The organism is Cetobacterium sp. ZOR0034 (assembly GCF_000799075.1).
Lineage (GTDB): Bacteria > Fusobacteriota > Fusobacteriia > Fusobacteriales > Fusobacteriaceae > Cetobacterium_A.
This window is the reverse complement of record NZ_JTLI01000072.1, coordinates 1-45235: the sequence shown is the minus strand read 5'-3', so window position 1 is coordinate 45235 and position 45235 is coordinate 1. Positions and strand designations below refer to the sequence as shown.

The 45235-nt window shown below is 30.6% G+C and carries 42 protein-coding genes and 3 riboswitches; of the genes, 18 read left to right on the top strand and 24 right to left on the bottom strand.

Translation table 11 applies throughout. From position 1 onward, the window contains the following. Positions 1-117 precede the first annotated feature (117 nt). Together L992_RS11765 and L992_RS11760 are read right to left on the bottom strand one after the other, a co-directional pair. Entirely contained in the window at positions 118-861 is a 744-nt protein-coding gene (locus L992_RS11765; RefSeq protein ID WP_047383122.1) for a DUF368 domain-containing protein, read from the bottom strand. An 8-nt stretch (positions 862-869) separates the two neighbouring features. After that, entirely contained in the window at positions 870-1931 is a 1062-nt protein-coding gene (locus L992_RS11760) for a Mu transposase C-terminal domain-containing protein (RefSeq protein WP_047383124.1), read from the bottom strand. A gap of 169 nt (positions 1932-2100) precedes the next feature. On the opposite strand from L992_RS11760, the gene ptsG reads away from it, so the two are divergent. Next, positions 2101-3576: a glucose-specific PTS transporter subunit IIBC gene (gene ptsG, locus L992_RS11755; RefSeq protein WP_047383125.1), complete on the top strand. Its 1476-nt coding sequence runs from the start codon at positions 2101-2103 to the stop codon at positions 3574-3576. A gap of 33 nt (positions 3577-3609) precedes the next feature. Here ptsG and L992_RS11750 read toward each other — a convergent pair whose 3' ends face one another. Genes L992_RS11750 through polA form a run of 5 tightly spaced genes read right to left on the bottom strand, consistent with a single transcriptional unit; the run spans position 3610 to position 10436 of the window. Beyond that, the gene (locus L992_RS11750) at positions 3610-5148 is read right to left on the bottom strand and encodes a TaqI-like C-terminal specificity domain-containing protein (RefSeq protein WP_047383127.1); all 1539 of its coding nucleotides are present in this window, start codon (positions 5146-5148) and stop codon (positions 3610-3612) included. Position 5149: 1 nt separating this feature from the next. Next, complete coding sequence (locus L992_RS11745) at positions 5150-5830, bottom strand: ScpA family protein (protein ID WP_047383129.1); 681 nt, start codon at positions 5828-5830, stop codon at positions 5150-5152. Further along, positions 5805-6764, bottom strand: coding sequence for a bifunctional riboflavin kinase/FAD synthetase (locus L992_RS11740; RefSeq protein ID WP_047396436.1), 960 nt, complete (start codon positions 6762-6764; stop codon positions 5805-5807). The genes L992_RS11745 and L992_RS11740 overlap by 26 nt, the downstream gene beginning before the upstream one ends. Before the next feature lie 10 nt (positions 6765-6774). After that, positions 6775-7677: a DNA-binding protein WhiA gene (gene whiA / locus L992_RS11735; protein WP_047396435.1), complete on the bottom strand. Its 903-nt coding sequence runs from the start codon at positions 7675-7677 to the stop codon at positions 6775-6777. Positions 7678-7688: 11 nt separating this feature from the next. Beyond that, complete coding sequence (gene polA, locus L992_RS11730; protein ID WP_047396432.1) at positions 7689-10436, bottom strand: DNA polymerase I; 2748 nt, start codon at positions 10434-10436, stop codon at positions 7689-7691. Between the two features lie 148 nt (positions 10437-10584). On the opposite strand from polA, the gene L992_RS11725 reads away from it, so the two are divergent. The 7 genes from L992_RS11725 (at position 10585) to L992_RS11695 (ending at position 16011) form a co-directional block, all read left to right on the top strand. Continuing rightward, positions 10585-11010: a single-stranded DNA-binding protein gene (locus L992_RS11725; protein WP_047383136.1), complete on the top strand. Its 426-nt coding sequence runs from the start codon at positions 10585-10587 to the stop codon at positions 11008-11010. 14 nt (positions 11011-11024) lie between these two features. Beyond that, positions 11025-11114: riboswitch (TPP riboswitch) on the top strand. A gap of 91 nt (positions 11115-11205) precedes the next feature. After that, complete coding sequence (gene tenA / locus L992_RS11720) at positions 11206-11859, top strand: thiaminase II (protein ID WP_047383138.1); 654 nt, start codon at positions 11206-11208, stop codon at positions 11857-11859. A 1-nt stretch (position 11860) separates the two neighbouring features. Next, complete coding sequence (locus L992_RS11715) at positions 11861-12574, top strand: ATP-binding cassette domain-containing protein (protein ID WP_052191750.1); 714 nt, start codon at positions 11861-11863, stop codon at positions 12572-12574. Further along, positions 12561-13301: an ABC transporter permease gene (locus tag L992_RS11710; RefSeq protein ID WP_047383139.1), complete on the top strand. Its 741-nt coding sequence runs from the start codon at positions 12561-12563 to the stop codon at positions 13299-13301. The genes L992_RS11715 and L992_RS11710 overlap by 14 nt, the downstream gene beginning before the upstream one ends. Continuing rightward, positions 13301-14284, top strand: coding sequence for an ABC transporter substrate-binding protein (locus L992_RS11705; protein ID WP_047396428.1), 984 nt, complete (start codon positions 13301-13303; stop codon positions 14282-14284). Before L992_RS11710 ends, L992_RS11705 begins: the two co-directional genes overlap by 1 nt. 49 nt (positions 14285-14333) lie before the next feature. Next, entirely contained in the window at positions 14334-15677 is a 1344-nt protein-coding gene (locus tag L992_RS11700; RefSeq protein ID WP_047383143.1) for an MATE family efflux transporter, read from the top strand. Position 15678: 1 nt separating this feature from the next. After that, the gene (locus tag L992_RS11695; RefSeq protein ID WP_047396426.1) at positions 15679-16011 is read left to right on the top strand and encodes an arsenate reductase family protein; all 333 of its coding nucleotides are present in this window, start codon (positions 15679-15681) and stop codon (positions 16009-16011) included. Between the two features lie 54 nt (positions 16012-16065). Here the strand turns inward: L992_RS11695 and L992_RS11690 are convergent, their stop codons facing one another. Continuing rightward, entirely contained in the window at positions 16066-16908 is an 843-nt protein-coding gene (locus L992_RS11690; protein WP_047383146.1) for a WYL domain-containing protein, read from the bottom strand. Positions 16909-17021: 113 nt separating this feature from the next. On the opposite strand from L992_RS11690, the gene L992_RS11685 reads away from it, so the two are divergent. Beyond that, the gene (locus L992_RS11685) at positions 17022-17816 is read left to right on the top strand and encodes a MurR/RpiR family transcriptional regulator (protein WP_047383148.1); all 795 of its coding nucleotides are present in this window, start codon (positions 17022-17024) and stop codon (positions 17814-17816) included. Between the two features lie 147 nt (positions 17817-17963). Here L992_RS11685 and ilvC read toward each other — a convergent pair whose 3' ends face one another. The 4 genes from ilvC to ilvD are packed head-to-tail and all read right to left on the bottom strand — an operon-like array spanning position 17964 to position 22763. Further along, entirely contained in the window at positions 17964-18914 is a 951-nt protein-coding gene (ilvC, locus tag L992_RS11680) for a ketol-acid reductoisomerase (protein ID WP_047396424.1), read from the bottom strand. Positions 18915-18947: 33 nt separating this feature from the next. Next, a complete protein-coding gene (ilvN, locus tag L992_RS11675; protein ID WP_081982912.1) occupies positions 18948-19430 on the bottom strand; it encodes an acetolactate synthase small subunit in 483 nt (160 codons plus the stop codon). A 3-nt stretch (positions 19431-19433) separates the two neighbouring features. Continuing rightward, positions 19434-21098: a biosynthetic-type acetolactate synthase large subunit gene (gene ilvB, locus L992_RS11670; protein WP_047396422.1), complete on the bottom strand. Its 1665-nt coding sequence runs from the start codon at positions 21096-21098 to the stop codon at positions 19434-19436. 9 nt (positions 21099-21107) lie between these two features. Further along, on the bottom strand, positions 21108-22763 hold the full coding sequence (gene ilvD, locus L992_RS11665) for a dihydroxy-acid dehydratase (protein WP_047396419.1): 1656 nt from the start codon (positions 22761-22763) through the stop codon (positions 21108-21110). 414 nt (positions 22764-23177) lie between these two features. Here ilvD and L992_RS11660 point away from each other — a divergent pair, with 414 nt between their 5' ends. After that, the gene (locus L992_RS11660) at positions 23178-24668 is read left to right on the top strand and encodes a PTS transporter subunit EIIC (RefSeq protein ID WP_047396416.1); all 1491 of its coding nucleotides are present in this window, start codon (positions 23178-23180) and stop codon (positions 24666-24668) included. Beyond that, a complete protein-coding gene (locus tag L992_RS11655) occupies positions 24664-25332 on the top strand; it encodes an N-acetylmannosamine-6-phosphate 2-epimerase (RefSeq protein ID WP_047383157.1) in 669 nt (222 codons plus the stop codon). The genes L992_RS11660 and L992_RS11655 overlap by 5 nt, the downstream gene beginning before the upstream one ends. Positions 25333-25403: 71 nt before the next feature. Here L992_RS11655 and L992_RS11650 read toward each other — a convergent pair whose 3' ends face one another. The 5 genes from L992_RS11650 to L992_RS11630 all read right to left on the bottom strand — a co-directional run bounded on the left by L992_RS11650 (position 25404) and on the right by L992_RS11630 (position 31010). Then, positions 25404-26555: a pyridoxal phosphate-dependent aminotransferase gene (locus tag L992_RS11650; RefSeq protein WP_047396413.1), complete on the bottom strand. Its 1152-nt coding sequence runs from the start codon at positions 26553-26555 to the stop codon at positions 25404-25406. A gap of 14 nt (positions 26556-26569) precedes the next feature. Next, complete coding sequence (locus tag L992_RS11645) at positions 26570-27553, bottom strand: aspartate-semialdehyde dehydrogenase (RefSeq protein WP_047396411.1); 984 nt, start codon at positions 27551-27553, stop codon at positions 26570-26572. A 15-nt stretch (positions 27554-27568) separates the two neighbouring features. Further along, the gene (locus L992_RS11640; protein ID WP_047396408.1) at positions 27569-28771 is read right to left on the bottom strand and encodes an aspartate kinase; all 1203 of its coding nucleotides are present in this window, start codon (positions 28769-28771) and stop codon (positions 27569-27571) included. A 99-nt stretch (positions 28772-28870) separates the two neighbouring features. After that, positions 28871-29045: riboswitch (Lysine riboswitch) on the bottom strand. 37 nt (positions 29046-29082) lie between these two features. Continuing rightward, positions 29083-30285, bottom strand: coding sequence for an argininosuccinate synthase (locus L992_RS11635; RefSeq protein WP_047396406.1), 1203 nt, complete (start codon positions 30283-30285; stop codon positions 29083-29085). A gap of 11 nt (positions 30286-30296) precedes the next feature. After that, complete coding sequence (locus L992_RS11630; RefSeq protein WP_047383167.1) at positions 30297-31010, bottom strand: basic amino acid ABC transporter substrate-binding protein; 714 nt, start codon at positions 31008-31010, stop codon at positions 30297-30299. 441 nt (positions 31011-31451) lie between these two features. Here L992_RS11630 and L992_RS11625 point away from each other — a divergent pair, with 441 nt between their 5' ends. Genes L992_RS11625 through L992_RS11615 form a run of 3 tightly spaced genes read left to right on the top strand, consistent with a single transcriptional unit; the run spans position 31452 to position 35545 of the window. Further along, positions 31452-33470, top strand: coding sequence for a urocanate hydratase (locus L992_RS11625; protein WP_047396403.1), 2019 nt, complete (start codon positions 31452-31454; stop codon positions 33468-33470). Between the two features lie 12 nt (positions 33471-33482). Beyond that, complete coding sequence (gene hutG, locus L992_RS11620) at positions 33483-34427, top strand: formimidoylglutamase (protein ID WP_047383170.1); 945 nt, start codon at positions 33483-33485, stop codon at positions 34425-34427. Positions 34428-34447: 20 nt separating this feature from the next. Further along, complete coding sequence (locus tag L992_RS11615) at positions 34448-35545, top strand: SLC13 family permease (protein ID WP_197053430.1); 1098 nt, start codon at positions 34448-34450, stop codon at positions 35543-35545. Positions 35546-35586: 41 nt separating this feature from the next. On the opposite strand, the gene L992_RS11610 is transcribed toward L992_RS11615, so the two are convergent. The 4 genes from L992_RS11610 to L992_RS11595 all read right to left on the bottom strand — a co-directional run bounded on the left by L992_RS11610 (position 35587) and on the right by L992_RS11595 (position 39944). Further along, positions 35587-36558 carry a metallophosphoesterase gene (locus tag L992_RS11610; protein WP_047383172.1) on the bottom strand — a complete coding sequence of 324 codons (972 nt, stop codon included), beginning with the start codon at positions 36556-36558 and terminating at the stop codon, positions 35587-35589. Positions 36559-36571: 13 nt separating this feature from the next. Further along, positions 36572-37132: a manganese efflux pump MntP family protein gene (locus tag L992_RS11605; RefSeq protein WP_047383174.1), complete on the bottom strand. Its 561-nt coding sequence runs from the start codon at positions 37130-37132 to the stop codon at positions 36572-36574. A gap of 122 nt (positions 37133-37254) precedes the next feature. Then, positions 37255-38562: an NCS2 family permease gene (locus tag L992_RS11600; protein WP_047383176.1), complete on the bottom strand. Its 1308-nt coding sequence runs from the start codon at positions 38560-38562 to the stop codon at positions 37255-37257. A gap of 11 nt (positions 38563-38573) precedes the next feature. Continuing rightward, positions 38574-39944, bottom strand: coding sequence for an amidohydrolase (locus L992_RS11595; protein ID WP_047396398.1), 1371 nt, complete (start codon positions 39942-39944; stop codon positions 38574-38576). Between the two features lie 95 nt (positions 39945-40039). Continuing rightward, positions 40040-40140, bottom strand: a riboswitch (purine riboswitch). 188 nt (positions 40141-40328) lie between these two features. On the opposite strand from L992_RS11595, the gene L992_RS11585 reads away from it, so the two are divergent. Beyond that, complete coding sequence (locus L992_RS11585; protein WP_156111942.1) at positions 40329-41279, top strand: hypothetical protein; 951 nt, start codon at positions 40329-40331, stop codon at positions 41277-41279. 53 nt (positions 41280-41332) lie between these two features. Here L992_RS11585 and L992_RS11580 read toward each other — a convergent pair whose 3' ends face one another. Continuing rightward, positions 41333-41671, bottom strand: coding sequence for a helix-turn-helix domain-containing protein (locus L992_RS11580; RefSeq protein ID WP_047383184.1), 339 nt, complete (start codon positions 41669-41671; stop codon positions 41333-41335). A 226-nt stretch (positions 41672-41897) separates the two neighbouring features. Here L992_RS11580 and L992_RS11575 point away from each other — a divergent pair, with 226 nt between their 5' ends. Further along, entirely contained in the window at positions 41898-43007 is a 1110-nt protein-coding gene (locus L992_RS11575; protein ID WP_047383185.1) for an NADH:flavin oxidoreductase, read from the top strand. Positions 43008-43022: 15 nt separating this feature from the next. Continuing rightward, positions 43023-43541, top strand: a complete 519-nt coding sequence (locus L992_RS11570) for a nitroreductase family protein (RefSeq protein ID WP_047383187.1) — start codon at positions 43023-43025, stop codon at positions 43539-43541. Positions 43542-43579: 38 nt separating this feature from the next. Here the strand turns inward: L992_RS11570 and L992_RS11565 are convergent, their stop codons facing one another. Both L992_RS11565 and L992_RS11560 read right to left on the bottom strand, forming a co-directional pair. Further along, on the bottom strand, positions 43580-43939 hold the full coding sequence (locus tag L992_RS11565) for a DUF309 domain-containing protein (protein ID WP_047396395.1): 360 nt from the start codon (positions 43937-43939) through the stop codon (positions 43580-43582). Beyond that, positions 43929-44438 carry a flavodoxin domain-containing protein gene (locus L992_RS11560; protein ID WP_047396394.1) on the bottom strand — a complete coding sequence of 170 codons (510 nt, stop codon included), beginning with the start codon at positions 44436-44438 and terminating at the stop codon, positions 43929-43931. Before L992_RS11560 ends, L992_RS11565 begins: the two co-directional genes overlap by 11 nt. Positions 44439-44575: 137 nt before the next feature. Between L992_RS11560 and L992_RS11555 the strand changes: the two genes are divergently transcribed. Then, positions 44576-45097, top strand: a complete 522-nt coding sequence (locus tag L992_RS11555; protein ID WP_052191752.1) for a hypothetical protein — start codon at positions 44576-44578, stop codon at positions 45095-45097. The last annotated feature ends 138 nt before the right edge of the window (positions 45098-45235 follow it).

Genomic DNA, 45235 nt, shown 5'->3' with positions numbered 1-45235 from the left:
TTTTACTCCTTGAGTTCAAATTTTTCAATATTTTTTGGATAAATTTTTTCTATAGTTTCCTTATATAATAAAAAAGCCTCATTCAAAATATAAAAATATATTTGAATGAGGCTTTTTTTATATGAATAACGTTTGGATAATTTCAATCAATGATACTACTATTATTCCAACAATGAAATTTAATGTATAACTTCTATATTTATTTAAAAGAATATTTATTCCTTTCGCAACTAAAACTAATCCAATTCCTGTTCCAGCAGCAAAAAATATCAGTGGTAATATTGCAAAACTTTTTATATATCCCAAGACATTATAATACTCTCCTAACAATATTAATAGTAGTGAACCTGAAATTCCTGGAATTACCATTGCTCCAGCAGCTACTATACCACAGAAAAATAGTTTCACTCCATACCCTGCTGTAAAAGCTGTCTGAGCTGTTCTAACAACTTCCTCTCCTGCTAATGTTTTTGTTAAAAACATAAAAATTCCTGTAAAAGCAACTCCACTAAAGAAGGCTATTAAATTTTCTTTTTTAAAAAATTTCTCTCCTTTTAAAATAACTGGAATTGATGGTAGAATTAAAAATAAAAACGCTACTGTTGTTCCTTTAGGATATAACTCATACATCTTAGAAATAATTCCTGCAAAAGCAACTATTCCTAAAACCGCTCCTGCTCCTATTTGAGCTAAAAATTTGGCATATTCTATCTTTTTCTCCATTGAAGCTGTTAAAAAGTTTCCCACCGCTTCTGTCAATTTATCATAAATTCCTAACACTACTGCTAATGTACCTCCTGAAACTCCCGGTAACACATTAGCTATTCCTATTACAATTCCTTTTAAAAAATTCTTTACCATAATCTCTCCTAGTATTCTTTTATTAATTTAGCACTATCTATAAACTTATCCTTTTGATATATATCTACACTTTCCTTTAAAAATTCATTATAAAAAACATCTACTATACTTCCTTCGTACTCTTTTAAAGTTGGGCTATTATATAAGTTATTTTTCACTCTTACTCCATTATTATATATTTTTCTTTTATACTTATTTAAAAAATATAAAAGTTTATTTATATCTTCTGGTAAAAGTTTTTTATTTTCATTTATCTCTATAAAAAGATACTTTTTTATAAAGCTACTTATTTTGTCTAAAGTTATTAATTTTTCTCTATTGAACTCTTTTAAAATATCTGTATCTATATACCTTACAAAACCAAGCATATTTTCATCTGCTTCCTCTTGAATAATATTTATTTTTGTTTCAAAAAATACACTTCTTAATAAACTCTTCGATACACCATCTATCTTAAAATCTAAAGATATATTTTTAGGATAGGCTCCTTCAATTATAATACTTTCTCTTATAAAATTAAATAGATTTTTTAAATCTCTTTTTTTTTCTTCAAAAAGAAAATTAATCATCTTATAGTTTTCTTTATTGTAAAATATTGTTAGGTAAAAAATCTTATTTTTATTATTAAAAAAAGGAATAGGTACTGCTTTTTGTATAATAGCATATTCATATACTTGATCTTTTTTTACAGATTTTATAGAGTTTTGTTTTATATTCTCATCTAAGTTATTTATTATTCTAAAAAAGGTTGGGTAACTTATCATACTATTATATGAATTAAGAGTATTTTTAGCTTTTTCATATAACTTTGTAACTGGTAAAGAGTGATACTCCTTATATAGAGCCTTCAAATGAACTAAAACGTCTTCGTTAACCTTCTTAAATGTGTTCTTATCAGCTCTTATTTTTTTGGTCAATCCTTTTTCTCCAGAATCCTTGTACTGACTTACCCATCTTTTAAGTGTTGCATAAGATATTTGAGTTTCTTTCTCTATATCTCTAAGCTTTTTCTCCTTCTTAAAAAAGGGTTCAAGTATCTTATATTTTCTATTTTTTTCATCCGTTTGCATACCCAACTTACTCCCTTTTAAATTCTTTTGTTAAATTATAACACAAATGATGCGTAAAAAAAAGGCTCATTTATTTTGATAATTTTCTTGACTTTTTTCAAAATAAAATGTATTCTTTTAGTGACTTAATGATTCTTTATTATCACAATATAATATATGGAGGAGTTTTATGAAATTATTTGCTGAAGTTCAAAAAATCGGTAAAGCTTTAATGACACCGGTTGCAATTCTACCAGCTGCTGGTATATTCCTTGCTGCTGGAAACAAATTAGGAATACCTTTAATGGAGCAAGCTGGGGGAATAATATTTGGTAACTTACCACTATTATTTGCTGTAGGAGCTGCTATCGGTCTTGTTGGAGGAGACGGAATCGCTGCACTTGCTGCTATTGTTGCTTTATTAATAATGAACACAACTATGGGATCACTTACAGATGCCGCTAATGGAATCGCTGCTGGAAACCCAGCTTTCGCTGAAGTTTTAGGAATCCCTACTCTTCAAACTGGAGTTTTCGGAGGATTAATCGCTGGTATCATCGCTGCTATCTGTTACAAAAAATTCTATAGAACAGAATTACCTGCTTTCTTAGGATTCTTTGCTGGTAAAAGATTAGTTCCTATTATGACTGCTGTTCTTGCTTTCTTAGTAGGTTTAGCAATGCCTTACATCTGGCAACCAGTTCAAGCTGGACTTGCTCAACTTTCTTTCTTAGCTAATGAGACAAATACAAATATTTCTACATTACTATTTGGTATAACAGAAAGAGCGTTAATCCCATTCGGATTACACCACATTTTCTACTCACCATTCTGGTACCAATTTGGGGAATATACAAATGCTGCTGGACAAATTGTTAACGGAGACCAAGCAATTTGGTTCGCAATGTTTAAAGATGGAGTTCACTCATTCGATTCAGCTACTTACGCTGGAGCTGGTAAGTTCTTAACTGGTAAGTTCCCATTCATGATGTTTGGATTACCTGCTGCTGCTCTTGCTATGTATCACGAAGCTAAGTCTGAAAACAAGAAAATGGCTGCTGGAATTCTATTCTCTGCTGCTCTTACTTCATTCTTAACTGGAATAACTGAACCTTTAGAGTTCTCGTTCCTATTCGTTGCACCAATCCTTTATGGAATTCACTGTGTATTCGCAGGATTATCATTCATGTTAATGAATATGTTTAAAGTTAGAATTGGTATGACATTCTCTGGTGGAGTTATTGACTATATAATGTTCGGTGTTTTACCTGGAACTGAAGGATTCAAAACTAACTGGCCAATGGTTATCGTTGTTGGATTAGGATTCTCTGTTATTTACTACTTCGGATTCAGATTCTTCATTAGAAAGTTCAATTTAGCTACTCCTGGAAGAGAAGTTGGATCTGATCTTGATGATGCACCAAAAGCTGAAGGAAGCGAATTAGCTGCTTTAGTTCTTGCTGCTCTTGGTGGAAAAGAAAACATAATCTCTGTTGATGCTTGTATCACAAGATTAAGACTTGAAGTTAAAGATTCTTCAATCGTTAATGACGCTGAGTTAAAAAGATTAGGAGCTTCTGGAGTTTTAAAAGTTGGACAAAATGGAGTTCAAGCTATATTTGGTGCTAAAGCACAATTTATCGCTAATGACATAAAAGCATTATAATTAAAATCATAAAATAAAACTGAAGGGAGGAGCTCATTGCTCCTCCCTTATATCTATATTCATAATCTTACTAAAATAAAGATCTATCTCTTTTTGAATATCTTCACTATAACTCTCAAGTTGTTTTCTAACTAAATCAACAATCACCTTGATCTCACTCTCTTCATTTGGATAATACAACGGACACTCTTTTAAAGGGGTTGAATAAAACTCTAAATTCTTTCCTTTTTTCTTACCGATATAATTAAACCAATAATAAAAAACTTTCGAGTTTAAATAACCAAGAATATAAAATAAATTTATCTCTGGATTTTTAGCCGTCAAATAATATACATCAGCACTACTATAAAAAGGATCTTCTGTATATCCAAAGTTATTTGTTTTACATCTTTGTCTAACAACAATTTTGGGTTTTAAAAATATCTCCTCATCTCTTGCCCATTGGAGCTCCCACCAATTTATTCTATTATTGACAACCTCTCTTCTTAAAGATAATTTACCTTTATATTCTAAAAGATAGTTCATCAATTTATCATCGAGCTCTGATTTTCCATTCAAATATATTATCCAAAACGGTGGTTTTTTAGAAACCTCATATTTTCCTATATCTTTATTTTTGTAAAAAGGTTTTAAATATTTTTTAAACTCCTCTTTGTACTCATTAAAAACAAAAACTCTATCTGCTCCACTAACTATACCTTGATTTACATTCAATAACTCTCCCAATGTTTTATTACTGTTGCCTCTTATCTTCTCGATATTTTTTTTACAAAACGGTGGTATTAAAATTATTTTACTGTGCTCCTGGGCAAAAATATTATTCTGCTCAATCGTATATTCTATTTCATCATCTTGTATAAAAACTTCGCTATTTCTTTTAGATTTCTGCCAATAAAATATGATATTGTGTTGTCCTATCGCATCCTTAAATATAGAGTGACTATAGTTTTCAATTCTAAAAAACTCTCCCTCTAGCCTCAACTTTTCTCGCAAACCTTCAGCACTATCAGCCTTCAACCAATAATTTGTTGTCAAATAAACTAAAATCCCATCCTCTTTTAAAATATCTATTCCTTTTTCAATAAAAAAATAGAAGTAATCCATTTTGGGTTTATAATATTTTTTTCCAAAATCTGTTTCTTTTATTGTATGAAAAACTTCTTTGTGGTTTTTTTCGCCTAAATATGGTGGATTTCCAATAACAATATCATACTTTTCATCTATAATCTCATAAAGTGAATCACACTCTTTTAAGTTTAACTCTCCATCTATTCCATATTTAAAGAAAAGAGCCTCCGCTCTTTTCTTTAATATATTCAATGCTTTTGAGTCTATATCATACCCTGTTAACCACTTTTCGCTATATCTATATTCTCCAAATATCTTTTTAGAAGTTTTCAACAACTCTTCTAACATAGCTAAAAGAAGATTTCCTGATCCACAAGAGATATCCACTATTTTTATATCTAAAAAATTCTCATTCGAAATTTTTTCTAAACATTTTTCTAGCGATACTTTTGCCATACTTAAAGCATACCGCTCCGGAGTATATATTTTATAATTATATTCCAACTTAGTCCCTCCTAAAGAGTTTTAAGCTACCTTCACCCTCTATTGATATAATTCCATCTCTATATAAATCTAATATCGCTAAAAATATATAAACTAAATGTGTCCTATTCTCTGCTCTTCTAAAAAGATCTACTACAGTTTTCTCTGCTGAATAAAGTATCACCTTTATTCTATCCATCTCCTCTTTTAAAGAGTATCTTTTCTCTACTTCAATCTCTAAATATTCCTCATCTTTAGGAAGATACTTAACATAGCTATTGAAAACATCTTGGAGTTTCAAAGTTGTCAAATCAAACTCTTTCGGGATATTTTTGGTGATTTTTCTTCCCTCTCCTCTTGTATAAGCTATATTGTATTCACACTCTATAGTTGCTATAACTGTTGCTACTTCTTTAAATACTTTATAATCCTCTAGTCTTCTTTTTAAATCCTTTTCTTTCTCTTCCTCTTTATTTACACTCAATATCGATACAGCTTTTATTTCTAAGAGTTCTGAAGCGATCTCTAAAAATTCTACCTTTATACCTAAATTGTCACTCTGTGCTTTTTCTATAAATTGAAGATACTCATCTATAATCTGAGATATTTTTATTTCAGATATTTTCATTTTTTTCTTCTCTATAAGATGTAATAAAAGGTCCAACGGTCCTTCAAAATTATCTATCTTTAATACTATCTCCATCCTCTATTACCTTAACCTTAGCTCTCCAATTCAGAACATCATTTTTTATTGTTTCTTTTAACTCATCCATCGAATTAAATTTTTTTTCCTCTCTTAAAAACTCCATTAACGATACATATATTCTTTTCCCATATATATCTCTATCAAAGTCCAATATATGTACCTCGATACTTCTCTCATCAGGTTTCAGTGTTGGATTTTTTCCGATATTGATAACAGCATTCCAACTACTCTCTTCACCTTCTATTCTAACTCTACCTCCATATATTCCAAACGGAGGATATATTTTATTTAGAATTTTCAAATTAGCTGTTGGGAACCCCATAATTCTCCCCAACTTCCTTCCGTGAACAACCTCGCCAATAATCAAAAATGGCTGCCCTAAACATCTATTAGCGATATCTAGATTCCCAGTCGCTAACATCTCTCTTATAAAAGTCGAACTTATTATCTGTTCCTCTAATTTTACAGGTTCTATAACATTTACTTCAATATCCAAAACTTTAGCAAACTCTTTTAAATTCCCAACTGTTCCTCTTCCACCTTTTCCAAAAGAAAAATTGAATCCCACATAAATCTCTTTTGTATTCAAAGTATTTTTAAGAACTGTTTTTACAAATTGCTCAGGACTCATACTTGAGAACTCTTTAGTAAAAGGTTGTAAAATTAAATAATCTACACCTAAAGATTTTATTATATGAATCTTTTCATCTAAAGAACTTATCAATTTAGGTGCTTTAATGCTATTTGTAATCTCTAAAGGATGATTCAAAAAGGTAAATACTACCGATTTCCCTCCCTTTTCTTTTGCTTTTTCGACAGCTTTAGATATCAACTCTCTGTGACCCATATGAATCCCATCAAAAGCTCCTATAGCAACATAAACATCTCCAAATTTTTCTTCAGTTAGCAAAATATCGTCTATTATCTTCATAGTACTCCCCTTATGCTTCTCTCTCTTTTTCTAAAAGTTCATTATGTATCTCTTCTAATCTTCTAAACCTATTTCTTATTCCAGATTTAGATATTCCTATTATTTCTGCTAACTCTTGTAAAGAAGCCTCTGGATTTTCCAATCTCAAAAAGGCAATCTCTTCAAGAACAGGACTAAGATTATTTAATCCCATCCTATTTCCAATTATATTTATCATTTTTATCTGTTTTCTAGCTGTGTCTAATGTTTTCGTTTCATTAGCAACTTCCCAGTTCATCTCTCTGATGGTTTTATTCTTTAAATCTTTAATCATAGTAGTTTCTTCATAGTTATAAAACTCTTTCATCGATCCTATCAAAACTATTATATCCATAATATCTTCGGCATTTCTCATATAAACTAAAGGTTTATTTCTTTTGATGGTTTTATATGCTCTTTTCTCCATTTTTATTAAAAGATTATACAGGTCATCAGCTAACTCATCACTATCTACAAAAAAATCTAAAGCATACTCTTTCTCAGGAGATTTTATATATCCACATCCCAAAAACATTCCTCTTATAAATCCTTTTTCTATTGTTTCATCTGTGTTATCACTGTGTAAACTATATTTATCTAAATCATCTACAAATTTTTTTACACCCGGTTGAGATGGTATATTTATTACATATGTATTATGCTCTCCAAATTTTTTACTTTTAGAGAACTTTATAAATATCTTTAACTTTGTTAACTCTCTCAGCATTGAATATATTCTTTCTGCTATCTCTTTGTTTTCTAATTTTAACTCTATACTATTCTCATTTATGGCGTGTTTCAATAAGAGTATCGCTCTTATTTCAGCGTACTTTTCATCTTCTGATAGTTCACACCTATGAAGTATCTCATTTTTTACTTTATAAGTATACGACACAATCTTTCCTCCTACTTTGTTTCAGACCAATTCTGTCCTATAGAGCTATTTACCTCTAGTTTTACTTTAGAGAATTTTATACTTTCTCTCATTATTTTCTCTATTTCAGTTTTATACTCTAAGGCTTTATCTTTTTCCACTTCAAATATAAGTTCATCGTGTACTTGAAGTAACATATGAATATCATTTTTATCTTTTAAAAGATTGTATAAATTTATCATAACCTTTTTTAAAACCTCAGCAGCCGTTCCTTGGATAACTGTATTTACAGCCATTCTTTCAGCCTGACTTTTTATAACTCTATTGTTTGAATTGATTCCATCTATTATTCTTTTTCTTTTAAAATATGTTTCAACATATCCATTTTCTTCAGCAGACAATATAATCTCTTTTTCTAAATGCTTCACTGAAGGATATTGCTCAAAATATCTACTGATATAATCAGAAGCTTCTTTCGGAGTTATCTTTAACTCTTGAGATAATCCAAATGCTGTTTTTCCATATATTATACTAAAGTTTACTGTTTTCGCGGCATCTCTTTGCTCTCTCGATACACTCTCTTCATCTGACAATTGGAAGAGTTTTCTAGCGGTTAAACTGTGTAAATCTAAGTTTTCAGCATAAGCTTTTATCAAGTTTTCATCCTGTGATATCTCCGCTAAAACTCTTAATTCGATTTGAGAGTAATCTATACCTAAAAGTACGCAGCCATCTTTAGCTACAAAACCAGCTCTTATCTTCATTCCCTCTTCTGTTCTAACAGGTATATTTTGAAGATTCGGATCTGATGATGACAATCTTCCTGTTGCTGTTCCTGTTTGATTAAATGTTGTATGTAATCTATTGTTCTCATCTGCCATCTTAGGAAGTGGATCTACATATGTCGATTTTAACTTACTTAACTTTCTATATTCTAAAATATATTTAGCTATTGGATAACCTTGTTCATCTAATTTTTCTAAAACTTCACTATCTGTTGAGAATCCTGTTTTTGTTTTCTTTACAGGTGGGATATTTAGATTGATAAATAAAACTTCGCCCAATTGTTTTGGAGAGTTAATATTAAACTCACCTTCTGCTTCCTCATATATTTTATCAGTTAAACCTTCTAATTTTTTTTCTAATTCAGAGCTATACTCTGCAAAATATTCTGGACATATTTTTATTCCCTCTATCTCCATAGCTGCTAATACTTTTATTAGAGGCATCTCTGTTTCTTTCAGTACTTCGTATAGATTATTATGTTTTAGTTCTTTTAAAAGCTCTGGATATGCTAATAACATTCCTCGAGTTCTCTTAGCTAAAAATTTCCCATACTCTTCATTTGATATCTCATCTATTTTGGTTTTTCCAAATACATCTGAATATTTCTCAACATCTTCCTCTATAACATTTCTTAACATAACCTCAATCTCTTCTCTAGTTTGAGATGTCAAAAGATGATAGGCTAACATTGTATCAAACTCCATATTTTTTATAGAGTAACCTTTTCTTAAAATATTCTTAAATCCGTAAGATATAAATTGAGTATCTGATTCTAATAGTTTTTTAAACGAGTCAATACTCTCACTATCATCTAGTGGTAAATAGTAATCTCTACTCTTTAAAGAAGCTGCTACTCCTTTATCTCCTAGATAGATTGCTACTTTCTCATTAGAAGATAACTTTTTAAAAATTTCTTCACCTTTTAAAACGAAAAATCCTTTTTCATCCGAAACTGTTGTTTGGGCTGGAGCTGTAAAATTAAATAATCCTAACTGCATTCCGCCGCTTACCGGAGTCGAAGCTACAACCTTCTCTTTCTCTGGCTCTATATTCAATGTCATTTGTGGTTCAGTTTTTTCTTCAGATAAGATTTGTGAATTTTCTGTATTTACTAGATTTTCAAGCCCTAACTTTTTTATCAGAGATTTGAACTCTAACATCTTAAAGAACTCCAGCAATCTTACATTATCTCTTTTATATTCTAACTCTTCATCTTTTAAATCCAAATGTATATATTGGATAGTAGCTAACTCTCTACTTAAAAACGCCATCTCTTTATCTTCAATTAAATTATTTATTAATGATTTTCCAATCCCCGGAAGTTCTGTTAACGAATCTATATTTTCATATATTCCCTCTAAATGACCATATTTTTCTAACATAGGTATAGCTTTTTTTGACCCTATCTTTCTAACACCCGGTATTCCATCACTCGTATCTCCAATTAATCCAAACAGATCAGGTATCATATCTGGTTTTACACCTAGCTGTTCGATTACATCTGCTTCAGTTCTAAGTATTTTTAAACCTCCGCCATCTCCCTTTCCTAAAAGAGCTATATTTACATGGTCGTTTAAAATTTGAGATAAATCCTTATCTCCTGTTATCACATACGACTCAATTCCTTTCGCTGCTAAATCTTTAGCCAAGCTCCCAAGTACATCATCTGCTTCATAGCCATCTATTTTAAATTTTTTTATTCCAAAACAATCTAAAAGTTCCTCTATTCTTGGAATTTGAACTACTAAATCCTCAGGGGCTGCATCTCTTTTTGCTTTATAATCCTTAAACATCTCACTTCTTTTTAGAGTCGCTCTTTTAACATCAAACGCAGCTCCTATATAATCAGGTTCTAACTGGTTTATTACACTTAATAGTGTATTTATAAATCCATAAACTGCTCCTGTCGGCTCATTTTTAGTTCTAAAATTAAGATTTCCATAAAAAGCTCTGTACATTATTGCACTTACATCTAATAAAACTGCTTTTTTCATCTTTATCCCCTTTCATTCTTTTTACATTTTTCATATTATTATACCATACAGACTACCTTTATAAAAAAAATTATTTTATAAATAAATATTATTTTTTCTATTTTTCTGTTATAATTTGAATGTATAAACTAAAATATAGGAGGTATTTATGAATCTAGTTGTATTAATCGGACGTTTAACTAGAGATCCTGAACTTAAATTTGGACAAAGTGGTAAAGCTTACTCAAGATTTAGCTTAGCTGTTGACAGACCTTTTTCTAAAGGTGAAGCAGATTTCATCAACTGTGTCGCTTTCGGAAAGACAGCTGAACTTATTGGTGAGTACCTAAGAAAAGGAAGAAAAGTTGCTGTTAACGGTAGACTTCAAATGAATAGATATGAAGTAAATGGAGAAAAAAGAACTAGTTACGATGTACTAGTTGAAAGTATGGAGTTTGTTGAAGGAAGAGGAGAGGCTTCTCCATCAAACGACTTCGCACCAACACCATCATACTCAGCACCAAGAGCTGCTGAGGCACCATCAAAAGATGACTTCGGTGGATCATCTTTCGATGAGGACGAATTCCCGTTCTAATAATTAAATAATTTATAAACTACTAGGGGTGCCTTCGGGCTGAGATTTTACCCTTAGAACCTGATCTAGTTAATACTAGCGTAGGGAAGTAGTCTTAACACACATTTATCTTCTATAATTGTGTTCTAAAAGCTATTTTCCTAATTTTTTGGAAAATAGCTTTTTTTATTTTAAAGAATTTTACAGGAGGATTTTATGTTTTCAAAAGAGTTATATTTAAGTGCAAAAGATATCTGGGATAGCTACTACGAGCATCCATTTGTAAAAGAGATTGGAGAAAACTGTTTAGACAAAGAAAAATTTAAGTTTTATATTATTCAGGATTACCTATACCTTTTAGAATATGCAAAACTTTTTGCTCTAGGGGTTATAAAAAGTAAAAATGAAAATGATATGAAAAAGTTTGCAAAACTTACAGATGGAATCTTAAACTCTGAGATGGGAATACATAGAGTTTATATGAAAAAATTAGGCATTACTGAAGAGGATATTTCGAGAGTGAAACCAACTTTAGATAATGTATCTTACACTAGTTATATGCTTTCAGTTTCACATTGTGGAGATATAAAAGAGATTGCTGTTGCTGCTCTTTCATGTATGTGGAGTTATAAAATGATTGGTGATAAATTAAAGGAACTTTATGGAATCGAGCAAGATTTTTATGGGGATTGGATTAAAACATATTCATCATCTACCTATGAAGAACTTACAAATTGGAATATTGAAATTGTTGAAAAATATTGTGCAAATATCTCTGAAGAGGAGAAAGAGCATCTAAAAACTATATTTATCAACTGTAGTATCTACGAGTATAAATTCTGGGATATGTCATATAAGGGGTCTCATTAAAATGGATATTCTTAATGTTAGCAATCTTACTTTTAATTATAATGATGAACTTCCGATTTTAAAAAATCTATCATTTAATGTTAAGAATAACGAACTTATCAGTATAGTTGGTGGCAGTGGTTGTGGAAAATCAACCATCATAAAACTTTTAGCAAATATTGAAACTCCAACTAACGGAGATATATCTATAAATAGTATCTCGTACATGCCTCAGTCGGATACTTTGCTACCTTGGAGAACCATTCTTCAAAATATTCTTCTTCCAATTGAGATTGAAAAGGGTGATCTGATTAAAGAAAAAGAAAACGCTTTAAATCTTTTAAAAAGATTTAATCTTTTATCCTATGCTGACAACTATCCAGATGAACTTTCTGGTGGAATGAAACAGCGTATATCTTTAATAAGAACTCTTATGAACAAAGGAGAGCTTTTACTTTTAGATGAGCCATTTTCTGCTCTTGATGCCATCACTCGTGAAGATTTACAAAAGTGGCTTCTAAATAGTCTAACTACTCTTCAAAAAAGTATGATCTTTATTACTCATGATATTGACGAGGCTATGTTTTTATCTAATCGTATATTAGTTTGTAAGGAAAAACCAATTTCATCATTTGATGAGTTTACAGTTCCTAAAAATATGACATTTGAGGAAAAAGCAAAGTTAAAAAAAGAGATTCTAACATCTGTGAAGGGAGTTGACAATGAAAAAATTTAATCCTGGAACACTGTCTATACTAATATTTTTTATGTGCTGGGAGGTTTTAGGAAAAGCTATAAATAAAGCATATATTCTTCCAACTCCTTTAAATATTCTTATTAAAATATGGACTTTAAAAGAGAGTCTTTTTTTAACTCATCTACCCGCTACTTTAACAATAGCCGTTACTGCATCTATCTTGACTTTAATATTAGGAGTTACTTTGGCTATTGCTATGGATTTTAATAAGATAGTTTATGACTCAATCTATCCTTTGATTGTCACGAGTCAAACTATTCCAATCACAGCTTTAGCACCTATTTTCATCTTATGGTTTGGTTATTCTATTTGGAGTAAAGTTATTGTTTCTGTAATAATCTCATTTTTCCCAATAACCATAACTATATACAACGGATTCCAAAACATCGAAAAAGATGAGATTAATTATTTCAAAAGCTTAAAAGCTACAAAAATACAGATTTTCTTCAAACTGAAACTACCTAGAGCACTTCCAAATTTTTTCTCAGCTTTAAAGATGAGTGTTCCTTTAGTTTTAATAGGATCTGCAATTGGTGAATGGCTTGGAGCTACTTCTGGACTTGGATATTTCAGTAAAAGAATGATGTCTCAACTTGATGGAGCTGGAGTATTTGCTCCTATTGTAATCATCTCTCTTTTAGCAATTATTTTGGTTAGAATGATTACTAGCTTAGAAAACAAAATTTTACATTGGAGGAGAAAATAATGAAAAAACTACTGACTTTATTTATTTTAACAACTCTATTTTTAAGTTGTAACTCAAAAAATTCAGAAAAAACTAAAAATTTGAAAGAAGTTTCTATAATTTTAGATTGGTATCCTAATGCTGTTCACTCTTTTTTATATACTGCAATTGAAAAGGGATATTTTGAAGAGGAAGGAATAAAACTTAATATTATATATCCATCTTCGCCATCTGATTCTCTAACTTTACCAGCTGCAAAAAAAGCTGATATTGGAATATCTTATCTAAATAGTGTCGTTATAGCGAAAACAAACGAAGATGTTCCTATAAAATCTTTTGGAGCTGTTCTTCAAAGATCTGTAAATACAGTTATCTCTTTAAAAGAAAAAAATATAACATCTCCTAAAGATTTTGAAAATAAAATTGCTGGAACAAGCGGTGGTATCTTGTCCGAAACATACCTTAACTCTATGATGAAATTTGAAAACTTAGACCCTAAATCTCTAAAAATAATCGATGTTGGCTTTGAACTTCTAACTGCAATGATAACAAATAGAGTTGATTTTACAATCGGAAATATGGTTAATCACGAGGTTCCTGTTATAAAAGAGAAGGGAATTGATATAAATTACTTCCTAATAGATAATTTTGGTATTCCTCAAGCTTATGAACTCATCTTAGTTGCAAATGAAGAACTTTTAAATCAAAACAAAGACAGCTATGAAAAAGTTTTAAAGGCTATGAGAAAAGGATTCTACGACGTGCAAAACAACCCCGAAGAAGCTTTAAAACTTTTACTTTCAAAACAAGCTGTAGAACAGTTTCCTCTGAGTGAAACTGTTGAGAAAGAAAGCTTAGAGATTCTGTTGCCAATTATGGAAACTGAAAATGCCAAATTCTTAGATCAAAATGAAAATATTTGGGAAAATAATATAAACTGGTTATATGAAAATGGTATTATTCAAAGAAAATTACCTGCTAAAAATTTTATATATCAATTTTAGTTTTTTTAATATATAATACCCTTTAGAATGAAAATTTGGAGGGATTATTTTGAAACAACTTCGCTCTTTATGGAGAGAAAACAAAAATGAGATTTTATCAATTTTTACAATTGCTTTACCTACTATTGTCGATATGTTCGTACAAACATTACTTGGCTTCTTCGACTTAATCATGGTTGGAAGACTAGGTCCCGAAGCAATCGCTTCAGTAGGACTTGGAACTGCACCTATCTTAACTGTAATACCAATATTCTTTGCTATAAGTGTTGGAACTACAGCTATGGTTAGTAGAGCATACGGAGCTAAAAACTACTCTGAGGCTCGAGATGGCATGAGTCAAAGTTTAATTTTAGGAATTCCTGCCGCTCTTATTGTCACAGTTGCATTTATCATTTTTGGAAAAAACATTTTAGAACTTATCAGTAAAAACCAACCTATTGGTGATGCTTTAAGTTACTTAAAAGTTGTTTCTTTAGGAATTCCATTCCTATGTTTCAATATCATTTTCTCTTATGGGTTTAGATCTATAAGTAAATCGAAGATTCCAATGATTAACAACACTATAAGTATTTTCTCTAATATCCTTCTTAACTACATATTTATTTTTGTATTAAATCTTGGAGTTTTGGGAGCTGGAATTGCAACTACAATATCAAGAGGAGTAGTTACACTTATTTTCTCTTTCCTTATTATATATAAGAGAAACTATTGCATTGCTTTAACTAAAAAAGATTTCAAAATAAAAAAAGAGGTTTGCAAAAGACTTATAAAAGTTGGGTTGCCATCAGCTGGTGAACAAAGTATATTTAGAATTGGAATGCTTATATTTGAAGCTATGGTTATAAACTTAGGGACACTTCAGTATGCAGCACATAAAATTGCCCTTACAGCTGAATCATTCTCTTTCAATTTAGGATTGGGATTCTCAGTTGCTGGAACTGCTCTTGTTGGTCAACATCTTGGAGCTAAAAAATACCAAGATGCTAAAAAAGCTGGTTATCTAAACATGTTTTTAGCTATGTTTGTTATGACTGCATTTGGATTTATCTTTATGGTATTCCCTAAATTTGTTATATCTATGTTTACAAAAGAACAAAACATTGTTCCTATGGCTAGTTCTGCACTTAGAATAGTTTCAATAGCTCAACCGATACTTGCAGTATCTATGGTCTTAAGCGGTGCTTTAAGAGGTGCTGGTGACACTAAATCTGTTCTTTGGATAACATCTTTAGGAATGTTTCTTATAAGAATCCCTATGACATATCTTTTCCTTTATGTATTTAACTTTGGATTGAATGGTGCTTGGATGGTTATGATTATAGATTTAACTTACAGAGGAATTGCTTGTTTATACAGATTTAGACAGGGAAAATGGAGATATATAGAGGTGTGATATGATAATACAAATTTTTGGTAGAAAAAACTGCAATGAAACTAAAAAAGTTCAAAGATTTTTTAAAGAGAGAGGAATCAAGTTTCAATTTATTGATCTTATTGAAAAAGCCCCTTCTAAAAAAGAATTAGAAACTTTTTTAAGATATTTTGATATCGAAGAGCTATTAGATAAATCTAGTAATGAATATAAAAAAAGAAACTTAGAATACATGGTTTATGATACTGAGGAACTTCTTTTAGAAAGTCCTGTTCTATTTAAAACTCCTATTATTAGATGGGATAAAGGTGTTTCTTTAGGTTATTCTCTTGACGAACTAAAAAAAATGTCTTAATTTTAAATTTTAATAAAAAAAGGAACCTGCTGAAATTTTTTCAGCGTGGTTCCTTTATTTTTTATACTGCTCTAAAGCTTTCTCGTATTTATTTTTAAACCACTCTCTCAATTCAATCGGCTCTAAAATCTCTACCTCATCTAAAAAGAAACTAAAGTATCTTTTAGCTTTCTCTTCAGAGCACTCTAAGATATATTCATTTAAATTTTTTTGAATAACTTTAGGCCGATTTGTTTGAAGCTCTTTAAACAGATTTTCTCCAGAGTTTGTTAATCTTATCTTTACTTTTTTCCCAAAAGAAATAAATGGATCGAAATCCTCTTTCATCCTTTGAACAAAATCGATATCTCTTATTTTAAAATTGCTATTTTTTGTATAAACTGAATCTATATATTTTATTCTATAATTTTTCCACAATTTTTCTTTTAAATTATAACAAAACAGATAATTTGCAACCTCTAACTTAGAACTCTCAATCAAATATGGTTCAACCTCAATGCTCTTACCATCTCTGAAGTTTACTTTTATCAATTTTCTCTCGGCAATAGAATCATTAATTCTCTCCACTTTTTCCTTAAAAAGGAAAAGCTCTCTTTTCTTTTTACAATTTTCAGAGTAATCAGTTAAAATCTCTCTAAAAAATTCTGATTCATTTTGAATCCTGTTTTCCTCTAAAAAGTTATAATATCCTCTAAGATTTTTTTTGTTTAAATTGAACTGTATAACTGAAGTTTCATTTTTATCAACCTCAACTTCTAGCTTTGTATAATCCTCTTTTGCATACTCTTCATATAGATAATTCAATAATGTATTTTTTTTTATAAAAAATTCTTCAATATCACTCTCTAATATTTCAGCTATTCTTTTTGGTAATGTTACTCTTATTTTCTTTTCCATAAATCACTCCAATAGAATCTTTCTCAAAAATAATTATATCATACAAATAACAGTTTTTTTAAATAAATATTTGTGATACTATTATATTATCATGTTCCATGGGAGGTACTTTTTTGGATGTAATCTATGAAATAAAACAAAAATACAATAGTTTTTCCTCTAAAGAAAAAGAGATTGCTAACTATATCCTAGAAAATAAAAATAATATTGAAAATATATCTATCACAAATTTATCAAAAGCTATTGGAGCTTCAACCTCAACTATTACAAGATTTTCAAAAAAAATAAATTGTGAGAGTTTCGTTCAAATGAAGATGAAGCTGAATACTCAATCTGCAAACTCTTCTAATAAAGAGGAGGATATCTTTTCTGCTGTTCACGATTATTATACAGAGGTTGTTGAAAAAACAAATCAACTTCTTAATAAAGAACTCATTCTAAAAGTTATTGAAGATATTAAAAACGCAAAAAAAATATATATCTATGGAGTTGGGAGTTCTGGTTTAAGTGCCCAAGAGTTTATGCAAAGACTTTTAAGAATGGGATTCAATGTCTCTTCTATCACGGATTCACATATGATGATTATAAATAGTGCCATTTTAAAAGAAAGTGATCTTGTTATTGGAATCTCTATCTCTGGAGAAACTAAAGAACTTGTGAATTCTTTTAGAGTAGCTCAAAAAAATGGTGCTAAAACAATTGGAGTCACTAGTTTACCTAATAGTAGCTTAAAAGATTTTTCTGATAATTTAATTCTAATCTGTGCATCTAATTTTATAAATAAAAGAGATTTTATAAATACACAATTCTCAACTATGTATCTCTTTGATTTAATTTCGACTATTTTATTAGAGGATTCAAATCTAAGAGAGAAAATGCAACTTACCATTGAAGCAATTTTAAAGTAAAAACTTTAAATAATTGAAGTATCTATGAAAAAAGACCGAATCATTTTCATGATCTGGTCTTTCTTCAGTTTATGATTTTTTCCACCCCATTACAAACTCTTTATCCTTAAATTCATACTTCATTTTGTTTACATTTTCAAATTTTTACTATTTTTTCGAAAACATCATATCTCTCAATTCATTTCCAACTAACTCGATCTTATCAGTTTTACATCTATTTCTCATCGTTTTTAAAACTGGATATCCAGTCTGACCTTCCAAGATAAAATCTTTTGCAAATCTTCCATTCTGAATATTCTCTAAAACCTCTTTCATATTTTCTCTACTCTCTTTTGTAACAATTTTTTTACCAGTTACATAATCTCCATACTCAGCCGTATTAGAGATTGATTCTCTCATTGCCGCAAATCCCTTCGAATAAATCAAATCTACTATTAACTTCATCTCATGAACACACTCAAAGTATGCTAACTTCTCATCATACCCTGCATTTAAAAGAGTTTCATACCCTGCTTTCATAAGTTCTACTAATCCTCCACACAAAACAGCTTGCTCTCCAAACAAATCTGTTTCAGTCTCCTCTTTAAAAGTAGTTTCTAAAACTCCTAAATCTAAACAAACGCCTTTTGCCCAATCTTTTGCTAACTGCAAGGTTTCTTTTGATGGATCTTGATAAATTGAGATTAAAGCTGGAACTCCCTCTTTTTCTAAAAATTTCTCTCTAACTTTGTGCCCTGGAGATTTTGGGGCAACCATAAAAACATTTAAGTCTTCTCTTGGATTAATTTGTGAGTAATGAATATTAAATCCGTGAGCAAATCCTAAAAAGGCACCCTCTTTAAGTCCGTCTTTTAAATAATTTTTATATAGTTCCGGTTGATTTTCATCAGGTACTAAAAGCATTGCTACATCTGCAACTTCCGCTCCATTTTTCAAATTTAAAACTTGGAATCCATTTTTCTCTGCTTTATCCCAACTTCCACTATCCTCTCTTAAAGCTACACTGACATCATATCCACACTCTTTTAAATTTAGTGCGTGTGCATGCCCTTGAGATCCATATCCAAATACCACAACTTTTTTTCCTGATAAACTCATATAACTCTCCTCCTCAAAATTTTATTTTTTATTTTAAATCTCAATCCCTCTAGTCATTCCAGAAACACCTGTTCTGGCGAGCTCCAATATTTCAAAGTTTTTAATCAATTTTAAAAACCCATCTATTTTTCCTATATCCCCTGTCAACTCTAAAATCAAACTATGAAGTCCAACATCTACTACTGATCCTCTATAAATATCTAAAATTTGAAGTAACTCTTGTCGACTTTTAGAATCAACTTTGACCTTTATTAAAACCAACTCTCTAAAAACACTCTCTTTACAAAATGCTTTTATAAATTCAACATCAAATAATTTTTCAGCTTGTACAATTACTTGATTCAATGTATACTCATCCCAAAAACCTGTTATTGTCATTCGAACTGTTTCTTCTGGATATCCCTCTCCTGCAGTTATATTTTCAATATTTATTCCCCTTTTCTGAAACAATCCAGATATTTTATTCAAAACACCGGGTTTATTTTTCATAATCAAAAGAATTCTTTTTGCTTCCAATAATTACTCACCTCCGATTGTGTGCTCATAAGATTTTCCTGCTGGTATTATTGGATAAACATTATGATCATATGACATCTTAATGTCCAAAAGGTATGGTTTATCATTTTCTAAAAACTTTTTAATATTTTTTAATTTTTTTAGATTATCTATCCTTTCACCATCCACGAAATGAGCATTTCCCAATTTAACAAAATCTGGATTTATGTCCAAAATCACACTCGAATATCTTCTGTTATTGAAAAGCTCTTGCCATTGTTTAACCATTCCTAAAGCCCCATTATTAAATATCAATATTTTTACAGGCAGATTATATTGTCTTAATAAAATTAACTCCTGTTGATTCATCTGAAAACCACCATCTCCAACAATCAGTATCACTTTTTTATCTCTGTTTGCCACTTGTGCCCCTATTGCAGCCGGAAGTCCATATCCCATGGTTCCTGCTCCACCTGATGTGCAAAATTGAAATGGTTTTTTTATATCTAGACACTGAGCTGTAAACATCTGGTGTTGTCCTACATCTGTAACCACTATATAATTTTCATCTATAACTTCGTTTAAAACATTTAAAACTGCTAGTTGATTCAAGCACTCTTTTTCTATAAATTCATCTCTTTTTAAAGTCGTTCGCCACTCTTGAAAATTCTCTTTTAAATCTAATTTTAAAACTCTTTCCAATACCTCCTTTGCATCCCCTATAATAGGTAAGTCTACAACTATATTTTTATTCATCTCAGCTCTATCTATGTCTATATGAATTTTTTTTGAATTCGGTGAAAATTTTGTTTTATCTCCTACAATTCGATCATCAAATCTCATTCCAATAGCTATAAGCAGATCGCATTCATCAACAGCTCTATTAGCTTCTTTTAATCCATGCATACCAATCATTCCAAGATACTCCTCATCACTTCTATTAAATATTCCTAATCCCATAAGAGTGGAAACTATAGGAATTTTTATTCTATTTGCAAACTTTCTAACCTCATCGACACATCTACTATTTAAAATTCCACCTCCTACAATCAAAACTGGTTTTTTAGAATTCTTCAAATATTTTTCAAAGTCGAAAATCTCTTTCTCTGTGTATAACGATTTAAATTTTTTAATACTCTCCACTTCAATTTTTAAAAGTTCTTCAAATTGAGAATACTCCATCTCCTGCTCTTGAATATTTTTTGGGATATCTACTAACACCGGCCCTGGTCTTCCGTGCTTAGATAATTCATACGCTTCTTTCAATACCTTAGGTAACTCAAACAGACTCCTTACTAAATAGTTATTTTTTGTTATTGGTGATGTTATTCCAATAATATCACTTTCTTGAAAAGAATCTTTCCCTAAAGCTGCAGTTCCTACCTGACCTGTTATTGTCAAAATCGGAATCGAATCCATGTGTGCTGTCATAATACCTGTGACTAAATTTGTTGCTCCTGGTCCTGATGTGGCTAGGCAAACTCCTGGATTTTTTTTAGTTCTTGCGTATCCATCTGCACTGTGAACTGCTCCTTGCTCATGTCTTGCCATATAGTGATTTATTCCTTTGAAATCATACAATGCATCATAAATAGGAATTACGGCTCCCCCTGGATATCCAAAAATATCTGTAACCCCTAAATATTTTAGTGTCTCTAAAACTATTTTTGCTCCCGATATTTTTTCCACTTTCTCCTCCTATCTAGTTACTGCTCCTTCAGATGAATCTGAAACTAATTTTACATATTTTTGAAGCATTCTATTTTTTATATCTCTTTTTAAAAGTGTTGTACTCGCTTTTCTTTTTTCTATCTCCTCCTCTGATATCAAAAGCTCAACTCTATTTTTAGGAATATCTATCTCTATACAATCTCCATCTTCTACATAAGCTATAAGTCCTCCATCCGAAGCTTCTGGTGATATATGACCTATAGCAGCCCCTCTAGACCCACCAGAAAATCTTCCATCTGTTAGTAAAGCACAATACATATCTAATCCCATACCTACTAAAGCTGCTGTTGGTGATAACATCTCCCTCATTCCAGGCCCACCTTTTGGACCTTCATAACGAATGACTATTACGTCCCCCTTCTTTATTTTTCCGCTCAAAATACTTTCATAAGCTTCCTCTTCAGAATTAAAAACTTTTGCTTCCCCTTTATGTACTAACATGCTTTCATGAACCGCTCCTGATTTTACAACTGCACCCTTCGGAGCTAAATTTCCTTTCAGTATAGAGATTCCACCTGTATCAAAATATGAAGATTCAAAATCTCTAATTATATCTTTATCTAATATTTTTGCTTTTTCTGCAATCTCTAATATATTTTTTAGTAAAACTGTCTGATTAGATTTCAACAAATCTTTTTCTTTTAAAATTTTTAAAACAGCACTTACTCCCCCGGCTTCATCAAACTCCTCTATAAAATGTGAATTTGCTGGAGATAATTTAACTATCTGCTTTGTTTTTTTTGACACTTCATCAAACATATCTAGATTCAGTTTTACCTCACACTCATAAGCTATTGCTGGTAAATGAAGAGTTGTATTTGTCGACCCTCCAAGTGCCATGTCAACAAGAACTGAGTTATATAAGCTTTTTTCATTTATAATATCTCTCGCTCTAATATTTTTTCTAAATAATTCCATTACCTGAAATCCGGATTCTTTGGCTAATCTTTTTCTTTCTGAATATACACTGGGTACCGTTCCGTTCTTTGGAAGTGCTATTCCCAACGCTTCTGTTAAGCAATTCATCGTATTTGCAGTATACATTCCTGAGCATGATCCATATGTTTTACAAGTCTCGTGCTCCGCTTCATTCAATTCATTTACTGACATCTCTCCACTTTGAACTTTTCCAACATATTCAAACAGATCTGAAATCCCCACTTTTTTTCCTTTAAATTTTCCAGCCAACATTGGTCCTCCACCTATAAAAATTGATGGTAGATTTAATCTTACAGCTGCCATCAACATTCCTGGTACAACTTTATCACAACTAGGCATAAAAACAAGCGCATCAAAGGGCATTGCGTATGCTGTTGCTTCTATTGAATCTGCAATAAGTTCTCTTGTCGGAAGAGAGTTCTTCATCCCCTCATGCCCCATAGCAATTCCATCACAAATAGCTATTGTATTAAACTCCATCGGAACTCCTCCATTCATTCTTATTCCAGCTTTGACCTCCTCGACAAGATTTTTTAAATGAATATGACCTGGAACAATCTCATTATATGAATTTACGATTCCCACTTTGGGAAGCTCTAGCTCTCTCTCTGTTAATCCCATTGAATAAAAAAGTGCTCTATGTGGTGCTCTACTTAATCCTTTTGTTACAATCTCGCTTCTCATTTTGGCCTCCCTCAGTTTTAAAAATTTATAAAAAAAAAGAGCTTAAATCTATAGACTTAAGCTCTTAAAACTTCATACCTTTTGCTCAAGCCTTTATTTTTATAACAAAATAAGGCTTGAATATTTTCAGAGATATAACTCATCAAATCCAAACCCAAAAGCATATTATTATAATTATAGTTAACATGTTTTTAAATTTGTTCATGAGCTCCTCCTTCTTTAATTTTTTATAGATTCTATATCAATCTCTCTCAAATGTCAATATTTTTTTAATTTTTTTTAAAAAATAATTATATGTATTTTTTTTATTACTATTGTATTTTTTTTAGTTATATGTTATATTTATTGCATACACTAGAAAATAATTTTCATTTTTTCATCAATATATTCAAAAAAATTTTCAGGAGGGTTATCATGTTTAAAAATTTACAAAAAATTGGTAAATCGTTTATGCTTCCTATCGCTATTTTACCTGCTGCGGGATTACTACTAGGTATAGGTGGAGCTCTTTCTAATTCAAATACTGTTAATGCATATCCATTTTTAAACATTCCTTTTTTACAAGGAATTTTAAAAGTCATGTCAGCTTCTGGAGAAGTTATTTTTGCAAACTTAGCACTAATAATGTGTATTGGTTTAGCTATCGGTTTAGCAAAAAAAGACAAAGGAACTGCTTGTTTAGCTGGAGCTGTTGCTTTTCTTGTTATGAATGCATCTATAAAAGGATTAATTACAGCTTTCAATCCTTCTGTAGTCTCAATTGATACTGGAGTTGTCGGTTCTATTGTTATTGGTTCTATTGTTGCCTTTTTACATAATAGATATAGTAATGTAAAATTGCCTGCAGTATTAGGATTCTTCGGTGGTTCAAGATTTGTTCCAATTATCTCATCTTTTACTGCAATAGGTATCGGAATACTATTCTTCCTGACTTGGCCAACTTTTCAAAACTGGTTAACTTTTGCTGGTAAATCTATTGCAAGTTTAGGAATTTTAGGAACATTTCTTTATGGTTTTCTTTTAAGACTTAGTGGTGCTATCGGCTTACACCATATGATTTATCCCCTATTTTGGTATACTGAACTTGGTGGTACTGCTGAAATCGCTGGTAAATCTATTGTTGGAGCACAAAATATTTTCTTTGCACAATTAGCTGATCCAAATCACACTGGTTTATTTACAGAAGGAACTAGATTCTTTGCTGGACGTTTTGCTACTATGATGTTTGGTCTTCCTGGTGCTTGTCTTGCTATGTATAAGTGTGCTCCTCAAAATAAAAAAAATGCTGTTGGGGGATTATTCCTTAGTGGTGCAATTACATCTTTCATAACAGGAATAACAGAACCTATTGAATTTATGTTTTTATTTGTTGCTCCTTGGCTATATGGTGTTCATGCTTTCTTTGATGGATTATCTTTCCTTGTAGCTGATTTATTAAATATATCTATCGGAAATACTTTCTCAGGTGGATTAATAGACTTCACTCTTTTCGGAGTTTTACAAGGTAATGCTACTACAAACTGGATTTATGTTTTAATCGTTGGAGCCTTCTGGTTTGCTCTATACTATTTTACTTTTTCATTCTTAATAAAACGTTTTAATATTGCGACACCTGGAAGAGAAGGTGATGACCAAGAAATTAAAATTATCACTAAAGATTCTTTATATGAGACATCTAAAGAGATTTTAGCTGCTCTTGGTGGAAAGGAAAATATTGACGATATTGATGCTTGTATAACTAGACTTAGAGTTTCTGTCAAAGATGTTTCTAAAGTTGATAAAATCAAGATTAAGAATTTAGGAGCAACTGGTGTTTTAGAAGTTCAAGGTGGAATACAAGCTATTTTTGGAGCAATGGCTGATCCTATAAAACAAAAAATAAACGAAATCATAGAAAATAATTAAGGAGGAAATCAAGAAAATGAATAAAGGTCTTATTGTTTCATGTCAAGCGTTAGAGAGTGAACCACTACATAGTTCTTTTATTATGGGAAGAATGGCTGTTGCCGCTGAAATGGGCGGAGCAGTTGGGATTAGAGCTAATGGCGTAGAGGATATTTTAGAAATAAAAAAATTAGTTGATCTTCCTATCATTGGAATTATAAAAAAAGATTACGAAGGAATGGTTTCATATATCACTCCAACAGAAAAAGAATTAGAAGCTTTAATTGCAACTGATATAGATGTTATCGCTCTTGATGCAACTATAAATGCTGATATTGAGCTTTTAAAATCTTTAAAAATAAAGTATCCAAATCAAAAATTTATGGCGGATATCTCAACTGTTGAAGAGGGGATTCGTGCCGAAGAGTTAGGGTTTGATTTTATTGGAACAACTTTAGTTGGTTATACCGAGCATTCTAAAGGATTAAATAACTTTGATGTTTTAAAAGAACTTATAGCTAAATGTAAAAAACCTGTTATTGCTGAAGGGAATTTTGATACACCTGAAAAATCTAGGTCTGCTATGGAGATGGGTTCATATGCTGTTGTTGTAGGTGGAGCTATAACTAGACCTCAGCTAATCGCTAAAAAATTCAGCGATGAAATAAACAAAGTTAATTTCTAAAATAAAAAAAGAGGCTGACCAAAATGGTCAACCTCTTTTTTTCCTCTACCTTTAAAAGTTCAATTTGATTATTAATTTTTACTGATGAAATCTATAAACCTATCAATAGCCTCATTTAAAATCTCTTTATCCTTAACCAAAGATATTCTGATATAGTTATCCATTCCAAACGCAACTCCAGGAACAACAGCAACCCTCTCTTCTTCTAAAAGTTTTTGAGCAAACTCTAAAGAACCTAACTCAGTTATTCCATCCAATGAAATAAATATATATATAGCTCCTTTCGGTTCTATTGCAGATATATTTGCTTCTTTCAATTTTCTATATACTAACTGAGCACGCTGTTTATAAATTCCTACCTGTTCCGATATATCCTGACATTTTCTAGCAGCAATAAGAGCTCCTCTTTGAGATATAATGCTTGGTGATGTCACCGCATATTGATGAACTTTAACAAGATAATCTCTCAATTTTTTATGAGCTATAATATAACCAACTCTCCATCCTGTCAATGAATGAGACTTTGAGAATCCATTTACTAAAATTACATTCTCTCTGTATCTATCATCTAAAAACGTATTGTGATTTACATCAAAAACAAGCTCACTATAAACCTCATCACTTATTATGTAGATATGATTTTCTTTTACAAACTCTAAAATTTCATCTCTATTTTCTTTTGATATAACAACTCCTGAAGGATTTGATGGATAGTTTAAAATTATGGCTTTTGTTTTTGAAGTGACATATTTTTTTAAAGTTTCCACTGTCAATTCAAAGTTGTCTTTCGAAGTATCTACTTTTACTAAATTAGCTCCTGCTAAATTTATCAGAGGTTCATACCCTGGGTATACTGGTAGAGGTGCAATAACCTCATCACCTGGTAAAATAACAGTTCTAATTGCCGTTGATAATCCCTCTGTACTTCCAACTGTTATGATTATCTCATCTGATTTTACATCAACTTTATACTTCTCTCTATAAAATTTTGCAATCTCTTCTCTTAGCTCTATCATCCCACCAAGTTGCGGATAACCTAACTTCCCCTCTTGCATATACTCTATAGTTCCATCTATAACCTCTTTTGGCTGAGGCAAATCCGGCTCACCAATTGTTAAATTGATAAGCTCTTTCTCTCCACCTTCATACTCTCTACACGCTTCTGCTATTTTTCTAATAACAGATATCTCTATTTTATCTAAATTTGGATTTACTTTTAACATATTTTCTCCTCGAACTACTTTTTCATTAAAACCTCTGCAATCTGAATTGCATTCGTTGCTGCTCCTTTTCTTATGTTATCAGCTACAACCCAAAGATTTAATCCATTTTGGATACTAAAATCTTTTCTGATACGTCCAACAAAAACATCATCTTTTCCTGTTGCTGACGCAGCTAAAGGATAAATACTATTTTGTACATCATCCTCTAAAATTATTCCATCAAACTCTCTAAATTTAGCTTTTAACTCCTCTATATTAGGTTCTCTTTCCAACTCAACATTTATAGATACAGAATGCCCATTCATAACTGGAACTCTAACACAAGTTGCCGTCACAGGAAGCTCCCAATTACCTAAAATTTTACGAGTTTCGTTTATCATTTTCTCCTCTTCTTTTGTGTACCCATTTTCTAGGAAAGAATCTATCTGTGGCAAACAGTTATTCACTATTGGATGAGGATAAGTTTTTGGTGCCTCTCCTTTAAGTCCTCTCTCTAAATCCTCTATGCCTTTTATTCCACTTCCAGATACAGCTTGATAAGTTGAATAAACAACTCTTTTTATTCCATAAAGATCATTAATCACTTTTAAAGGAACAACCGATTGAATCGTTGAACAATTTGGATTAGCTATTATACCTTTATTTTTAAATATATCCTCAGGATTTACTTCTGGTACAACTAAAGGAACATCCTTATCCATTCTCCAAGCACTACTATTATCAACCACAACTACACCTTTTTCACTCGCAATAGGCGCAAATTTTTTACTAATATCTCCTCCTGCTGAAAATAGTGCTATATCTATATCCCTATCGAAACTATTTTCAGTTAGCTCCTCTATAACTAAAGTTTTTCCTTTAAAAATAACCTCTTTTCCTGCTGAACGAGCTGATGCAAATAGATATAAATTATCTATCGGTAAATCCCTCTCCTCTAAAACTTTTAAAAATGTTCCTCCAACTAATCCACTCGCTCCAACTATCGCTATATTATACATTGCTTTATCCTCCTATTATATTGAAAATACTTCTGCTAGTCTTTCTACTACTTTTACCGCTTCATCCTCTTTTATGATTAACGATATTGAAATCTCTGATGTTGTACACTGATAAAACGCTGCATCTATATCTGCTAAAACTTCAAATACTTTTGCTGCTACTCCAAAGTTGCTTATCATTCCTATTCCTACTAAAGATATTTTTACAACTCCCGTTCTTTTTGTAACTTCTATTGCAGGAATCTCTTTTCTAATATCCTCTAATGAGTTATTTAGAAAGTGATCATCTGTTAAAGGACAAGTGAATCCTATACTTCCTTTTATATTCTGAACCTCATTTTGTGATATCATATCTACATTTACACTATGCTTTGCTAGATTATTAAAAACAGTAGCTACATTTTTAGGTACTCCTGAAAAATTCTCTAGATTTACCATTATAACATTTTTATTTATAGATATTCCAGTCACAGCTTTTTTCTCTATTATCTCATTGCTATCACAAATATATGTACCTGTTTCAACCCCTAAAGTTTGCCCAACATATATTCTAACTCCATACTTTTTTCCTATCTCAACCGCTCTTGTCTCCATTACACCAGCTCCTAAATTTGCCATCTCCATCATCTCCTCGTATGAAATTTTTTCTAGTTTTTTTGCATTTTTATAAACTCTAGGATCTACTCCAAATATTCCGGTAACATCTGTATAAATCTCACAATCACATTTTAAAGCTGCTGCCAAAGCTACAGCACTCGTATCTGATCCTCCTCTTCCAAGAGTTGTTACATCACCATTATCATTTATACCTTGAAACCCCGCAACTATAACTACTTTTCCATCTTTTAGATGTTTTTCTATTCTATCTATCTTTATGCTCTCTATCTTATTTTTTGTATGAACTCCACCAGTTCTAATTCCTGCTTGAGCTCCTGTTAAAGATATTGCCTTACACCCCTGCTCTTTTAAAGCCATACTCAAAAGAGATGTTGTTTGCTGCTCTCCTGTGGATAAAAGAGAATCTAGTTCTCTTACATCAGGGGTATCCGATATCTCCTTAGCTAACTTTATAAGTGCATCCGTTGTCTTACCCATTGCTGAAACTACAATTACAACTTCATCACCCTCTTTATAATTTTTAGCTATATCCATAGCTATATTTTTTATTTTTTCTGTTGTTGCAACTGAACTTCCACCAAATTTTTTTACTACTCTCATTAGTTCCTCCTCCGATGACATTATAATAAAAAAAACGATAGTCAAAAAAATAACTATCGCCTGAAAAACTCATTTCAACTATGTTAGCTTAAAATAATAATCTACGATAGCACAACACCATTTCGGTGACAGTTGTATAAATCTTCTTTATACACCCAGCTCATCTTTCTAGTAGAAAAAGTTGAACTTCGGCGAACTTCCCTTTCAACAAACCTCTCTGACCTACTAAATCTTAGTTTGTTTACTTTTGAATTTCGCAACCTCTATCAAAATATTAATTTAAGGTAGAATATCATTTTTTTTTTAGAATGTCAAAACTTTTTTCTTAGTAAGGCTTCAATCTTAATTGGTAGACCAAATAGATTTATAAATCCTTCTGCATCTTGTTGGTTGTAAACACTATCTTTTTCAAACGTTGAATACTCCTCTGAGTACAATGAAAATGGTGATGTTGTTCCTGCTAAAATTATATTTCCTTTATACAATTTTAATTTCACTTCACCTGTCACAAACTCCTGTGTAACATCTACAAAAGCTGAAATAGCTGCTCTTAAAGTTGTAAACCACTGTCCATTATAAACTAATTTTGAAAAATCGTGAGAAAGTTTTACTTTCTCTTGGTAGGTATCTTTATCTAAACACAATCTTTCTAACTCTTCATGTGCAAAGTATAAAATTGTTCCTCCTGGCGTTTCATAGACTCCTCTAGATTTCATTCCAACCAGTCTATTTTCAACCATATCTAAAACACCAATTCCATGCTCTGATCCTATTTTATTAAGTTTTTTTATGATTTCAACACCTGATAACTTCTCTCCATTTAAAGCTACTGGAACTCCTTTAATAAACTCTAAAGTTATATATTCACTCTTCTCGTTTGCAGCTTCTAAAGTTTTTACCCACTGTAAAACATTTTCAAAATTTGGCTCTTTTGATGGATATTCCAAATCAAACCCTTCGTGACTCACATGAAAAAGATTCTCATCTCTACTGTATGGAGATTTTTTATGAAATGGAAGAGTTATCCCTTTTTTCTCTAAATATTCTATCTCCTCCTCTCTAGATTTTATATCCCAAATACGCCACGGTGCTATTACCTTTAAAGATGGATCAAGAGCCTTTATAGCTAATTCAAATCTAACCTGATCATTTCCTTTTCCTGTTGCCCCGTGCGAAATATATTTCGCTCCTTCTTTGTGTGCTATCTCTACTAAGGCTTTTCCTATTACTGGTCTTGCCATAGAGGTTCCTAATAGGTATTTATTTTCATATATTGCACCAGCTTTCAGAGTTGGAAATATATAATCATTTACAAACTCCTCTACTTTATCCACCAAATAAAATTTTGATGCTCCTGTCACATAAGCTTTCTCTTCAATGGCTTTAAAATCCTCTTTTTGTCCAACATCCACAGCAACAGCTATAACCTCGTAATCATAATTTTCCTTTAACCAAGGTACTATAACCGATGTGTCTAATCCCCCAGAGTACGCTAAAATAACCTTTTCTTTCATTAATATCCTCCCTAGTTAAAATATTTTATAATAAGTTTGTCGTAAGTTCCCTCTTCTTTTATCTCTTTTAAAGCTTTATTTATCGATTCTACAAGCTCTTTTTTCCCTTTAGCAACAGCTATAGCATACTTCTCCTCTTCTGCATCAATTTTTACAACTTTCAACCCTTTATTTTGTGATATATAGCTTCCTGCTGGTGCTGAATCAAGAATCATAGCGTCTATCTTTCCAGAACTTAAAGCCATGATTGCACCCGGTGCTGAATTGTATTGGATTTTATCTATACCCTCAATTTTTGAAACCATCAAATCTCCCGTATATCCTAATACTACTCCCACTTTTTTCCCTTTTAATGCATCTAGATTTGCAATAGTTGAATCCTTTTCAGGTACTATTATCACTTGATTAGCTACAAAATAATCATCTGAAAAATCTACAAACTTTTCTCTTTCAGCTGTCATAGTCATTCCAGCAATGACTAAATCCAATTTATTTGTCTGAAGTGCTGGAAGCAGTCCATCAAATGTTATGTTTTTTATTTTTATCTCCTTTCCTATTTTTTCTCCGACCTTATTTATTAAATCAATATCAAATCCAACTATCTCACCATTTTCCATATATTCAAATGGTGCAAACTCCGCATTTGTTCCCACATATAAAACATCATTTCCAAAACCTAAAACTCCCATAATACAAAATAAAACTACTGATAACATCTTTTTCATAATACTTACCTCCTAATTTTTATTTTTTATATATTTTATTTTTGAGTATAAAAAAAGTCAGTGCTATCAAAACACTGACTCAAAATACAATTGTAACTTTATAGAATAATAAAAAATCTATAGCATAACAACATTAATGAGATTGTTTTTTAGGGCACACAAAAATATATTCTTTTTGTTAATTCTAGTTTGTGTCCTTAAAATCCTTCTCATAGTCATCTGCTTTCCTCCTTTAATTTTTTATTTGAAATGATAATATCAGATTTGATGTGAAAATGTCAATCTTTTTTTGAAAAAATTTTTTCACTTTTTTTATTTTTATTTTTATTTATACAGTATATTTTTTTAATTCTAATTCTATATAGAATATATTTTATTTTTATGACTTTATGAGGTAATAAATTACTGTTCTTAAATATATTTTATTTACTGGAGGAGATTATGTTAAATCAAGAAATTTTCAATGCGATGACTATTAAATTAACTGCTGCTGATATTCCTTTAGAGATTCAAAAATTTGATCCTAAAATAAGAAGAGCTCCTAAAAGAGTTGTTCACTTAGAAAAAGATGAAATTGCACTTGCTCTTAAAAATGCTCTTAGATATATTCCTGAGGAGTTTCATGAAATGCTTGCTCCTGAGTTTTTAGATGAACTTAAGACTTATGGGAGAATATATGGGTATAGATTTAGACCAACTGGAAATATCTATGGTAAACCTATATTTGAATACAAAGGAAACTGTACCGATGCTAAAGCTATCCAAGTTATGATTGATAATAACCTTGATTTTGACATCGCTCTTTATCCTTATGAACTTGTTACTTATGGTGAAACAGGACAAGTTTGTCAAAACTGGATGCAATATAGATTAATTAAAAAGTATCTTGAAAATATAACAATGGATCAAACTCTTGTTGTAGCTTCAGGTCACCCGACTGGACTTTTTAAATCTCATCCTTCATCTCCTAGAGTTATAATAACTAATGGTCTTATGATTGGAGCTTTTGATGACTATGATAACTGGGCTAGAGGAGCTGCCCTTGGAGTTGCTAATTATGGACAGATGACAGCAGGTGGATGGATGTATATCGGTCCACAAGGAATTGTTCATGGAACTTATTCAACAATCTTAAACGCTGGTAGACTTTTCTGTGGAGTTCCTGCTGATGGTGACTTAAGAGGAAAACTTTTTGTTACGTCAGGTCTTGGTGGAATGAGTGGAGCTCAAGGAAAAGCTACTGTAATTGCTAAAGGGGTTTCTATTATTGCAGAAGTAGATCTATCTAGAATTCAAACTAGATTAGAACAAGGATGGATAAACAAATTCCTTTCTACTCCAGCTGAAGTTTTCACTTTAGCAAAAGAGAAAATGAATTCTAAAACTCCATATGCCATAGCTTATCAGGGTAATATTGTAGATTTATTAGAATACGCTGACAAAAACAACATTCATATAGATCTTCTATCTGATCAAACTTCTTGTCATGCTGTTTACGATGGAGGATATTGTCCTGTTGGAATAACATTTGAAGAGAGAACTAGACTTCTAGCTGAAGACAGAAAAACATTTAGAAAATTAGTTGATGAAACTTTAGAAAGACACTATAATGTTATTAAAAGTTTAACTAGTAAAGGTGTGTATTTCTTTGATTATGGTAATAGCTTCCTAAAATCTATATATGATATAGGAATTAAAGAGATTTCAAAAAATGGAAGAGACGATAAAGGTGGATTTATATTCCCATCATACGTTGAAGATATTTTAGGTCCTGAATTATTCGATTATGGATATGGTCCTTTTAGATGGGTTTGTTTATCTGGAAAAAAAGAGGATTTACTTAAAACTGATGCTGCCGCTCTAGAGTTAGTTGATCCAAATAGAAGATACCAAGACAGAGATAACTATGTTTGGATTAAAGATGCCGACGAAAATGGCCTTGTTGTTGGAACTCAAGCTAGAATATTCTATCAAGATGCTATGAGTAGAACTGCTATAGCTTTAAAATTCAATGACATGGTTAGAAAAGGAGAGATTGGTCCTGTTATGTTAGGACGTGATCATCATGATGTATCTGGAACTGATTCTCCATTCAGAGAAACTTCAAACATTAAAGATGGAAGTAATATCATGGCTGATATGGCAACTCAATGTTTTGCCGGAAATGCAGCTAGAGGAATGACTATGATTGCTCTTCACAATGGTGGAGGAGTAGGGATAGGGAAATCTATCAATGGTGGATTTGGAATGGTCCTAGATGGAAGCAAGAGAGTAGATGAGATCTTATCTACAGCTATGCCTTGGGATGTTATGGGAGGGGTTGCAAGAAGAGCTTGGGCAAGAAACCCACACTCTATTGAAACAGTTATCGAGTTTAATAACAATAATCTTGGAACTGATCACATCACACTACCATATATTGCTAGTGAAGACTTAATTAATAAACTATTAGATAAATAACAGGAGTGAGTTATGTACTGGAATGGAAGAGTAGACGGTGAAGAGTTAGATGTTCTTAGAATTCATCAAGTTGTTAAAATTATGACTCTTGAAGAGTTAGTTAATGTGGACTTCGATGAAAAAAAAGTATGTTTTGTTAGTTTTAACTCGGATGAAGGTGTGAGAAGAAACTCTGGAAGATTGGGAGCTAAAGATGGATGGATTCAAGTTAAAAAAGCTTTGTCAGGCTTTCCTATATTTAAAGAGAATCTAAAATTTTATGATTTAAAGTTTCCAATTGAAGTTGTTGGGCATGATCTTGAATCTGCACATACTGAATTAGCTAATATTGTTGCAGAACTTAAGAAGAGAAATTTCTTAGTTGTTCTTTTAGGCGGTGGACATGATATAGCCTTTGCTAACTATAGTGGTATTTTACAATACGCTTTAGAAAAAAATACAACCCCTAAAATTGGAATCATAAACTTTGATGCCCACTTTGATATGAGAGAGTACTCTAACGGAAGAAATTCAGGAACTATGTTTTTACAAATAGCTGATATATGTAAAGAAAAGAACCTTAATTTTGATTACAATGTTTTTGGAATTCAAAAATTCTCTAACACAAAAAGGCTTTTTGATAGAGCTGATCATCTTGGTGTAAAATACTATTTTGCAGAAGAGATAAGAACAATTCCTAACGATGAACTTTACTCTATTTTAAATAGGAATGACTATATTCATCTAACTTTATGTACTGATGTATTTCATATTACATCTGCACCAGGAGTTAGTGCACCTCAAACTTTTGGTGTAAATCCTAGAAATGCCTTACCACTACTTAAAACAATTGCTAGATATTCTAAAAATTTAACAATTGATGTTGCTGAAATCAATCCTACATTCGACTATGATGATAGAACATCTCGATTGATGGCAAACATAATATATGAACTTATTCTCTGTCATTTTGAATAGTATACTGGAGAGGATAAATTTTGAAAGAGTTATTTAATAGATTAAAATCTGAGTCGCTATTTCTTATAGCGACCCTTTTTGCTGCCTTGAGCAGTTTTATTTCATTACCAAAATTTTCATATATTGATACTCATGTATTGATGATACTTTTTAATCTGATGGTTGTTGTTGAACTCTACAAAAAAGAGAGTATTTTGGATTTTATAGCTATCAGTTTTTTAAAAAAGTATAATAATCAAAGAGTTATATGTGCTGCTCTAATATTTTTAGTTTTTTTCTTTAGTATGTTTTTAACTAATGATGTGGCACTTATAACTTTTGTACCTCTAACTATAATAATTGGAAAAAAATCAAATTTTTCAACTTTAAAAATTGTTATTTTAGAAACTATTGCTGCTAATTTAGGAAGTGCTTTAACCCCTATGGGAAGCCCTCAAAATATTTTTATATTTTCTAAATTTGCACCTTCAGCTATAGAGTTTTTTAAAATTACAATTGGAATATCATCTTTAGGTTTAATTATTCTTTTAGTTATTAATTTTTTTACACCAAAGGATCAGCTATATTTTGAGTTAGACATACCTATTTTGAATAAAAATTTAAATGTTTTATTTTCATCAACTATTTTTATTTTAGTTTTGATGAATATATTTTTTAAATTTCCAATAACCTATATAACTCTTTTAAATCTAACTTATCTTATTTTAAGAAAAGAAAATATTTTAAAAGAATTAGATTGGATTCTTTTGGCTACTTTTGTCAGCTTCTTTATATTTGTTGGTAATCTTTCTAATATAACTTTTATAAAAGAGATAATGACAAATTTACTGGCAACTGATTTAGGAATATATTTAACTGGAATCTTTATGAGTCAAATTATCAGTAATGTTCCTGCTGCAATTCTTATTTCTGGTTTCACAGCAGAATGGAAACCTCTTCTTATAGGAGTTAATATTGGTGGTCTTGGAACTTTAATCGCATCGTTAGCTAGTTTAATATCGTATAAACTATATCTTGATGAATATCCTGAAGATAAAAAAGAATATTTTAAGATTTTTTCAATTTTAAATTTTGCAATTCTAATTCTTTTAGGAAGTCTATTTATATTTTTCATCTAAAACAAAAGCCTAGCAAAAAGTATTTTTGCTAGGCTTTTAATTTAATAATATAAATCTATAATATTTATCTCACTCGTACTGTTAACTCTATACGGTATAAGCCATGAGCTAAATCCAGCACTCACAAGTGTATGAGTTTCCTCAAATTTTTTATATCCATGATAATTCTTATACATTTTTTTTACAATTAAATTATATGGAAAAAACTGTCCTCTATGTGTGTGTCCACAAAGCTCTAAATCAATTTTATTTAAAATTGCTTCCTCTATTGAATTCGGATTGTGATCTAGAAGGATTGTTGGTAAATCAGTATTTATTTTTTTTGTTAAATACGCAATTTTTTTTCTTCTTTTATTTGTAACATCATCTCTTCCAATTATATTTACTCCATCAACTGTTAAAACTTCATCTCTTAAAATTTTTATCCCCAAGTTTTCAATATATTTTATATTAGATTCAACTCCGCCTTGATATTCATGATTTCCAACAATAGCATAAATACCATATTTAGGCGTTACCCTTCTAAAACTATTTGAAAAATTCGATTTTATATCTCTACAACTATAATCTATTAAATCTCCACCTATCAAAAGAATATCTGGTTCCTCTTCAAACATTCGCTCTAACGAACGCTCTATATTTTTTTTATTAGTTAATGCAGATAGATGAACATCAGATATAAAAGCTATTCTCAACTTTTTACCTATATTATGATTTTTTAAATGAATCTCCATTTTTATTACTCTAGCAACTGAAAAGTTGTAATAAGAAAAAACAAAAAATATCGGTAAAACTATAAAAGCTACAGTTAACATATCAAATTTAGTTAAGTTGTAAAAATGATTTACAACTCCTAGTATAATCAATAGAAAAAATATATAGTGAGTTATAAAAATATAGTTACCCAAAAATCTTCCTAAAAAAATATTTCTTCTAAAATAACTACGTCTTAAATATATAATTGGTAAAATTGCTAATAAAAACATAAAATTTACTAAAAACAATCGTTCCATAGATCTCTCCTCTTTAGATAAAGTGACTTACGAAAGCTTTCAACCCCATTAAAACTAAAATTCCTCCACCTAGATATTCTGTTTTATAACTTATTAGATGCCCCATCTTATGTCCTAAGAAAACTCCAATTGAAGCTATAAAGAAAGTTATTATTCCAATTATTTCTATCGAATAATATATATCTAAATTTGGAACCAATGAGAATGAAAATCCAATAGCCAAAGCATCAATACTTGTAGCAAACCCTAATAAAAGTAAATTCGACACCATATCGCATTTACCTTTCTCTTCGCACTCTTGCTCCTGCCATCCATCATAAATCATTTTCCCACCAACAAATAATAATAGTATTGTTGTTACAATATAATCATACTGCGATATTTTTTCTGCAAAAACTCCACCTATTCTCCATCCAATATACGGCATCAAAGCCTGAAATCCTCCAAAAACAAGTGCAATTCTAAATATGTTCCTTTTTTTTAATCTCTTCATTGCCAATCCCTCTGTCAATGAAACTGCAAATGCGTCCATAGCCAATCCTATAGATATTAATACTAGTGATAACGTGTCCATATCTTCCTCCAAATTAGTTTTGTCAATTTACATTATACATTTTCCTCGGAATTTTCTCAATTCCTTTGAAAAATTTCTTAAAAAAAAAGAGAGAAATAAATTCTCTCTTTCAAAGTTATTGATTAAGATACAACCAAATTTAAAACTGATAATGCACCGATTACCCAAAGTGTTAAATTTATTTTCTTTATCTCTCCCGCAGCTACGTGAGTTATTATATAAGCAACAAATCCAAAGCTTAATCCAATACTAATACTGTAAGTTAACGGCATCATAACTATAGTTATAAATGCTGGAACAGCTAACTTCATATCTGTAAAATCTATATTTCCTATAGATTTAAACATAAATACTCCAACTAGTACTAATGCTGGTGCTGATGCGTACCCTGGAACTACTCCTACTAAAGGAGTGAAAAGTAACGCTAATAAAAATAGTCCACTTGTAACTAATGAAGCTAATCCTGTTCTAGCTCCAGCTGCTATTCCAGCTGCTGATTCAGCAAACGATGTTACTGTACTCGTTCCTAAAACAGCTCCGATTAAAGTTGAAGATACATCTACTTGAAGCATTCTTTTTAAACCTTTTGCTCCTTCATCCCCTTGAACTAGTCCCATATTTTTATAACAAGCCATCATAAATCCTAAAGAATCAAATAAATCTATAAACATAAACGAGAAAATCGATCCTATTAATGATATTTTTAAAGCTCCTAAAATATTAACCTTCATAAAGATCGGTGTTATTGCCGGTGGCATTGAAACTATTGCTGTTGGTGCATCTACTATTCCTAAAAACATACCAATTATAGTTGTTATTGCTATACTTATTAAAATTCCACCTCTAACTCTTTTTATCTCACAAACAGCCATTATAGCCAATCCTAAAATTCCTAAAACAGTTGGTAAAGAGAACTTTCCTAATCCTACAAAAGTTGCTGGATTGGCTACAATTACCTCCATATTTTTAAGTCCTATGAATGCTATAAATAATCCAATTCCTGATGTCGCCGCTGTTGAAACAACTGATGGAATAGCATTTGCTATCTTTTCTCTTATTCCACCTAGTGTCATAAGCAAGAAGAATAGTCCTGATATAAATACAACACCTAATGCATCCTCCCAAGAAACTCCTTGCCCTAAAACTAGTGTATAAGTAAAGAATGCATTCAATCCCATTCCTGGTGCTAAAGCAAATGGTGCATTTGCCCACAGTGCAGCTATTCCAGTACCAATCGCTGTCGCTAAACATGTAACTGTTATTAGTGCTCCTTTATCCATTCCAGTAGCTGATAGTATTGCTGGATTAACGAATACTATATATGCCATTGTTAAAAACGTTGTAAGTCCGCCTAAAACCTCTGTTCTAACAGAACTTCCTCTCTCCTCTATCTTAAAAAATCTATTTAATTTATCTGTTAATGTGCTCACTTTATCCTCCACTATATTATGTCCACTACTGGAAATCTATTTGGTAACTCAATCTTTGCTTTCTTTTTTATCTCTTCTGCCTTGATTTTTAATTTTTCAATTAAATCAGCTTCATCTAAAACTAAAATCTCTCTATTTTTCATTAACCACTGACCATTACACATCGTCGATTCAACATTTTCACTCGACATTGTATAAACTATATTAGCTATAGGGTCATGAAGTGGTAATGAGTGAAGTGTATTTGGATTTAAAACTATTAAGTCAGCTTTTTTTCCAACCTCTAAACTTCCTATCTCTTTATCTAATAGTGCACATTTAGCTCCGTGAACTGTTGCCATCTCTAATACTTGCTCTGCTGGAACAGCTTTTGGATTTAAAGTTCTTCCTTTATGAATAAGTGATGTTAAATACATCTCCCTCATCATATCCATTCTATTATTAGAAGGTGCTCCATCTGTTCCTATAGAAACATTCAATCCTTTTTCTAACATCTCTGGAATTCTTGCAAATCCTAAAACAACTTTCATTGCTGCTGCTGGATTATGTGATACTTTTACATCATATAGTCTAAACAGATCTATCTCTCTATCAGTTAGCCAAACTGTATGAACCGCTAATAAATTTGGTCCTAAAGCACCTAATTTATGTAGATGCTCTACTGTTGAATCTCCTCTATTCGCTTTTACATAATCATTCTCTGCTGCTATCTCTGCTATATGCATATGAATTCCTGTATTTAACTCGTCTGCAATCTTTTTTGTTTTTAATATTAACTCATCCGAATTATTAAATATAGTTCTCAATGCAAACCATATTTTTACTCTTCCATCTGCGGTATTATTAAATCTATCATATAAATCTTTTTGAGTTGCAATCTCTTCATCCGCTGTTTTTATCCAGTTTTCTGGAAGTCCAACGCCCTCATCCATAACTGATTTTGAAAGTGCTGCTCTAATTCCTGTAGTTTTTACCGCTTCAACCATAGCATCCACATATTGTCCACCAGATTCTAAAAATGTTGTAACTCCAGATTTTATCATCTCAACACAACAAGCTGTTGATGATATTAAAGAACTTTCATAATCAAAACTACTTTCATATGGCCAAACTCTCTCTCTTAACCAAGTTAAAAGATCCACATCATCTGCAATCCCTCTTCCTAGTTGCTGAGATAAATGAACATGAGTATTTACAAATCCTGGTAATACAATTTTCCCCTTTGCATCTAAAACTTCTACATCTGCTAATAACTTTTTCTCATCTATTTTTCCAATCTCTTTTATTCTATCATTTTCGATTAAGATAGAACCGTTGTTAAAAATTTCTCTTTTTGCATTCATAGAAACTATATATGCATTCTTTATTAAAATTTGTTTCACAAAAAACCTCCGATTAAATAATAAAAAAAGTGTAAACTCTAATCTAGGATAGAATTTACACTCAATTACCACTTAAAATAGATTTTTAAGAGATTTTTAGTATAATCTCTACCCATAGCATCCATATTTGTGGTTAGGACGTAGAAACTTTTGGACCTTATTTCCAAAATATACGAGTAAACTTTTATTGATTATAATACCATATTTGTATGTAAAGTTCAATAACCTTGTGAAAAATATATACTTATTATTTTTTTGAAATCTATGTTATAATTAGCTATTATATTAATAATGAAAGGATCCTCAATTATGAAAAAATATTCTTTTTTTAAAATCGCTCTAATATTTTTTTCGATATTATTTTTAACCAGTTGTAGTGCTATTATGACCTCTATTGGAAACAGTAAGATTGATAATTCCATTAAGATCTACTATTCGAGAGGATTGACCTCTGAAGGAACCCTTGATTTAATATCTGGGTTGAACTATTCACCTGATTCAGGTGTTGGTATAGCTCAATATCAAAAACAATACTCTGAAATTACATCCATAAAAAATAAATTGCTTCAAAACAAATATTTTTCAAAACAAAATCTGAACTCATTAAATCTATATCTACTCACTGTTGAAGAGTTTAGAAAAATACATTCTAAATTTCCTACAGTTAAAATTGATTACAATGATTTTAACTCTTCAAAGTTAAAAATTACTAAGATATTTGAAGATTTTGTTTTAAAAGATGAGAAAATCTACATTCAAAGAAATCAAAAAATACAAAATATTAACTATTATAAAACTTTAAATAAATATATAAATAGTTATATAATAAATAGTGCTATTCAGAGTCTTGAAAGAGATGTTACTATCAACCTATATATCTCTTCATCTTTCAGAGGATTTTCTAAATTAGACTACTTAGTTACAAACGCATTAATTCATGCCTCTGATATGAATATTAATAGAAATCTTGGAAATTATACCATCTTTAAAGGTTTTTCAAGTTCAATAACACCTACATCTAAAAATTATTTTATTGATTTTAATTTCTCAAATGTATATATTAGAACACTTGAAACAAGAGAAGAGATAAAAGATAAAAATAAAATATTTATTGCTAATAAAAGAGTTACAATAAGTGGATTTTACAAAATTTATTCACCGAATAGAAAAACATTTACAAAATATTTTGACTTCAGTGAAAATTATACTATTAGAGTAAGAAGTTATGACCATTCAACTTTTTATGATGACGAAAGAGATATAATTAAAGATATTTTAGAAGATAAGTTCTCAAATATTATTCGTTATGATTTAAATAACTTAATTACTCCCTAAAAAATACTCATAAACTTTTAAGTGGAGTTATCTTTATAACTCCACTTTTTTATTTAATCTCCAATGTCACAAGAATCTAAATAGTTTTCAGCCCATTTTTCAATCATTTCTAAAGCTGGTAAAAGAGCCAATCCTTTTTGTGTAAGCTTATATTCAACTCTTGGTGGAACTTCTGGATAAACAATTCTTTCAACAATTCCTTCTTCTTCTAGTGCTTTCAATTGTTCATTTAATATTTTTTGAGTAATACCCTTCGTTCTTCTTTGAAGCTCCAAAAATCTTACAGGTTCATTTTTTAAATGACAAATAATAAGGCCTTTCCATTTTCCACGAATAAACTCCAATCCTAAATCTAATTGGCAAAAATAGTTTTTATCTTTATAATTTAACATTTCATCTCCTTTCAGTTTATAATTCTTTTTTCATTTTAACATTTCAATCAATAATGTCAAATTATAAAATAATTTCAAAATATTTTTCGTTCTATTATAGCTTACTTTACACAATTCTTACTTTTTTGTAACTAACCTTACAAAAATGTGCCTACTTGTTTGAAATAAAAAAATAAATTATAATCCACATATAATATAAATTTATAAATAGTTAGAAGGAGAAACCATGAAAAGTATTTTTGATAAAACAAAATTAGGTAATTTAGAAATGAAAAACAGAATAATAAGAGGAGCACTTTGGGAAGATTTAGCAGATGAAAAAGGTCATATGACTCCTGAGCTTTCAGCTATATATGAAGAGCTAGCAGCAGGTGGAGCAGGAACTCTTATAACTGGATATGCTTTTGTTACTGAAGATGAACAACCTAACCCTGGAATGATGGGAATATATAATGATAGTTTTATAGATGAATACAAAATATTTACTGATAAAATCCACAAATATGGAGCTAATATTATCATGCAAATAGTTTATGGTGGATTTATGACAAACTATAAAGTTGGAGATAGAGTTATTTGGGGCCCATCAACTATGCAAAATGAAAATACAGGAACTTGGGCTAAAGAGATCTCTAAAGAGGAGATTAAATACTTAGTTAAAGCATTTGCTGATGCTGCATTAAGAGTTAAAAAATCTGGATTTGATGGTGTTGAAATACATGGAGGACATGGATATTTATTAAGTCAATTTTTATCTCCGTACTACAACAAAAGAGAAGATGAGTATGGTGGTAGTATCGAAAATAGAGGAAGAATCATTTTTGAAATTTTTACAGCAATGAGAGAGGCTGTAGGAAAAGAGTTTCCTATTTGGATAAAATTAAATTCTGCTGACTTCATTAAAGATGGAGGTCTTACAGAAGAAGATAGTATGTTTGTAGCTAAAAAGTTGTCTGAACTTGGAATCGATGCAATAGAGGTTACTGGTGGAAATGAGTCGATAAAAGAGGTTGGAGAAAATAATTTGGGTGCTGCAAGAACAAAGGTTATTGTTTCAAAAGAAAATGAATCATACTTTAAAAACTATGCTAAAAAATTAGCAGAAGAGATAGAAACTCCTATTATTTTAATCGGTGGAAATAGACATGTGGATGTTATGGAAGATATTTTAAATTCTTCTAAAGTGCAGTATTTCTCTTTATCTAGACCACTTACTTGCGAACCTGATTTAGTTAATATCTGGATGTCTGGAGATTTAAAAAGACCTAAATGTGTATCGTGTAATAAATGCTACTTTACACCAGGAAAAAGATGTATTTTTAACTTAAAAAAATAAATGAAGGAGTTTAAAATGAATTCAATTTTTTATAGAAGAAGTATTAGAAATTTTACTGATAAAGATGTCGAGTGTGAAAAAATAGAGCGTATTTTAAGAGCTGCTATGCAAGCACCATCAGCTCATAATTTTAAGCCGTGGGAATTTATAATTGTTGAAAGTGATGAAAAGAAAAAAGAAATCTCTTTAATGAGCCCTCATGCAACGCCAGCTGGAAAATCAAAAATTTCTATTGTTGTTTTAGGAAATTCAAAATTAATAGAAAAAGATGATATGTGGCTACAGCAAGATTTAGGAGCAGCTATTCAAAATATGCTACTTCAGATTGTTGAAGAAGGATTAGGTGGTGTTTGGCTTGGATTCTATCCTGAAGTTGAAAGAGTTCAAAAAATAAAAAAATATTTTAATCTACCAGAACATATAATCCCATTTGGTGTTGTGTCATTTGGATATTCAGAAGAGGAAAATAAATTTATAGATAGATATGATGAGTCTAAAGTTCATTGTGAAAAATATTGTTCTATAGAAGAATAATTTAAAAACTACCCTGCTATTTATAGCAGGGTAGTTTATTATTTATACAAAGGAAGATAAATCTCTTCGTAAGTTCTTTGCTTTTTAATTTTTGATATTGTATCTTGAATCATATCTTTTAACTCTTTTGAATCTATCCCTAGTTCTTCTATCAAAAATGAAACCTCTTCATAGTTATTAAGTGAATTTTCTAAAACTTGAACTGCGCCCTTAAAGTTTTTATTTCTCCAATGAAGCAATCCAACCGAAATTAGCAGCAAATTTATCGCTACGTGTTTTCTTGTTTCACACTTTGTTTCCTCTACCCAAACATCTTCTAAAATCTCATGACACTCAAAGAAATCTCTCTCATTTTGGAAAACTTCTATAAACTTTAAATATCTCTTTTTATTCTTCATTTAAACCCTCTTCAAAATTTTCTATCAACCAACTATTCACTCTATCTTTTATCTCATTTAACATAAACATCTCATCTAAAACTAATCCTATAAATTTGCCATTCACTACAGCTGTACTCTTCACAAAATCATATCCCTCTATTGAAGTTTCTCCAACTATATTAGCACTTTTTTCTAATAATACATCATAAATAGGTTTCATTCCATTAACAAAAGTAACTGCATAAAAACCCTGATTTCCTCTTCCTATTAATCCCACATCTTTTCCACTAAAATCTATCCCTCTTAATTTTTCAATTACATTTATCCAGTCTTGGTGAGGAACTCCAAAACCATATGTTGGAATTATAAAAATTAACTTGTTGTATCCATTTACTTTCTCAACTAAATCTTCATCCGAAACTTTATATACACCACACTTTTCTTTTAATCTATCCTTAATTAAAGTTGTAACAAACTCACTTTTTCCTCTTTGACTACTATAAAATACTCCAATCATAAATTAATGCACCTCCATTTATACAACTTAAGTATACTATTTTTAATTTTCTTTTTCAATCTTTCTAATGTTTTTTAGAAAAAAATATGTTAAGCTATCAATAACTATTTTTATGAATATCACTTTTTGGAGGAAAAATGAAAAAATTTATATTTACAGGATTACTATTTAGTTCATTGCTTTATGCAAATACTAGAGTTATCAATCAATCTCAATTAAAAGATCAACTTCTACCGAATTTAGAGACAAGTGTTGTTTTTGAAAAATTCAAACCAATTTTAGCTAGAGAAGCTGTATTAGGTGAAACTATTCAAACCTTTACTAAAGATGGATTAGAAACAACTAATACCGTTACTGTTCCAAGCTACATAGTTAAAAATACAACGGAAGCTAAAGAGGAGTACATTGTTCCAAAAGATAAATTTGATAAAAGATATGTGTTCTTAAAAAAAGAAAACTCTACTTGGAATGTTTTCAAACCAATCGGAGAGATAAAAGCTATAAAAGTTAAAAATAAAGAGGAATTTTTCATTATTGCACCGTGGGGAGAAAAAATGATAGTAAAAGAGAATGATTTCTTAGTTTCACCCTTAGATTACTCTGAAATCTATAGAATTGCTAATCATGAATTCTTTGAAACTTATCAACAAAAAAAATAATATTTTTATAAAAGGATTTTTCTTTTTTGACAGTATTGACTTATGAAGTATACGACTATTTTTATGAGACTAACTATATGAAGTCAAGTATATAATTTTGTTTTTTCTAAAATATTTTTTAGAATTTTTTAAAAAAAT

Bases quoted from the DNA above. Each gene is read 5' to 3' on its own strand.
- L992_RS11580 (WP_047383184.1), bottom strand. From the start codon at position 41,671: ATGTTAAATTATAAAGATAAAAACTATTTTTGCCAATTAGATTTAGGA.
- L992_RS11640 (WP_047396408.1), bottom strand. From the start codon at position 28,771: ATGAGAGTAGTAAAAAAATTTGGTGGAAGTTCAGTTGCAACAACAGAA.
- ptsG (WP_047383125.1), top strand. From the start codon at position 2,101: ATGAAATTATTTGCTGAAGTTCAAAAAATCGGTAAAGCTTTAATGACA.
- ilvD (WP_047396419.1), bottom strand. From the start codon at position 22,763: ATGAGAAGCGAGATTGTAACAAAAGGATTAAGTAGAGCACCACATAGA.
- L992_RS11710 (WP_047383139.1), top strand. From the start codon at position 12,561: ATGAAAAAATTTAATCCTGGAACACTGTCTATACTAATATTTTTTATG.
- L992_RS11555 (WP_052191752.1), top strand. From the start codon at position 44,576: ATGAAAAAATTTATATTTACAGGATTACTATTTAGTTCATTGCTTTAT.
- tenA (WP_047383138.1), top strand. From the start codon at position 11,206: ATGTTTTCAAAAGAGTTATATTTAAGTGCAAAAGATATCTGGGATAGC.
- L992_RS11660 (WP_047396416.1), top strand. From the start codon at position 23,178: ATGTTTAAAAATTTACAAAAAATTGGTAAATCGTTTATGCTTCCTATC.
- L992_RS11570 (WP_047383187.1), top strand. From the start codon at position 43,023: ATGAATTCAATTTTTTATAGAAGAAGTATTAGAAATTTTACTGATAAA.
- L992_RS11575 (WP_047383185.1), top strand. From the start codon at position 41,898: ATGAAAAGTATTTTTGATAAAACAAAATTAGGTAATTTAGAAATGAAA.
- L992_RS11605 (WP_047383174.1), bottom strand. From the start codon at position 37,132: ATGGACACGTTATCACTAGTATTAATATCTATAGGATTGGCTATGGAC.
- L992_RS11725 (WP_047383136.1), top strand. From the start codon at position 10,585: ATGAATCTAGTTGTATTAATCGGACGTTTAACTAGAGATCCTGAACTT.
- L992_RS11740 (WP_047396436.1), bottom strand. From the start codon at position 6,764: ATGAAGATAATAGACGATATTTTGCTAACTGAAGAAAAATTTGGAGAT.
- L992_RS11705 (WP_047396428.1), top strand. From the start codon at position 13,301: ATGAAAAAACTACTGACTTTATTTATTTTAACAACTCTATTTTTAAGT.
- L992_RS11635 (WP_047396406.1), bottom strand. From the start codon at position 30,285: ATGAAAGAAAAGGTTATTTTAGCGTACTCTGGGGGATTAGACACATCG.
- L992_RS11560 (WP_047396394.1), bottom strand. From the start codon at position 44,438: ATGATTGGAGTATTTTATAGTAGTCAAAGAGGAAAAAGTGAGTTTGTT.
- L992_RS11695 (WP_047396426.1), top strand. From the start codon at position 15,679: ATGATAATACAAATTTTTGGTAGAAAAAACTGCAATGAAACTAAAAAA.
- L992_RS11630 (WP_047383167.1), bottom strand. From the start codon at position 31,010: ATGAAAAAGATGTTATCAGTAGTTTTATTTTGTATTATGGGAGTTTTA.
- ilvC (WP_047396424.1), bottom strand. From the start codon at position 18,914: ATGAGTTTATCAGGAAAAAAAGTTGTGGTATTTGGATATGGATCTCAA.
- L992_RS11765 (WP_047383122.1), bottom strand. From the start codon at position 861: ATGGTAAAGAATTTTTTAAAAGGAATTGTAATAGGAATAGCTAATGTG.
- L992_RS11625 (WP_047396403.1), top strand. From the start codon at position 31,452: ATGTTAAATCAAGAAATTTTCAATGCGATGACTATTAAATTAACTGCT.
- L992_RS11760 (WP_047383124.1), bottom strand. From the start codon at position 1,931: ATGCAAACGGATGAAAAAAATAGAAAATATAAGATACTTGAACCCTTT.
- L992_RS11650 (WP_047396413.1), bottom strand. From the start codon at position 26,555: ATGTTAAAAGTAAATCCAAATTTAGATAAAATAGAGATATCTGTTATT.
- L992_RS11645 (WP_047396411.1), bottom strand. From the start codon at position 27,553: ATGTATAATATAGCGATAGTTGGAGCGAGTGGATTAGTTGGAGGAACA.
- L992_RS11565 (WP_047396395.1), bottom strand. From the start codon at position 43,939: ATGAAGAATAAAAAGAGATATTTAAAGTTTATAGAAGTTTTCCAAAAT.
- L992_RS11585 (WP_156111942.1), top strand. From the start codon at position 40,329: ATGACCTCTATTGGAAACAGTAAGATTGATAATTCCATTAAGATCTAC.
- hutG (WP_047383170.1), top strand. From the start codon at position 33,483: ATGTACTGGAATGGAAGAGTAGACGGTGAAGAGTTAGATGTTCTTAGA.
- L992_RS11690 (WP_047383146.1), bottom strand. From the start codon at position 16,908: ATGGAAAAGAAAATAAGAGTAACATTACCAAAAAGAATAGCTGAAATA.
- L992_RS11715 (WP_052191750.1), top strand. From the start codon at position 11,861: ATGGATATTCTTAATGTTAGCAATCTTACTTTTAATTATAATGATGAA.
- L992_RS11610 (WP_047383172.1), bottom strand. From the start codon at position 36,558: ATGGAACGATTGTTTTTAGTAAATTTTATGTTTTTATTAGCAATTTTA.
- polA (WP_047396432.1), bottom strand. From the start codon at position 10,436: ATGAAAAAAGCAGTTTTATTAGATGTAAGTGCAATAATGTACAGAGCT.
- L992_RS11745 (WP_047383129.1), bottom strand. From the start codon at position 5,830: ATGGAGATAGTATTAAAGATAGATAATTTTGAAGGACCGTTGGACCTT.